We start from the raw sequence: 55,838 nt of genomic DNA, 5'->3' as shown, positions 1-55,838 counted from the left end.
CATGCCCTCGTCCTTCGCCTTCTGGATGAGCTCCCCGACCCGGGCCGCGCCGTCGAGCATCGAGTACTCGCTGTGCACATGCAGGTGGACGAAGGAATCGGCGGCCACTGGGCTCCTCATCGGGGTGATGCAGGTTCGGTTCGGGGTCTTCGAAGTCTACGGCGACCGACCGTCCGCGGCGCCGACCGGCAGCGCGCGTCAATCGCCTCGCAGCAGTTCGAGGGCGGCGGCGAGATCGGCGGGGTAGACCGACTCGAACGTCGTCCATTCCCCGGTCGCCGGATGCGTCAGCGAGAGCTCCTTGGCGTGCAGCCACTGTCGGGTGAGTCCCAGCCGTGCCGAGAGCGTGGGGTCGGCGCCGTACATGGCATCGCCCGCGCACGGATGCCTCTGCGCCGCCATGTGCACGCGGATCTGGTGCGTCCGGCCTGTCTCGAGATGCACCTCGAGGAGCGAGGCGTACGGGAAGGCTTCGATCGTCTCGTAGTGGGTGACCGCGTGCTTGCCCCCCGCGACGACCGCGAACTTCCACTCCGACCGCGGGTGGCGGCCGACCGGTGCGTCGATCGTGCCGGCCAGCGGATCGGGGTGGCCCTGCACGACCGTGTGGTAGATCTTCTCCACCTCGCGGTCGTGGAACTGACGCTTCAGTTCGGTGTACGCGCGCTCGGACTTCGCGACGACCATGAGGCCGCTCGTGCCCGCGTCGAGACGGTGCACGACCCCCTGCCGCTCGGGCGCCCCCGACGTCGAGATGCGCAAGCCCGCTGCGGCGAGGGCGCCGACCACCGTCGGCCCCTCCCAGCCGATCGACGGGTGCGCGGCCACGCCGGCCGGCTTGTCGACCACCACGAGGTCGTCGTCGTCGTGAACGATGCCGAGGTCGGGCACCGGGATCGCCTCCACCTCGAGCGAACGCGGCGGCTCCCAGCTCACCTCGAGCCAGGCCCCGCCGCGGAGCCGGTCGGACTTGTCGACGGATGCCCCGTCGAGCACGGCCCCGCCGGCCGACGCGATCTCCGCCGCCATGGTGCGCGAGAATCCCAGGAGCTTCGCGAGCCCCTGGTCGACTCGCACGCCGTCGAGCCCGTCGGGCACGGGGAACGAGCGATGCTCCATGCTCAGGACCCGGGCGCGGCGGCCCCGGCGCCACCCGCCGTGGCGCCCTCCGCGGCATCCACTCGCTTCGAATCGCGCGTGCCGTCGAGACCGACGCCGCGGATCGTGAGAATCATGAAGAGCACCATGCTCGAGACGATCGCCATGTCGGCAACGTTGTAGATCGCGGGAATGAGCCACGGTGTCGAGACGAAGTCGATGACGTGGCCGAGTCCGAAGCTCGGCTCGCGGAGCAGGCGGTCGGTGAGGTTGCCGAGCACGCCGCCGAGCAACAGGCCGAACACGAGTGCCCACGCGATCGACCGGATGCGGCGGGCGAACCACACGATGAAGGTGATCACGGCCGCCGCGAGGATGGTGAAGATCCACGTCATGCCGCTCGCGAGGGAGAAGGCCGCGCCGGGATTCCGCACGAACTGCCACTGCAGCACGTTGCCGAGCACCGGCACGACCTCCCCCTCGGCGAGGTTCGTGACGACGATGAACTTGCTCAGCTGGTCGAGGCCGTAGACCACGACGGCGCCGACGACCAGGATGAGCAGTGCGGTGGTGGTGCCGACCCGTGCGGCCCGCTCAGCCGCCAAAGCCCTGGAAGGTCGGTGCCGGGGCCTGGTCGGACGCACTCACGGGCGACGAGAATCCCTGGTTGCCCGAGACCTGGACAGGCGCGGAGGTGTCGAGTTCACGCAACTGGCCCTCGATGTAGCTCTTCAGCTTCTGGCGATACTCGCGCTCGAAGACGCGAAGCTCGTCGACGCGCTTCTCGAGCGCCAGGCGCTCCTGGTCGAGGATGCCCATCTGCGCGCGCTGCTTCGCCTCGGCCTCGGCGACGACCCGCGCCGCCGTGGCGTGGCCCTCGGCGATGAGCGCGTCGCGCTTCTCGATGCCCTCGCGCACATGTTCCTCGTGCAGTCGGCGGGCGAGCTGCAGGAGGTTCGTCGTCGACGTCTGCTCGTCGAGTTCGGACTGCGACTGCGCGGGCGCCTGCGCCGCAGCCGGCTGGGCGGGAACCGCCACGGTGGGCGGCGGGGCGGCCGGCTCGGCGTAGACCGCGGCAGGAGCCGGCGCTGCGGGAGCGCCCTTGCCTGCCTCTGCGGCGCGCGCCTCGGCCGCGGAGAGCCGCTGACGCAGTTCGTCGTTCTCCTGGTTCAGCCGGCGCAGCTCGACGACGACCTCGTCGAGGAAGTCATCGACCTCGTCCTGGTCGTAGCCCTCCCGGAACTTCGTCGCCTGGAAGCGCTTGTTGACCACATCTTCCGGAGTTAGCGCCATGGCTTCCCATCCCTCGAATCTGTCGAACTGTTCGATCACGTTCTGCTAACGGTAGCAAAGACCTCCACGCGTCCGCAGTGCCGAACGTCACGGCCCGCCACCCCGGCAGGAGATCGTCAGCCGGATGCCGCAGCTCCGGCCGCCAGCCAGGACACCACGGTCATGGCGACGATGACGAGCAGCATGGCCAGGCTCCACCCGAGGTCGAGTGCGACCTGGCCGATGCGGATCGGCGGTACGAGCCGCCGGAAGAAGCGCACGGGCGGATCCGTGACGCTGTAGATCACCTCGACGATGACGAGCCAGGCGCCCCGTGGGCGCCATGTGCGGTTGAACGTGCGCACGAGGTCGAGCACGAAACGCGCCCACATCACGAAGAAGTAGATGAGCAGCAGGGTGTAGAGGACGTTCCAGACGACCGCGAGTGCGCCCACGGGCGGTCAGGCGTGCGTGAAGAACGACGCGTCCACGTCGCCCTCGGCTTCGCCTGCCTCGCCGGAGACGACGACGTGCGCGGGCGAGAGCAGGAACACCTTGTTCGTGACACGCTCGATCTTGCCGTAGAGGCCCTGAGAGAGACCGCTCGCGAAGTCGATGAGCCGACGGGCATCGCCATCGGACATCTGCGAGAGGTTGATGATCACCGGCACGCCCTCGCGGAAGGACTCGGCGATCACCTGGGCGTCGCGGTACTGACGCGGGTGCACGGTGAGGATCTCGTTCATTTCCACCTGCGGGGTGCTCGGTTGGACATGCTGCTTTCGGAGCGGCGTCACGGCGGCGCCGGTCTTCGGGGCCGGAGCGGCGTGCACGATCGGTGCCGCGGGTGCCGGTGCCGTTTGCGGGGCCTCGTGCTCGAGTTCCTCATCGGCGAGGCCGAGGTAGACCATGGTCTTCTTGAGCGGGTTCGACATCGCTGCCTCCGTCTGTGTTCCGTCTCTTCGAGGCTAACCGGCGTCCGGCCGATTCCCGGTGATTGCGGTGCCGATCCGGAGGTGTGTCGCACCCTCCAGAATCGCCTCGCGAAAGTCGTATGACATCCCGATGGACAGATCGGTCGCCTCCGGTGCGAGCGCACGGATGCGCTCCGAGAGGAGGCGGACCCGTCCGAACGCAGGCCGTGCCGGCTCCCCGAGCGGCGCCACCGCCATGAGGCCGCGCAGGCGGAGTCCCGGCGCCTCGAGCACGTGTTCCACCAGGGCATCGAGGCCGTCGGGCGCGACGCCGCCGCGACCGGGGTCATCGGTGAGATTCACCTGGACGAAGCAGTCGACGGATGCCTCGTCCGATCGCAGCGCGTCGACGAGGGCCGGTCGATCGAGGGAGTGGATCGCGGTGGCGTATGCGCGCACCTGACGGGCCTTCTTGCTCTGGAGCTGTCCGACGAAATGCCACCTGAGTTCGAGCTCCGCCAGAGCGGCGGCTTTCGCCTGCGCCTCCTGATGCCGGTTCTCTCCCACGTCGCGCACGCCGAGCGATGCGAGCTCGGCGACGAGGGTCGCGGGCTGGAACTTCGTCACGACGATGGTCGTGATCTCGGAGGGACTGCGGCCGGCGTCGCGCGCGGCATCCGCGATGCTCCCCTGCACCGCCGCGAGTCGGTCGGCGAGGGCGCTCATCGGCGCCCTCTCTCGACCGGCACGCATGGTGTCACTTCAGGAAGTCGGGGATGTCGAGGTCGTCGCCGTCGTCTCCGAACGCGGGATCCGAGACGATCTGGTCGGCCGCCGGCGGGGCCTCACCCCAGTTCGCCGTCTCGACGAGTTCGTCGATGTCGATCTCGCCGATGACGTCGACCGTCTCGCTGCTCAGAGCGGATGCCCCGACGCTCGCTCCGACTGCCGCGGGCACGAAGTTCGTGCGTCTCACCTCGGCCGGTTGAGGCTTGGCATTGGGCTCCCCGCCGTCGAAGCCCGCGGCGATGACGGTGACCCGCACCTCGTCGCCCAGCGTGTCGTCGATGACGGCTCCGAAGATGATGTTCGCCTCGGGATGCACGGCCTCCTGCACGAGGCGGGCGGCGTCGTTGATCTCGAAGATGCCGAGGTTCGATCCGCCCTGGATCGAGAGGAGCACGCCGTGCGCGCCGTCGATGGACGCCTCGAGCAACGGACTCGCGACGGCGAGTTCGGCCGCCTTGATCGACCGGTCCGCGCCGCGGGAGGAGCCGATGCCCATGAGCGCGGAGCCGGCGCCCTGCATGACGGACTTGACGTCCGCGAAGTCGAGGTTGATCAGGCCGGGGGTCGTGATGAGGTCGGTGATGCCCTGCACACCGGCGAGGAGCACCTGGTCGGCGGTGGCGAACGCCTCGAGCATCGAGATGCCGCGGTCGCTGATCTCGAGGAGCCGATCGTTCGGCACCACGATGAGGGTGTCGACCTCTTCCTTCAGCCGCGCGACGCCCTGTTCGGCCTGGGTCTGCCGGCGCTTGCCCTCGAACCCGAAGGGCTTGGTCACCACACCGATGGTGAGCGCGCCGATCGACTTCGCGATGCGGGCCACGACGGGCGCGCCTCCCGTGCCCGTGCCGCCGCCCTCGCCCGCGGTGACGAAGACCATGTCGGCACCCGCGAGGGCCTCCTCGATCTCCTCGGCGTGGTCCTCGGCCGCTCGGCGGCCTACCTCGGGGTCGGCGCCCGCGCCGAGGCCGCGCGTGAGGTCGCGGCCGACGTCGAGCTTGACGTCGGCGTCGCTCATCAGCAGCGCCTGCGCGTCGGTGTTGATCGCGATGAACTCGACGCCGCGGAGGCCGAGCTCGATCATCCGATTGACGGCGTTGACACCGCCGCCGCCGATGCCGACGACCTTGATGACGGCGAGGTAGTTCTGGTTTGTCGACATGACCGGCCTTCCGTGCGGACTCTGAACCTTAAACTTCTGGTCGAAGGTTAATGTTTTGCCGAGTATGCAATTCCTGATTCGAAGGTAGGGGCGCCGCTGCCCGCTCCGCCGCACGCCACGCCGCGTGTCGCGAACGGCGGGCGGCGAGAGGTCGTGTTTCGGGTCGGATCGCCCCGATCACTTCCAGACGGGGCTCATCGGCGCCGAGACGTCGTAGGACGAGACGTCGTCGGGCGGCACTGCACTCATGAGAGCGGCCAGCACGTCGGCCTTGAGCGTCGAATCCTCGGCATTCCCCCACACGACGCTCGCACCGCCCGCGAGTTCCAGCCGCACGTCATCGGCCGTGGCAGCCGTCGCCCGGGTCAGCTGCGCCCGCACGTCGGCGGGGAGGCTGCGCACCACGGCGGCGACCGCGCGGAAGCCCTCCGCGGCGACGCCGCCGTCGACCTCGATGAGCGGCTGACCGTCGGGTCGCTCCGCGGGCCGGTCGATCACGACGCCCGCCGCATCCACGAGTTCGAGTCCCGACCCGGTGTCGACGACACCGACCGGGGTCCGCTCGACGATGCGGACCACGAGGGTCCCCGGAGGGATGGTCTCGGTCGCATACGTCTCGATCAGCGTGAACGCCTCGAGCGCCGTGCGCACCTCTGCCGGGTCGATGAGCGGCAGCGGCGTGCCGATGACCTCGGCGAACGCCGCCTGCACCTCCGCGGCCGGAACGCGCTCAGCGCCCTCGACGCGCACCTCGCGCAGGGCCATGAGCGGCGAATACGCGCCCACCGCGACCACCGAAACGAGTGCGACGATCGAACCCACGACGACGGCCCACGTGATGCGCCGTCGACGCGAGCGCGTCGTGAAACGTCGCACCTCCTGCCGCTCGTACCGGCGGCGATCCCGTGCCGCCGCCCGGAGCGCCCGCCTGGAAGCTCGCGGGTCGACGGATGCGGCCTCGTCGCCGTCGGCGTCGGCGTCGACGTCGATCACCGTGATCGGCTCGGTACCGACGCGGTCCGACAACGTCGTTCGAGCAGAGGAGACCGACGCGGGAAGTGCGTACGGCTCTCGCGGCGGGGGCGACGTAGGGGGCACCGAAGCCGCCGTCGACGGCGTCGCCCCGACCGCCTCTCGCCGCACGCGCGGCGTCGGCGACCGGTCGAAACCCTGCGGGCGCTTCACGCCGGATGCACCCTCATCCGCGCTCCCGCTCGAGCGATCCGAGCAGCTGCGGCACGATACGGTAGACGTCGCCGCAGCCGAGGGTGATCACGAAGTCGCCGTTCCGGGCGATGCGGGCGGTGTGGTCGGCCGCCTCCTGCCAGTCGGGCACGAACGCGACGTGCGACGTGTCGGAGAACCGCTCGCTGACCAGCGCGCCGGTCACACCGGGAATCGGGTCCTCGCGGGCACCGTACACGTCGAGGACGACGGTCTCATCGGCGTACTGCTCGAGCACGTCGGCGAACTCCTGCGCGAATGCCCGGGTGCGGCTGTAGGTGTGCGGTTGATGCACCGCGATGATGCGGCCCTCGCCGACGACCGTGCGCGCCGCCGCCAGTGCGGCAGCGACCTCGGTCGGGTGGTGCGCATAGTCGTCGTAGACGCTCACGCCGCCGACGGTGCCGTGCAGTTCGAAGCGGCGCCCCGTGCCGGCGAACCGGGCGATGCCGGCGAGGGATGCCGCGGGGTCGAAGCCGAGCCCGACGAGCACCGCGAACGCGCCGGCGGCGTTGATGGCGTTGTGCCGCCCGGGGATCCGCAACGTCGCCCGATGCTCGACGCCCTCGTAGACGACGGTGAAGGAGACGGGACCGTCGGTGTCGATGGAATGCACCCGCACCGCGGCATCCGGGGCCTCGCCGAACGTGACCACGCGCTCGTGCGACAGCCGCTCGGTCACGCGCATCGCCCCCGCGTCGTCCGACGAGATCACGACGAGTTCGCGGGCCCGGTCGGCGAAGTCGACGAACGCCTGCTCGAAGGCCTCGCGCGAGCCGTAGTGGTCGAGGTGGTCGGGGTCGACGTTCGTGACGAGGGCGACCGCCGTGTCGTAGAACAGGAACGAGCCGTCGGACTCGTCGGCCTCGACGACGAACAGCTCGCCCTCGCCCGCCGCCGCCGAGACCCCGAGCTCCTCGATCACGCCGCCGTTCACGAAGCTCGGGTCCTCGCCGAGCGCGAGCAGGCCCGTGATGATCATGCCCGTCGAGGTGGTCTTGCCATGCGCGCCCGCCACCGAGACGAGCCGTTGCCCGGCGATGACCGCCGCGAGCGCCTGCGAGCGATGCAGCACCGGCAGCCCGCGCTCGAGCGCGAGCCGGTACTCGGGGTTGTCCTGCCACAGCGCACCGGTCACGACGACCGTGTCGATGTCGTCGGCGAGGTTCGCCGCGTCGTGGCCGATCGCGACGTCGGCGCCGAGCGCCCGCAGCGCCGCGACGTTGCCGGAGTCGCGCACGTCGGAGCCCGTCACTCGGTGGCCCGCGCCGAGGAAGAGGCGCGCGATGCCGCTCATGCCCGACCCCCCGATGCCGACGAAGTGCACGGCGCCGAGCTCGACGGGGATCTGGACGGTGAGGTCGGGCTTGATGGTCACGTGCGGCGGTCTTCCTCGGTGGGGTGGGTGCGGGTCGGGTCGCGTGCGACGGATGCCGCGGCATCCGCTCACTCCACGTTACGCGCTGTGCGCGGTGTCGTCGGCAGCATCGCCGAGCGCGGCGTCGACGAGGGCGATCATGCGGTCGGTGCCGTCGCGACGGCCGACGGATGCCGCAGCGGCCGCCATGCGTTCGACGCGAGCCGGATCGCCGAGCAGCGGCACGAGCTCGCGCTCGACCCAGCCCGGCAGGAAGTCCGCGTCGTCGACGAGGATGCCGCCGCCGGCGCCGACCACGTCCGCCGCGTTGAAGCGCTGCTCGCCGTTGCCCACGGGGTACGGCACGTAGATCGCCGGGATGCCGAGCGCGGCGAGCTCGCTCACGGTCGCGGCACCGGCGCGTGAGATCGCGGCATCCGCGACTGAGAGCGCGAGGTCCATGCGATCGGCGTACTCGACCATGCGGTAGCCGTCGACGTCGGGGGCGGACACCTCGGCGTTGCCGCCCGCGATGTGCAGCACCTGCCACCCGGCGCCCGTGACGGCGGATGCGCTCTCGACCATCGTGCGGTTGATGCGGCGCGCGCCGAGCGACCCGCCGGTCGCGAGCAGCACCGGGCGATCCGCGTCGAGCCCGAAGAACCGGGCGGCCTCTGCACGCAGCGCCGCGCGGTCGAGCGTCTCGATCTCACGGCGAAGCGGCATGCCGACGAGCTCGGCGTTCCGGATCGGGGTCCCGCTGAAGGCGGCCCCGACCTTCGCGGCCCATTTCGACCCGAGCCGGTTGGCGAGTCCGGGCTTGGCGTTGGCCTCGTGGATCACGATGGGAACACCGGCCCGGCGCGCGGCGAGGTACGCGGGGGTCGAGACGTAGCCGCCGAAGCCGACGACCACGTCGACGGTGCGCTCGTCGATGATGCGACGCACGTCGTCGATCGAGCGGCGGAACCGCGACGGGAACGAGAGCGCCGCCCGGTTCGGTCGGCGAGGGAACGGCACCTTCGCGATCGTGAGGAGCTCGTACCCACGGGCGGGCACGAGGCGTGACTCGAGGCCCTCCGCGGTGCCGAGCACGAGCACCACGGCCTCGGGGTCGCGCTCGCGGAGCCGGTCGGCGACGGCGAGCAGCGGGTTCACGTGGCCGGCGGTGCCGCCGCCGGCCAGGAGGTAGGTCGTCATCGCGCCGTCCGCCCGGCGGCGCGGGCCTCTGCACGCGCCTGCGCGCGTGCGGCGGCACGAGTCGCCGCCTCGGGATCGCGCGCCACCGACAGCACGACACCGATCGCGAAGAGCGTGGTGAGCAGCGCAGTGCCGCCCGCGGACACGAGCGGCAGCGGCACGCCGAGGACGGGGAAGACTCCGAGCACGACACCGATATTGACACACGCCTGGCCGACGACCCACATCAGCACGGCCGCGGTGACCGCCTTCGCGAAGGGCGTGCGCGCCGCACGCAGCACGCGCGCGAACGCCACCGCGAGCACGACGAAGAGGCCGATCACGACGATCGCGCCGAGGAGTCCGAGCTCCTCGCCGATGATCGCGAAGATGAAGTCGTTGTCGGCCGCGGGCAGCCACGACCACTTCGCCGTCGAATTGCCGAGGCCGACGCCGAAGATGCCGCCGTTCGCCAGCGCGAACCGACCGTGCTGGATCTGCCAGCAGTCGTCGTTGTCGATGGTCGTGCAGTTCTCCTGCAGGAACGAGTTGATGCGACGCATCCGGCTGTCGCTCGAAACGGCGACGATCACGAAGACCGCCGCACCGAGGAGCACGGGCGGCAGGAGCAGGCGGAAGCGGACGCCGATGAGGAAGAGCGCCCCCATGAGCATCCCACCCATGATCATGACCGTGCCGAGGTCGCCACCGAGGAGGACCAGCCCGATCGCGAGGCCGCCGACGAGCAGGATCGGAATGATGCCGTGGACGAAGTCGCCGAGCAGCGACTGCTTCTTCGTGACGATGAGACCGAGCCAGATCACCAGCGCGACCTTGATGAGCTCCGACGGCTGGAACTGCACGGGACCGAGCGCGAGCCAATTCGTGTTGCCGCCCACGGTGACGCCGAGGTCCGTCGCCACGACGAGGAGCTGCAGCGCGCACGAGATGATGAGTAGCGGCCAGGCGCATGTCATCCACACCCGCTCGGGCATCCGACTCGCGATGAGCATGATCGGGACGCCGAACAGTGCGTAGAGGCCCTGGCGGGACGCCTGCACGAAGAACCCGCCGTCTTCGAGGTTCGATTCGACCGACGACGACGAGAGCACCATGACGAGGCCGAAGGCGACGAGGAAGAGCGTCGTGCCGAGCAGCAGGAAGGAGTCCTTCGACTCGACGCGGAAGACGCGACCGAGCCGGATGCGGGCCGCCGAGACGCCCGCGGCCTCAGACCTCGCCGGCCTGGTCGTGCGGGGCGGTGTCGCCATCCGCCTCACCTCCCAGCCTTGCTCTGACCGCCTCGTGGAACCGCCTGCCGCGATCGGCGTAGTCGGCGAACTGGTCCATCGACGCCGCCGCCGGCGCGAGGAGCACGGTGTCCCCCGCCTCGGCGACCGATGCGGCCAATGCCACCGCCTCGGGCATCACCGTCTCAGTGTCGTCCGCGACGACCTCGAAGAGGGGCAGCCCGGGCGCGTGTCGCCGGAACGCCGTCACCAGCGCGGTACGGTCGACCCCGATGACGACCGCTGCACGCAGCCGTGCAACGTGCGCCGCGACGAGGGCATCGGCGTCGACGCCCTTCAGCAGCCCGCCGACGATCCACACGACCGGGCCGAAGGCGCGAAGCGACGCTTCGGCCGCGTGCGGATTCGTGGCCTTGGAGTCGTCGATCCAGCGGATGCCGCCGGCCTCCGCGACGGTCTCGATGCGGTGCGCGTCGAGACGGAACTCGCCCAGCGCGTCGTGGATGACGCCGACCGGCACGTCGTACGAGCGTGCGAGCGCGGAAGCCGCGAGGATGTTCTGCACGATGTGCGGGGCCGCGAGGCCGCGGGGCTCGAGCTCGCCGACCGTGATGATCTCGAGCGCGGACGTGCGGCGCTCCTCGAGGAAGGCCCGGTCGCAGAGGATGCCGTCGACGACGCCGAGATCGCTCGGGCCCGGCGTGTCGAGGCCGAAGCCGATCGCGCGCGCGCCCTCTTCGACCTCGGCTTCCTCCACCATGTGCATGGTGACCTCGTCGGCGCGGTTGTAGACGCACGCGACCCTGGTGTTCTCGTACACGGTGGCCTTCGCCGCGCGATACGCCTCGGGCGAGCCGTGCCAGTCGAGGTGGTCGTCGGCGACATTGAGGCACACGCTCGCCCACGGATGCACCGCACCCGGACCCGTCTTCGGGAGGTGGTGCAACTGGTAGCTCGAGAGCTCGACGACGAGCACGTCGAAACCGCTCGGGTCGCGCACGGCGTCGAGCACGGGGACGCCGATGTTGCCGCATGGCGCGGCGCGCAGACCGTTCGCCGCGAGGAGGGTTGCGGTCAGCTGCACGGTCGTCGTCTTGCCGTTCGTGCCCGTGACGAGGATCCAGTCGGCTGAGCCCACCTTGTCGCGTACCCGCCAGGCGAGCTCGATGTCGCCCCAGACGGCGACGCCCGATCGACCCGCCCACTCCAGCACGGGGTGGTCGGGGTGGAAGCCGGGCGAGGCGACCACGAGCTCGGGCGCGAACCGGGCGAGCTCGTCTGGCACCGAGTCGAGCGGATGCCGCAGCAGCTGCGCCCCGATCACCTCGAGGATGCGCGCACGGTCGTCGTCGGCCGAGGGGGCGAGCACGAGCACGTCGGCTCCGAGCTCGGTGAGCGTGTCGGCGACGGCGAAGCCCGTGACGCCGAGGCCGAGCACCGCGACGCGCAGGTCCTTCCAGTCGGCGTTCCAGCTGATGAGCGTGTCGAGCCGGGCGTGGGCGGCTGCGGCATCCGTCTCGGTCAACTCTGCAGCCATTCGAAGTAGAACGCGCCGACACCCGCCGCCACGAGGAGGCCGCCGATGATCCAGAAGCGCACGACGATGGTGATCTCGGCCCAGCCCTTGAGCTCGAAGTGGTGGTGGATCGGACTCATCAGGAAGATTCGCTTGCCGCCGGTGAGCCTGAAGTACACGCGCTGCACGATGACCGAGCCCGTCTCGATCACGAAGAGGCCGCCGATGAGGAGCACGAGGAGCTCCGTGTGGCTCACGATCGCGAGGGCCGCGAGCGCACCGCCGAGGGCGAGCGACCCGGTGTCGCCCATGTAGATCTTCGCGGGGTTCGTGTTCCACCACAGGAAGCCGATGAGTCCGCCGACGATCGCCGTCGAGACGATGGCGAGGTCGAGCGGATCGCGCACCTCGTAGCACCGGTAGACGTCGTTCTCGTTGAGGTTCTCGCTGAAGCACGACTGGTTGAACTGCCAGAAGCCGATGATCACGAACGAGCCGATGGCGAGGATCGACGCGCCGCTCGCCAGTCCGTCGAGCCCGTCGGTGACGTTCACCGCGTTCGAGGCGCCGACGGTGATGAGGCAGATCCAGATGACGTAGAGCAGCACGCCGACGACGGTGCCGAACACCATGAAGTCGAGCGGCAGGTCGCGGATGAACGAGATGCTGGTGTCGGCCGGCGTCACATTCTCTGCGTTCGGGAACTGCAGGGCGAGCAACGCGAACGTGGCGGCCACGACGACCTGGCCGATCACCTTCGCCCACCCGCCGAGCCCGAGGCTCTGCTTCTTGCGGGTCTTCAGGAAGTCGTCGACGAAGCCGACCGCGCCGAGCCCCACCATCATGAGCAGCACGAGCAGGCCCGACGCCGTGGGCGGTTCGTTGCTCACGAGCAGCGTGGCCACGAAGTACCCGAAGAGACTGCCGAGGATGAAGATGATGCCGCCCATCGTGGGCGTGCCGCGCTTGACGTGATGGGTCTTCGGACCGTCGTCGCGGATGAACTGGCCCCAGCCGAGCCGCGTGAACAGGCGGATGAAGAGCGGTGTCAGGAACAGCGTGAAGGCGAGCGACAACGCCCCGGCGGTCAGCAGTGCTCTCACGCGAACCATTCTCCCAGTCGGTCGCCGAGGTGACGAAGACCCGCCGAGTTCGACGACTTCACGAGCACCGTGTCGCCCGGGCGCGCCATGGAGACCACGAGGTCGCAGGCCTCGTCGGCCGTCTCGACGAACGCGGACTCGCCGTCCCATGAGCCCTCGTTGACCGCCGAGATGTGCAGTCGCCTGGCGCCCCGGCCGACGACGACGAGCTGCGAGACGCCGAGTCGCACGGCGAGCAGGCCGATGCGATCGTGCTCCTCCCCCGAGAACTCGCCGAGCTCGCTCATCTCGCCGAGCACCGCGATGGTGCGGGTGCCCGGCTGCTGCACCTGCGCGAGCGTCTTGAGCGCGGCCGCCATGGAGTCGGGGCTCGCGTTGTAGGCGTCGTTGATGACGGTGATGCCGTCGCGCCCGCCCATGACCTGCATGCGCCAGCGCTCGGCCAGGGTCACCGATTCGAGCGCCTCCACGATCGCGGGCAGGGGCACGCCGAGTTCGAGCGCCGCGGCGGTGGCGGCGAGGGCGTTCATGATGTGGTGCTCGCCGAGCACCCCGAAGCGCACGCGAGCGACGGCGCTGGTCCCGGCTGGCCCGTCGGGCGCCGTGACCGTGAACTCGGTGCCGCCCGCGTGCACGACGATGTCGGTCGCGCGCACGCCGGCGCCCTCGCCGAGGCCGAACCACACGACTCGCGCAGCGGTTCGCTCGGCCATCGGCACGACCCGCGGGTCGTCGGCGTTCAGGACCGCCACCTCGCCGGCCGTGAGCTCGGTCACCATCTCGGACTTGGCGCGCACGGTCTGCTCGATGCCGCCGAACTCGCCGGCGTGCGCGAGGCCGACCTTCAGCACGATGCCGACGTCGGGGTGCGCCATCCGCACGAGGCGCGCGATCTCGCCGACGGCCGACGCACCCATCTCCGCGACGAGGAACTCGGTGTCGTCGGTGAGCTCGAGCGCGGTGATCGGTCCGCCGACCTCGTTGTTGAAGGACATCCGCGACGCGACCGTGGACCCGTGGGCCTGCAGGATCTCCCGCAGCAGGTTCTTCGTCGTCGTCTTGCCGTTCGAGCCGGTGACGCCGACGACCCTGAGCCGCCCGCGCGATCGGACGCGACGCACGACCTCGGTCGCGAGGGCGCCGAGCGCGTCGACCGTGTCGGCCACCACGATCTGCGGCACCTCAAGGTCGAGCGGGTGTTCGACCACGAGCAGCGCCGCCCCCTGTTCGGCCGCGGCGGGTGCGAAACGGTGTCCGTCGTCGAACTCGCCGCGTTTGGCGAAGAACACGTCGCCGGCGCCGATCTCGCGGGAGTCGGTCGTGACGGCGCCGTCGACGACGGTCGCGGGCGTGGCATCCGTGCCGCCGGGGCGGAGCGTGCCGCCGACCGCCGAGGCGATCTCGGCGAGCGTCATGGCGATCATGCTGGCCAGCCCGCCTCGCGCAGTGCCTGCTTCGCGTCGTCTCGTGCTGAATACGGGATCTTCACGCCTTTCACCTCGTGGTAGTCCTCGTGGCCCGGGCCGGCGTAGAGGATGGCATCGCCTTCGCCCGCGAGGGCGAGTGCCGCACGGAACGCCGCTCGTGGGTCGGCGACCTCGTGGATCTCGCGGTCGGGAACCGCCGCTCGTGCGCCCGCGATGAGCGCCGATCGGATGGCCGCCGGGTCCTCGAAGCGCGGGTGGAAGTCGGTGATCACCACGATGTCGGCGCCGCGTGCGGCGATCGCACCCATCTCGGCGCGTTTCGTGGTGTCGCGGTCGCCGTCTGCACCGAACAGCATGATGAGCTTGCCGGTCGTGAAGCGGCGGATGGCGTCGAGGGTCTGCTGGAACGCGTCGGGCGTGTGGCCGTAGTCGATGTAGACGACGGGGCCCCGATCGCCCGAGACCCGCTCTGCTCGACCGGGGATGTACGCGCGGATGCCGCCGTCGCGGCGCAGCGCCTGGGCGATCAGCTCGAGGTCGTAGCCCGACTCGACCAGCATCAGGATGGCGAGTGCGGCGTTCGCCGCCATGTAGTGGCCGAAGAGCGGCACCTGCGTCTCGAGTCGCCGCCCCTCGGCACCGACGAGCACGATCGACGTCGACGTGGCGGTCTCGTCGAGCACCGTGAGGCGCCAGTCTGCGTCGACCTCGGGATCGGTGCTCAGAGTGGTCACCGGGATCCGCGACTCGGCGACGAGCCGGCGCCCCCACTCGGAGTCGACGGTCACGACCCCCCGCCGCGAGCGATCGGGCTGGAAGAGGTCGCGTTTGGCCTCGAAGTACTCGTCCATCGACGCGTAGTCGTCGAGGTGGTCGTGGCTGAGGTTGGTGAACCCGACGACGTCGAACATGAGCCCGTCGACCCGGTGCCGCGACAGTGCCTGCGCGGAGACCTCGATGCCGACCGCGCGCACCTCGGCCTCGCGCATCCGCGCCAGGAGCGCGTGCAGCTCGCTCGCCTCGGGCGTGGTCAGGGAGCTCGTGACGGCCTCGTCGCCGATGCGCCGCTCGGCCGTCGACGTGAGGCCGGCGACGACGCCGAGTTGCCGCAGAATCCCGTAGAGCAGGTAGACGACGCTCGTCTTGCCGTTCGTGCCGGTGACCGCGAAGAACGTGGCGGGGTTTTCGGCCGTGCGGTGGATCCACGCGGCCACGTCGCCGAGCGCGGCACGCGCGTCGGGCGTGACGAGGACGGGAAGGCCCGCGTCGGCCGCGAGCTCGGCGCCGGCGGCATCCGTCAGCAGGGCCACCGCACCCGCCTCGCGCGCCGCAGCGGTGAACTGGGCCCCGTGCGCATTGCGGCCGGGCACGCCGACGTAGAGGTCGCCGGGCCGCACCGCCGACGACGAGAGCTCGACTCCGGTCACGTCGAGGTCGTCGATGTCGCCGTGCACCTCGAACTCGAACGTCTCGGCGAGGCCGTGCAGCGATCGGGGGTTCGGATGCTGCGGCCGGAGGGCCGTGGGAGGCGATCCGGTCACGAACCCAACTTTCTCACCAGGTGGCTGGCAACTCGGGCGCCGGGGCGCCGGATGGAACAGTCCGGTACTTCTTCAGCACCTGGCTCATCACCTCTTGGAAGACGGGAGCCGATGCGGCGGACGAATTCATCTTAACGGGATTCATGATGCTGACCGAAACGACGAACTCGGGGTCGTCCGCCGGCGCGAAGCCCGACACCGAGACGAGGTGCCCGCTCAGGTAGCCTCCGTTGCCGTCGGCCACCTGGGCGGTGCCGGTCTTCGCGGCCACCCGATAACCGGGGATCTCCCACTCGTCGGCGAGCCAGCCCTCGAGGTAGACCCGCTCGAGCATCTGACTGGTCTGGTTCGCGGCGTCCTCCGAGATCACGCGCGTGCCCGAGGCCTCGTCGGCGACGAGCTCGCCGTCATCGCCGATGCATCCGTCGACGAGCCGCACCGGCATCCGCACGCCGTCGTTCGCGATCGTCTGGTAGGCGCTCGCGATCTGCACCGCGGTGGTGGTGAGGCCCTGCCCGAACATGGTCGCGTACTTCGTCTGGTTGTCCCATTCGCCGGGTCCGCCGTGGAGGCTGCCCGGCTCCTCGGCGGGGAACCCGACCTCGGTCTGCTCGCCGAGCCCGAAGCGCTGCATGTACTCGAACCGTTCCTCATCGGAGAGGCGCTCGCCGAACATCGACATCCCGGTGTTCGACGAGTCGATCATCACGCCGGTGAGGGTGTACGGCGTGTCCTCGTGGAAGAAGCTGTCGGTGATGTCCGCCCCGTTCGGCGGGAGGTACTGGTAGCCCGCGACGATCCGGCTCAGCGCGTCGGCCTTCCCTGCGTCGATGACGGATGCCGCGGTGAGCGCCTTGAACGTCGAGCCCGGCTCGAACGGCGCCGTGAACGACCGCGAACCGCGGTCGCCCTCCGCGGTCTCGGCCGGGTTGTTCGGATCGACCGTCGGCACGTCCACGACGGCGAGGAGCCGCCCGGTCTTCGCCTCCATCACGGTCACGGTCGCCCAGTCGGCCTCGACGGCCTGCACCTGGGTTCCGGCGATGCGCTGCACCATCCATTGCAGGTCGGAATCGATCGTCAGCTGCAGCGTGCCGCCGTCGCGGGCCGTCGTGTGCACGACCCTCGTGCCCGGGATGGGCACCCAGTCCTCGAGGCTGTGCTGGTAGGAGTACTCGCCGTCCTCACCGGCCACGCACTCGTCCTCCGAGAGTTCGAGACCGGCGAGCGGTTCGCCGTCGTCGGCCTGGACGAATCCGAGCAGGTTGCCCGCCACGGCACCGTTCGGATAGACCCGACTCGGATGCTCGTACGGCACGACCCAGGGGATGTCGAGCTCCTTGACCCTCTCGTACGTCGCGGTGTCGACGAGCTTGGCGACGTACTCGAAGTCGTCGTCGGGGTTCGCCGCCAGTGCGGTCGTGATGATCGCCTGCACCTCGTCGGCCGTGAGCCCGACGACGGCGCCCAGCTCGGCAGCGATCTCGGTGAGCGGCACCTCGACGGGAACAGTCTTCGAGGGATCGGCGGGATCGGGTTGTTCGCGGTCGATCGGGCCGGCGTTCTTCGGCGACAGCGCGATGTCGTAGCGCATCACGCTGTCGGCGAGCACGATTCCGTTCGCGTCGACGATGTCGCCCCGAACGCCGTACTCGGTGACCGTCGTCGAGCGCCGGCCCTCGGCCTCCGTGCTGAGCGCTGCTGCCCGCACCACCTGGATGTCGACGAGGCGCACGACGAACACGCCGACGAGGGCGACGAGCACGACGGCCGCGAAGATGATCCGCCGCATCGGGTGTCGGCTGAGGCGGTTCATGGAATCCTTCCAGTTCGGCTGGTCGTCGCGGTGTCAGTGCGTGGCGGGCGTCGGCAGGCCGTCGCTCGGCGGCGGCGCGACGGGCACGGCGTCTGGCGATGCGGTTGACGCATCGTCTGCCGCTCCCCCGATCGGAGTCTGCTCCGCCCTGTGCTCGGTGACGAGCGGCACGCCGGTGATCAGGGCATTCGGCACGAGGGGGGCGGATGCCGCGGCACCACCGGTCGCGGCCGTGGGCTCGCCGAGCACGGCACCGTCGGACAGCCGCAGGTAGACCGGCTCGGCATTCGGGACCATCCCGAGCGCTTCGGCATTCATGGCAAGGAACTGGGGAGACTCCACCCGGTCGAGGTCCTCGGCGAGCTTCTGCTCCTGACGCGCGAGCTCGGCCTGCCGCAGCTGGTAGGTGTCGATCTCGTATGCGCCCTGTGCGACTGCGATGGAGAGCAGCAGCTGCGCGACGACGATCACCGAAACGGCGCCGACGGCGATGACCGCGTAGGCGATACGCGGCTTCGGGCGCCGAGCGCGGAGTTCAGGGGCCGGTTGCAGGGGGCGTTGCGCCGTGGGCACCTGGCCACGCCGCCGGGGCGCGGGAACGGACTGGGCCGGCAATGCGGTCATGACGGCCTCCTCACTCGTTCGGCGGCACGAAGGCGCACCGGCTTGGCGCGCGGGTTCTCGGTCTGCTCGGCCTCGCTCGCGAGCTCGGCACCCCGGACGAGGAGCTTGAACCGCGGGCGGTGCTCGGGCAGCTCCATCGGCAGCCCGGCCGGCGCCGTGGAGCTCGCAGCGGCCTGCAGAGCACGCTTCACGATGCGGTCCTCGAGGGACTGGTATGCCAGCACCACGATGCGGCCGCCGATGTCGAGCGTCTCGAGTGCCGCGGGGATCGCCCGCTCGAGCACCGTGAGCTCTTCGTTCACCTCGATCCGAAGTGCCTGGAAGACCCGCTTGGCAGGATGTCCCTGACGCTGGACCGCCACTGGCGTCGCCTTGGTGATGATCGCAACAAGCTCGCCCGAGCGGGTGATCGGTGTCTCGGACCTCGCCTGCACGATGGCCTTCGCGTAGCGCGGTGCGAGCTTCTCCTCGCCGTACTCGTAGAAGAGCCGGCGAAGCTCCTCCTCGGTCGACTCGGCGATGACGTCGGCGGCGGTACGGCCGCGCGTGGAGTCCATGCGCATGTCGAGTGGGGCATCCTTCGAATAGGCGAAGCCCCGCTCCGCGCGGTCGAGCTGCAGCGACGAGACGCCGAGGTCGAACAGCACGCCCTGCACGTGCTCGAAGCCCTCGGCGCGCACGGCCTCGCCGATGCCGTCGTAGACGGTGTGCACGAGGCGCGCGCGAGCGCCGAACGGGGCGAGCCGTTCCCTCGCGATCGCGAGGGCATCGGTGTCGCGGTCGAGTCCGATGACGGTGAGCGTCGGGAATCGTTCGAGCAGGGCGCGGCTGTGGCCGCCCATGCCGAGCGTCGCGTCGACGACGACGGCACCACGTACCTCGAGTGCCGGGGCCAGCAGTTCGAGCGTGCGCTCGAGCATGACGGGGGTGTGAATGCGTTCGATGTCCATGATTCCTTCGGGACTCGGTCCCGGATCCCGATCCCCATCCGTTCGTCCTGGTGCGGGGAAGTGCATCAGGCGCACGGCTGGGAGTCGCGATCCGGGCTAGAAGAGCCCGGGGATCACCTCCTCCGCCGTGTCCGCGAAGGCCGCCTCCTGCTCGGCGAGGTAGGTGTGCCACGCCGTCGCGTCCCAGATCTCCACCCGGCTGCCGGTGCCGATGACCGTGAGGTCTCGATCGAGCCCCGCATAGCTGCGGAGCGTGGCGGGGATGGTGACGCGATTCTGCTTGTCGGGGGTCTCCGCGGACGCCCCCGAGAGGAAGACGCGCATGTAGTCGCGCGCCTGCTTGCTCGTCACCGGGGCTTGGCGGATCTTCTCGCTCATGCTCTCGAACTCCCGCGCGCTGAACACGTAGATGCAGCGCTCCTGCCCGCGCGTGAGCACGAGGCCGTTCGACAGCTCCTCCCGGAACTTCGCCGGAAGAATGACGCGGCCCTTCTCGTCGAGCTTGGGCTCGTAGGTTCCGAGGAACACCGCACCACCCCCTTTCCTCCGGCCGGGATCCAGGTGACCCCACTTTACTCCACTCTCATCCACGATTCAACGAAATGCACTCATCTTCGTCGCCCACATTCGGTGAGATCCCCGAGAAATCACTGCTGAACGGCGGTGGAGTGGAGTGGAGGGATCTGCGCTGCCGGAGTGTTCGAGGCGGGTCCCGTCTCAACGCGATCAGCGGATGCCACGACGATCGGCCGTGGGAAAGGGTCGCGCAGGCCGCGATGAACCATTCCCCACGACGAGAACGGGCCGATCCGAAGATCGACCCGTCGAGGTGGTGGAAAGTGGAGGGAGCTAGCCGTGGCCGTCTTGCCGGCGGTCCCACCGGTCGTTCAAGCGATCCATGAATCCGCCGCCCGAGCGGCGGGACTTCGAGACCGTCGGCTCGGACGGAGCCGGGGCCGCAGCACCCCGCTTCGACGGTGTGATGGCGAGGAGGACGCCGGCGAACATGAGGGCGAAGCCGACGATGCCGACGATGAGCAACTGCAGGGCGACACCGGCGATCAGTGCGCCGACGCCGGCGACCGCGAGGAGGATGCCGAGCACGATGGCTCGGTAGTCGGGCCGGCGACCGCGGACGCCTCCCACCGCGTGCACGAAGTCGGCGTCATTGCGGTAGAGGTTGCGCTCCATCTCCTCGAGAAGACGTTGCTCCTGCTCTGAAAGCGGCATCTCATTCCCCTCAGGCTCGGGCCCGACGCATCCGAGGCCATTCTATCCCCGCCCCGCCTCGCTAGGCTAGGCGAGTGGCTCACGGTTCCCGGCTGGTCGATCTGGTGCAGGCGCGCATCGAGGAATTCCTCGCCGATCGCACTTCCATTCTCCGCTCTATGAGCCCCGACCTGGAGCCGCTGGCCGCGTTCTCAAAGCGGTTTCTCAGCGGCGGCAAGCGATTCCGGGCGCTGTTCTGCTATTGGGGCTGGGAAGCGGTCGGCGGCCGGGGCTTCGATGCGTTCGGGTCGGCCGGCGAACGAGACCGGTTCGCCGTGCTTTCCGCGGCGTCCGCCCTCGAGCTCTTCCACGCCGCGGCACTCGTGCACGACGACATCATCGACAACTCCGACACGCGTCGCGGTGCCCCGTCCGCCCACCGGCTCTTCGGCGCATTGCATGCGGACGCCGGCTGGACCGGGGGCAGCGATGACTTCGGGCGAGCGTCGGCGATCCTCCTCGGCGATCTGCTTCTGGGCTGGAGCGACGAACTCCTCGACGAGGGCCTCGCCGCGCTCGGCGATCTGCGGGCGTCGCGGGCTGCCCGGGCCGAATTCGTGCGCATGCGCAGCGAGGTGACGGCGGGCCAGTACCTGGACATCCTCGAGGAGCGGGCGTGGCGCACCCAGCCCGACGCCGAGCTCCGCGCCCGAGCCGAGCGTGTCATCGTGTACAAGTCCGCGAAGTACTCGGTCGAGGCACCCCTCACCATCGGCGGCGCGATCGCGGGTGCGACCGAGACGCAGCTCTCGGCGCTCCGCGACTTCGGCCTGCCGCTCGGCATCGCCTATCAGCTCCGCGACGACCTCCTCGGCGTGTACGGCGACCCGGAGGTCACGGGCAAGCCGAGCGGCGACGACCTGCGCGAGGGCAAGCGCACGATCCTGATCGCGGTCGCGCGGGAGCGCCTCGCTCCGGGTCAGCGGCGACTGGTCGACGAGCTCCTCGGCGACCCCGGGCTCGACGCGGAGCAGGTGCGCATGCTCCAGCGCACCATCGGCGACTGCGGAGCCGTCGACGAGATCGAGCGACTGATCGGCGACAACATGTCACGTGCCATGGCCGTGCTCGCCGACGCGCCGTTCAGCCGGGAGGCGAGCGCCGAACTGGGTGCGCTCGCCAGTGCGGTGACGCTTCGCTCGAGCTGAGGCCGAACGCCGATAGCCGACCGCGCGGCCCCGCTAGGCGAGCGCCTGGGCGACGCGACGCACCTCGGACTTCCGCCCGGCGCGCAGCGCCGCGATCGGCGTGGTGCCCAGGCTGTCCTCCTCGCCGAGCAGCCATTCGAGGGCTTCGGCGTCGCTGAAGCCGGCGTCCGCGAGCACGATGGCGGTGCCGTGGAGCTCGGGCAACGGGGCATTGTCGCGCAGGAACAGCGCCGGCACCTTCAGCACGCCGTCGACGCGGGTCGCGAGCAGATGGCGATCGTCGATGAGGCGGCGGATGCGGCTCGGGGTCTGCCCGAGCAGGTCGACGAGGTCGGGAACGGTCAGCCAGTCGGGCTGGTCGGCATCGGTCACGTCTCCCAGACTGCCAGACGCACGGCACGGTCGGAAGCGTTGCCGCTCCGCCACCTCGACGCGTCAGGAACGGGTTCGGTGGACTCGCGGCGAGGTCGTTGACTCGCCGCGGCTCCTGTGCGACGGTTTCCGCGGGCGCCGGTGAACCGGGCCGGCGCGAGGGGGATCGATGGCGATGGAGCCCGGAGAGGTCGCGGCCACGAATGGACGGCGAGCGGATGTCGCGTCCGATCCGCATCCGCGCCGGCGGGGCACGCGCGGGGTGCTCAGTGTGCCGCTCGCCGTCGTGAGCACGCTCGCCGTCACCCTCGGCATCGCGCAGCCCGCGGAGGCCGCCCCGCAACCGGTGAAGCGCCACGCCAAGTCGAAGGCGCAGGAGCGCAACGCGGTGCCCGCCGCGGGCGACGTCGTCGCGAGCGCCCCGCCGAGCGAGTACGTCGTCGTCGACGGCGACACGGTGAGCGGTGTGGCCGAGCGATTCGGACTCGCGACCGCCGAGGTGCTCGCGTTCAACGGCCTCGGCTGGTCGAGCCTCATCTTCCCCGGCCAGCGCCTCGCGCTGCCGGGCGGTGCGGCCACGGAGTCCGCAGCGCCCGCTCCCCCGCCGGTGCCGGAGATCACGAAGCATGTCGTGGTCGAGGGCGACACGGTGAGCGGCATCGCCGCGGCCTACGGCCTCGACGTCGCGAGCGTCCTGAGCGCGAACGGGCTCGGGCCGTCGAGCCTCATCTTCCCGGGCGAGTCGATCGTGCTCCCGCTGCCGGGAACGCCGGCCGTGGCACCCCCGCCGGCAGCGCCGGCACCTGCACCGGCACCGCCTGCCGTGACCGTCGCCTCGGTCGACATGCCGCTCACCGACGAGATGCGGGGCAACGCGCGGATCATCGTCGACGTGGGCCGAGCGCTCGGCGTGCCCGATCAGGGCATCGTCGTCGCCCTTGCCGCCGCGGCGCAGGAGTCGGGGCTCCGCAATCTGCGCCACGGCGACCTCGACTCGCTCGGCCTGTTCCAGCAGCGCCCGAGCCAGGGCTGGGGCACGATCGACGAGGTGCTCGACCCGGTTCGCGCTGCAACCGCGTTCTACGGGGGCGCGGCGAACCCGAACCCGGGACGCACGATCGGGCTCCTCGACATCGCCGGGTGGGAGGCCATGTCGCTCGACCGGGCGGCGCAGGCGGTGCAGCGGTCCGCGTACCCCGGCCACTACGCCAAGTGGGACGTCGCCGCGCGCGCCTGGCTCAGCGAACTGGGCTGAGCCGCACGGCGGGCAACGCACGCGATCGCGGCATCCGCCGATCACGAAGGCGTTGCGATCTCGCCGGTCCTCGGCGTTTAGTCGGGTTCGGGCATGTACCACTTCGTACACTCGTACGGTGACCACCGCGCCCGCCGACCCCATGATCGGCCGTCTCGTCGACGGCCGCTATCAGGTGCGCGCGCGGATCGCGCGCGGCGGCATGGCCACCGTCTACCTCGCGACCGACCTGCGCCTCGAGCGCCGCGTGGCGATCAAGGTGATGCACGGGCACCTCGCCGACGACAACACGTTCAAGACCCGGTTCGTGCAGGAGGCCCGCTCGGCCGCACGGCTCGCGCACCCCAACGTGGTCAACGTGTTCGACCAGGGCCAGGACAGCGACATGGCCTACCTCGTCATGGAGTACCTCCCCGGCATCACGCTGCGCGAACTGCTGAAGGACTACACGAAGCTCACCCCCGAACAGACCGCCGACATCATGGATGCCGTGCTCGCCGGCCTCGCCGCCGCGCACAAGGCCGGCATCGTGCACCGCGACCTGAAGCCCGAGAACGTGCTGCTCGCCGACGACGGCCGCATCAAGCTCGGAGACTTCGGACTCGCGCGCGCCGCGACCGCGAACACCGCGACGGGCCAGGCCCTCCTCGGCACCATCGCGTACCTCTCCCCCGAGCTCGTCACCCGCGGCGTCGCCGACGCCCGCAGCGACATCTACGCCGTGGGCATCATGATGTACGAGATGCTCACCGGCGAGCAGCCCTACGTGGGCGAGGCCCCGATGGCGATCGCCTACCAGCACGCGAACGACACCGTGCCCACGCCGAGCACCAAGAACCCCGCGGTGCCGGCCGAACTCGACGAGCTCGTGCTGTGGGCCACCGCACGCGACCCCGAGGAGCGCCCGAACGACGCCCGAGACATGCTCGATCGACTCCGCGAGGTCGAGCCGTCGATCAGGACACCGCAGCCGTTCGAGCGCGCGACGCAGGCCACGATGGTCATTCCGGATGTCGCGGTGCCGACCGGTGCGCCCACCGCGGCGACCACCGTGCTCGGGGCCGGCGCCGCCGTCGCCGCGCCCGCCGCGGGGCGAGCCGAGGCATCCGACCACGGCATCGACACCGCCGCCCTCAAGACGAGCGCCGCGCGACGCAGGCGCCGCGGCTACTGGCTCTTCGCGCTCGTGCTGCTGCTCACCGGCCTCGCCGCCGGCACCGGCTGGTACTTCGGTGCCGGCCCTGGCGCGCTCGCGACCGTGCCCCAGACGGCGACCCTGTCCCCCGACGAGGCGCGCCGAGTGCTCACCGAGGCGGGGTTCGACGTCGCCGACGCGGAACGCAACGACCCGGAGGTCCCTCAGGGCCAGGTGTCGGGCACCGATCCGGAGGCCGGCGATCCCGTCCCACGCGGATCGACCGTCACCATGTTCGTCTCGCTCGGACCGGCGATGCTGCCCGTGCCCGACGTGATCGGCCAGCCGGAGGACACCGCCCGCGATGCCCTCGGCGACTTCACCGTCGCCGAGCAGAGCGCCGGGCAGTTCTCGGCGGATGTCGCGACCGGTTCGGTGATCGCCGCGCTCAACGCCGACGGTACGGCGCTCGGTGCGACCCACCCCGAACTCGGCGCGATCACGCTCGTCGTCTCGGTCGGACCGGTTCCTCCGGTCGAAGGGCTGCCGGCCGGGGAGGCCGAGGCGAGGCTCACCGATGCCAAGCTCGAAGTCGAGTACGCCGACCCCGTCTTCCACAACGAGGTGGCGAAAGACCATGTCGTGACCGCCGACTGGCTGAACGAACCCATGCGCCCGGGCGACACGGTGAGGCTCACGATCTCGAAGGGCCAAGACCTGGTCGCGGTACCGAACGTCGTCGGATTGAACTGGCAGGACGCGGGCAAGCAGTTGCGCGATGCTGGATTCGAACTCGAGTACAACCTCCTGGCCGACGTTGCGCCGGGGGCCTTCGTGGTCTCGAAGACGTCTCCCGCCGCCGACCAGACCGCACCCCGAGGCTCCACCGTCACCGTCAATTTCGCCGGGTTCTGATCGCCCGACGGAGTCGACGACGATGACGCCGCGCGTTCAGGCGCCCATTCGACGGGGCGGGGCTTCTCATCGGATGCCCCGCCTCGACTGATCTCAGCGCGCAGCGAGCTCCTCGGCGACGAGGAACGCGAGCTCGAGCGACTGCATGTGGTTCAGTCGCGGGTCGCAGAGCGACTCGTAGCGCGTCGCCAGCGTCTCCTCGTCGATGTGCTCGGAGCCGCCGAGGCACTCCGTCACGTCGTCGCCCGTGAGCTCCACATGGATGCCGCCCGGATGCGTGCCTACGGCGCGGTGCGCCTCGAAGAAGCCCTTCACCTCGTCGACGACGTCGTCGAAGCGTCGCGTCTTGTATCCGGTGGGCGTCGTGATGCCGTTGCCGTGCATGGGATCGGTGACCCAGAGCGGGTTGGCGTCGCTCGCGCTGATCGCCTCGAGCAGGGGCGGCAGCGCATCGCGGATCCGGCCGGCGCCCATACGCGTGATGAATGTGAGTCGACCGGGCTCGCGGTGCGGATCGAGCTTCTCGACGAGTTCGAGCATGGTCTCGGGCGTCGTGGTCGGGCCGAGCTTCACGCCGATGGGGTTGCGCACCCGCGACAGGAAGTCGACATGCGCGCCGTCGAGATCGCGCGTACGCTCGCCGATCCAGATGAAGTGCGACGACGTGTCGTACGGCGTGCCGGTGCGCGAGTCGATGCGGGTCATCGGGCGCTCGTAGTCCATCAGCAGGCCCTCGTGGGCCGTGTAGAACTCCGTGTGCTTCAGCGCCTCGAAATCGGCGCCGCACGCGTCCATGAACTTGATGGCACGGTCGATCTCGCGCGCGAGCGATTCGTACCTCGCGTTGGCGGGGTTGGACGCGAAACCCTGGTTCCACGAGTGCACCTGGCGCAGGTCGGCGAACCCGCCCTGCGTGAACGCCCGGATGAGGTTCAGCGTCGCGGCGGCCATGTGGTAGCCGCGGATGAGCCGTGCCGGGTCCGCGGCGCGGGACGCCGGGGTGAAGTCGTAGCCGTTCACGATGTCGCCGCGGTATGCGGGAAGGGTCACGTCGCCGCGGGTCTCGGTGTCGCTCGAGCGGGGCTTCGCGAACTGCCCGGCCATGCGCCCCATCTTCACCACGGGCATCGAGGCGCCGTAGGTGAGCACGACGGCCATCTGCAGCACGGTCTTCACGCGGTTACGGATCTGATCGGCGGTCGCGCCGGCGAACGTCTCGGCGCAGTCGCCGCCTTGCAGGAGGAACGCCTCGCCGCGGGAGGCGCTCGCGAGCCGTGTGCGCAGCATGTCGACCTCGCCCGCGAAGACCAGCGGCGGGAGAGTCGCAAGCTCAGCGGATGCCGCGTGCGCCGCCTCGGGGTCGGGCCAGACGGGTTGCTGCTTGATCGGCAGGGTGCGCCAATAGTCGAGGCCGTCGATCACTGAGGGATCTGCGTTGACAACGGGCTCGAGGAGCTGTACCACGGGAGTGTCCTGAATGTTCGGGCGCGAGCGCCGGGAATGGGAACGCGGCGCCGTACGTCGCGGCCGCCGCCCTCACGAGCCTACCGCGATTGCACGGCGCGTTGCTCTCGCACCGAGCTCGCGTAGACATCGACGTACTGCTGCCCGCTCAGTGCGCGAAGCTCGTAGACGAGCTCGTCGGTGACCGAACGCAAGACGAATCGGTCGCCCTCGAGTCCCTGGAAGCGCGTGAAGTCGAGCGGCTCGCCGATGATGATGCCGATGCGGCGCACCTTCGGCAGGCGCCTGCCGATGGGCATGACCTTCTCGGTGCCGATCATGGCGACGGGGATCACGGGCACGCCCGCCTCCAGCACCATGCGGGCGACGCCCGTGCGACCCCGGTACAGGTTCGCATCGGGGCTTCGCGTGCCCTCCGGGTAGATGCCGAGGACGCCGCCCTCGCCGAGCACGCGGAGACCGGTGAGGAGTGAGGCCTCCGACGCCTTCCCGCCGGAGCGGTCGATCGGCAGCTGGCCGGACGCCTGGAAGAAGACCCTCGTCGCCCAGCCCTTCAGCCCCTTTCCGGTGAAGTACTCGCTCTTGGCGAGGAACACCACGCGCCGGTCGACGACGAGCGGCAGGAAGATCGAGTCGATGAACGAGAGGTGATTCGAGGCGAGCACGACGGCACCCGACCTGGGCACGTTCTCGAGGCCCACGACCCACGGCCGGAAGATCGCCAGGAGGATGGGGCCCACCACGACGTGCTTCATGATCCAGTAGAACATCGCGTGCCTCCCCTCCGTCGCGGACGATCCAGCCTAACGCCGTGCGGGTCAGGCGTGCTCGGCGACCCAGACGCGCGCGAGGTCGGCGGCGCCCACCACGCCCGCATCGTTGACGAGTTCCGCGATGACGAAATCGGGCTCGGGGTGATAGCCGCGCGCCGGCAGGTGATCGAAGTAGGCCTCTCGGATCGGGCCGAGGAGCAGCTCCCCCGCGACCGCGACCCCGCCGCCGAACACGAAACGCTGCGGGTCGAGCACTGCCGAGAGCGACGCGGCCGCCTGACCGAGCCAGTTGCCGAGCCGGCGGAGCGCTTCGATCGCACCGGGATCATCCGCCTCGATGAGCGCGCCGACGAGGCGGCCGTCGAGCATGCCGTGCTCGTCGCGCGCTCGCGCGAGCTCCTGGCCGATGCCGCCGGCGTCGGCGATCTCGTTCGCCATGCGGAGCAGGGCCCGACCAGAACCGTACTGTTCGAGGCATCCGCGCCGGCCGCAACCGCACGCGATGCCGTTCGGAACCACCCGCACATGGCCGAGCTCGGCGCCCGCACCGAAGCCGCCGCGGAACAGGCGGTCGCCGGCGACGATCGCCCCGCCGACGCCAGTGCCGATCGTGAGCATGACCATGTCGCTCACGAGCCGTCCCGCACCGAACCGGAACTCGGCCCACCCCGCGGCGTTCGCGTCGTTGTCGACGACGACGGTCGTGCCGATCCTCGCCTCGAGCTTCTCGCGGAACGGCTCGTTGCGCCAGTCGATGTTGGGCGCGTAGTACACCATCGATTGCGCCGCGTCGATGAAGCCGGCGGCGGCCACCCCGACGGCGGCGGTCGGCTCGCCCGCGGACAGCGACCGGATCATCTCGACGACCGTGTCCTCGAGGAGTCGGGAGTCGCCCGCGGGGGTCGGCGTGCGCTCACTGCGTACGATCGCGCCGAGCTCGTCGACGACCGCTCCGGCGATCTTCGTTCCACCGATGTCGATACCGATTGCGTGCACCACGAAGCTGCCTTTCGAGGGTGAGGCGGGATGGTCCCGGGGCCTCACGGCCGCACGAGCAACGACTAGAGTGTAATCGACCAGAATGCCGAGATCGGCGCGCGCTCCTGCCGCCCTTCTCCTCCGGTGCCGAAGGAGCTACCGTGATCGAATTCGAGACATCCGCCGTCGTCGCAGCCGACCCCGACGCGAACACGACCGACCTGCTCGTCCAGCGCCTCGCAGAGTCGCCCGATTCGGTGCTGTTCTCGCTCCCGATGTCCGACGGCGGCTGGTCGCCGGTCACGACGCGGGAGTTCCACGACCAGGTCATCGCCCTCGCCAAGGGACTCGTCGCGTCCGGCATCCAGCCGGGCGACAAGATCGGCCTCATGTGCAAGACGCGGTACGAATGGACGCTCATCGACTTCGCCACGTGGTTCGCGGGTGCCGTGCTGGTGCCCGTCTACGAGACGAGCTCGCCGGCGCAGGTCAAGTGGAATCTCGGCGACTCGGGGGCGATCGCGGTCTTCGTCGAGACGCCTGACCACTTCGCGCGCTTCGACGAGGTGCACCCCGAGCTGCCCGCGATCCGCAACGTCTGGCAGATCGACCTCGGCGACCTCGACAAGCTCGCGGCGGCCGGCGCAGGAGTCGCCGACGAAGAGATCGAGCGGCGTCGCAACCTCGCGGTCGGCTCCGACATCGCGACGCTCATCTACACGTCCGGGTCCACTGGCAAGCCGAAGGGCTGCGTGCTCACCCATTCGAACTTCGTCGAGACGTCCCGCAACGCCGCAGTCGCGCTCCAGGAGGTCGTGCTCGACCCGAACGGAGCCTCCACGCTGCTGTTCATCACCACCGCGCACGTGTTCGCCCGTTTCATCACGGTGCTCTGCGTCCACGCCGGCGTGCGCGTCGGACACCAGCCCGACACGAAGCAGCTGCTCCCATCGCTCGGCAGCTTCAAGCCGACGTTCCTCCTCGCGGTGCCGCGCGTGTTCGAGAAGGTCTACAACGTCTCCGAGCAGAAGGCCGAGACCGGCGGCAAGGGCAAGATCTTCCGCGCTGCCGCCGACACCGCGGTCGCGTACTCGACGGCGAAGGAGTCCGGCAAGATCCCCTTCGGCCTCAAGGCGAAGTTCGCGCTGTTCGACCGGCTCGTCTACGGCAAGCTGCGCGCGGCGATGGGCGGCAACGTGAAGTACGCCGTGTCGGGCTCGGCCCCGCTCGGCCCGCGTCTCGGCCACTTCTACCACTCCCTGGGCATCACCATCCTCGAGGGCTACGGACTCACCGAGACCACGGCGCCCGCCACGGTGAACCTCGCGACGAAGTCCAAGATCGGCACGGTCGGCCCAGCGCTTCCGGGCGTCTCGGTCCGCGTCGCCGACGATGGCGAGATCGAGGTCAAGGGCGTCAACGTCTTCAAGGAGTACTGGAAGAACCCAGAGGCCACGGCCGAGTCGTTCGACGGCGACTGGTTCAAGACGGGCGACATCGGCACCTTCGACAGCGACGGCTTCCTCACGATCACAGGCCGGAAGAAGGAGATCATCGTCACCGCGGGCGGCAAGAACGTCGCCCCCGCGGCGCTCGAAGACCCCATCCGCGCGAACCCGCTCATCGGCCAGGTCGTCGTCGTCGGCGACAAGAAGCCCTTCATCTCGGCCCTCGTGACGCTCGACCCCGAGATGCTCCCCGTGTGGCTGAACAACAACGACGAGGACGCGGGCATGAGCGTCGAAGAGGCGTCGACCAACGCCGCGGTGCTCGCGGAGGTGCAGCGCGCCATCGACGCCGCGAACGAGAACGTCTCGCGCGCCGAGTCCATCCGCAAGTTCACGATTCTCGCCACGGAGTTCACCGAGGCGAGCGGCCACCTCACGCCGAAGCTCAGCATCAAACGCAACATCATCCTCGAGGACTTCTCGGGGCAGATCGAGGCGATGTACTCGGGCGCGCCTGCGACCGAGGGTCACTCGATCGTGCACTGAGTCGACCTCACGACACACGAGGGTCCCGCGGCGATTCGCGGGACCCTTCGTGTCGGTGCCGGCGGGTCAGAACCAGTCGGACTCGCGCACCGCTCGCATGGCGGCACGACGTTCGTCCTTCTCGAGCCGATCGAGGTAGACGAGGCCCTCGAGGTGATCCACTTCGTGCTGCAGCATCTGCGCCATGAGCCCGGAGCCCGAGAGTTCGATCTCGTTGTTGTCGAGATCGATGCCGCGAACCCGGGCGAACGGATGCCGCGGGGTCTTCTGCCAGAGGCCGGGCACCGAGAGACATCCCTCGTCGATGAGCTCCGGCTCCCCCGACACCTCGACGATGACGGGATTCAGGATGTACCCGACGTCCCCGTCGACGTTGTAGCTGAACGCCCTCACATTGACGCCGATCTGCGGTGCGGCAACCCCGGCGCGGCCGGGGAGCTTCACGCTGTCGACGAGATCGGCGATGAGCGCACGCACGCCGTCATCGACCTGTTGAACGGGGGCGGAGACGGATTTCAGGACGGGGTCGCCGAACAGGCGAATGGGACGTTCGGGCAATGAATCTCCGATCAGTGCCCGCGGTCTGCGGGCAGGCCTTCCACCACGAGGGCTGCGAGTTCCCGCGCCGCGTGTTGCGTGACGGGGCGCAGGTCGTGCCAGTTCACCACGGAACCGGCCGCGAGCTGCGGGTCGTACGGGATGCGAACGATCTCACGCACCCTCGACTGGAAGTGGGCCTCGATCTCGTCGACCTTGACGAGATGCGTCCCCTGCGTGGCGAGATTGATCGCGACGACCGCGTTGCGGACGAGCTCGCCGTATCCGTTCGCCTCGAGCCAGGTCAGGGTCTCGGAGGCGAGCCGTGCCTCGTCGACGCTGCCGCCCGAGATGATGACGACCGAGTCTGCGCGCCGCAGGGTGGCCTGCATGACCGAGTGCACGATGCCAGTGCCGCAGTCGGTGAGCACGAGCGAGTAGTATCGGGCCGCCAGATCGGCGACCACGTTGTAGTCGTCGTCGTCGAACGCCTCGGAGAGCGTGGGGTCGGTGTCTGACGCGAGGATGTCGAGTCGCGTCTCATCACGCGAGACGAACTGCGAGAAGTCGGTGTACCCGCCGACGGATGACGCCTTCGTGACGACGTCGCGCACCGTCTCGCGCGTCTGCCGGTCGACGCGTTCGGCCAGCGTGCCGCGATCGGGGTTCGCGTCGATCGCGATGATGCGGTCGTCACGCGCATCGGCGAGTGCCATGCCCAGGAGCGTGGTGATGGTCGTCTTGCCGACGCCGCCCTTGCGGGTGAGCACCGGGACGAATCGCGCGCCGCCCTCGAACCGTTTCTGGATGCGCGCGCTGAGCGCCTTGTGCGCCCGCACCTTGGCGGAGTCGCCGAGGTTGACGACGTGGAACGACGCCTCGTAGAGGAACCTGTTGAGTCCGCCGTGCGGGGCGGGACGTGTCGTGCGGTTGAGGTCGATCAACCGGTCGGCGGTGAGCGACTCCGACGGTTCGGGCAGGTCGGCGGGGGCCTGCGCTTCGGCGGGCACGTCGACCACGGCCACATGACTGCCCGAGTCGGTGCTCACCCGCTCGCGGCGGAGCCTCGACGCGTCGGCGGCCAGGATGGCCCCATACGGCGATGCATCCCGTCGCGCGGCACTGCGAGAGCGGCCGCTCGTGAGGCCGGGGGTGACGACCTCGACCGAGGTCGTGCTCTGGCCGCCGCCGGCGACGGTTCCGGGGTTCACGGCGACATCGTCGATCGCCACCGCGACCTCGTCTTCGGGCATCTCGGGCCGCGGGGAAGGTGGGAGGTCGACTCTGATGTTCGGGCTCTGCGGGGGCGCATCGGCGGCGTGCGCACCGCTCGAGGGTTCGAACTCGCCGCGACCTGACGACGACGCGCGACCACTCGGTGCACGGCGCCTCGTGACCTCTTCATCGCCCACGTCGCCAGCCACCGATATCCTCCTCATCAGTGCGCACTCATGGACAGCCTAGCGCGGTCGCACCACGACCAGCAGATCGCCCGCCTCCACCTGCTGGGTCTTGGGAATCGCGACGCGCTCGATGACGCCCCCGATCGGCGAGGTGATGGCGGCCTCCATCTTCATCGCCTCGATCGATGCGACGCTCTGTCCGGGGGCGACTTCGGCGCCCGGCTCCACCTGCAGGGTCACCACGCCGGAGAACGGTGCGGCGATCTGGCCCGGCTGGGAGGCATCCGCCTTTTCGGCCGTGCGCGAGTCGACGACGATGCTCCGGTCGCGCACGAACACCGGACGCAGCTGACCGTTCAGGATCGTCATGACGGTGCGCATGCCCTTGTCGTCGGCCTCGCCGATCGCCTCGAGGCCGGCGTAGAGCCGCACGCCCTTGTCGATCTCGACCACGTGCTCGGACCCCTGGCGAAGGCCATACAGGTAATCGGCGGTGTCGAGCGCGGAAAGATCGCCGAAGAGTTCGCGGATCTGCTCGAACTGGCGCGTGGGCGCAGGGAACAGCAGCGCGTTCAGGGTGGCGCGCCTGGTCGCGCTGTCGGCCTCGAGGGCCTCTCGCTGGTCGGCCGTGAGTTCGGTGACGCCCACGCGGACGTCCTTGCCGGCGAGCACCTTCGAGCGGAACGGCTCGGGCCAGCCGCCCGGGAGGTCGCCCAGTTCGCCCGCCATGAAGCCGACGACCGAGTCGGGCACGTCGTACTTGTCGGGGTTCTCCGCGAAGTCGGCGGGATCGGCCTTCACCGCCGCGAGGTGGAGGGCGAGGTCGCCGACGACCTTCGACGACGGGGTGACCTTCGGCACCCGGCCGAGGATCGCGTTCGCCGCGGCGTACATGTCCTCGATGAGCTCGAAGTCGTCGGCGAGGCCCAGGGCGATCGCCTGCTGCCGGAGGTTCGAGAGCTGGCCGCCGGGGATCTCATGGTGGTACACGCGCCCGGTCGGGCCGGGCAGGCCCGACTCGAACGGCTTGTAGATGCGACGCACCGCCTCCCAGTACGGCTCGAGGTCGGCGACCGCCTGCAGCGAGATGCCGGTGTCGCGCTCGGTGTGCGCGAGCGCGGCGACGAGCGACGAGGCCGACGGCTGGCTCGTGGTGCCGGCCATCGGCGCGCTCGCGACATCCACGGCGTCGACCCCCGCGCGACTCGCGGCGAGGAGCGTCGCGAGCTGGCCACCGGCGGTGTCGTGCGTGTGCAGGTGCACCGGCAGGTCGAACCGCTCACGCAGCGCCGTGACCAGTCGCTCGGCGGCCGCGGGCCGCAGGAGACCTGCCATGTCCTTGATGGCGATGATGTGCGCGCCCGCTCCGACGATCTCGTCTGCGAGGCGCAGGTAGTAGTCGAGTGTGTAGAGATCCTCGGAGGGATCGAGCAGGTCGCCCGTGTAACAGAGCGCCACCTCGGCCACGGAGTGGCCCGTGGCGAGCACGGAATCGATCGCCGGACGCATCTGCGAGACGTCGTTCAGCGCGTCGAAGATGCGGAAGATGTCGACCCCGGTCGCAGCGGCCTCGCGGACGAACGCATCGGTCACCTCGGTGGGATACGGCGTGTACCCGACCGTGTTGCGGCCGCGGAGGAGCATCTGGATGTTCACGTTCGGCAGTGCCTCGCGGAGCGCGGCGAGCCGCTCCCACGGGTCTTCGCCGAGGAAGCGGAGCGCGACGTCGTACGTCGCGCCGCCCCACGCCTCGATGGAGAGGAGCTGGGGCGTGGTGCGCGCGACGTACGGCGCGACCGCGACGAGATCCTTCGTGCGCACGCGTGTGGCCAGCAGCGACTGGTGCGCGTCGCGGAACGTCGTCTCGGTGACCGCGAGCGGGGTCTGCGCCCGAAGCGCGGCGGCGAACCCGGCGGGACCGAGCTCGAGGAGGCGCTGACGGAATCCGGCGGGTGCTGGCGCCGACAGGTCGACCGCCGGCAGCTTCTCGGCCGGGCTGACGGACGTGGGTGCCGGTCCGTTCGGCTGGTTCACCGTGACATCCGCGAGCCAGTTGAGGATCTTGGTGCCGCGGTCCTTCGAGACCCGACCGCGCACGAGCGACGGGCGCTCGTCGATGAACGACGTGCTGAGGTCGCCTGCGATGAACGCCGGGTCCTCGAGCACCGCCTGCAGGAACGGGATGTTCGTGGAGACGCCGCGGATGCGGAACTCGGCGAGGGCGCGCTTCGCGCGGGCCACCGCGGCCGGGTAGTCGCGGCCACGGCAGGTGAGCTTGGCGAGCATGGAGTCGAAATGTGGGCTGATCTGCGCACCCGGGTTGATGGTGCCGCCGTCGAGGCGGATGCCCGCACCGCCGGGCGAGCGATAGGTCGTGATCTTGCCGGTGTCGGGCCGGAACCCGGCGGTCGGATCCTCGGTGGTGATGCGGCATTGGAGGGCAGCACCGCGGAGACGGATGTCCCCCTGCAGGAGCCCGAGCTCGGCGAGGGTCTCTCCCGCCGCGATGCGCATCTGCGACACCACGAGGTCGACATCGGTGACCTCCTCGGTGACCGTGTGCTCGACCTGGATGCGCGGGTTCATCTCGATGAACACGTGCTCGCCGGCACGCTCGCCGGCCGTGTCGAGCAGGAACTCGACGGTGCCCGCGTTGACGTACCCGATCGAGCGCGCGAAGGCGATCGCGTCACGGTACAGCCGCTGGCGGATCTCATCGGAGAGATTCGGCGCCGGGGCGATCTCGATGACCTTCTGGTGCCGGCGCTGCACCGAGCAGTCGCGCTCGAACAGGTGCACCGTCTCGCCGGACGCGTCCGCAAGCACCTGCACCTCGATGTGCCGGGGGCGGAGCACCGCCTGCTCGAGGAACATCGTCGGGTCGCCGAAGGCGCTGTCGGCCTCGCGCATCGCCTCCTCGAGGGCACCCCGGAGCTCGTCCTTCGAGTTCACTCGGCGCATGCCCCGTCCGCCTCCGCCGGCGACGGCCTTGGCGAAGATCGGGAAGCCGATCTCGTCGGCCTGCTCGATGAGCGCTTCGATGTCACGCGACGGGGGCGTCGACTTCAGCACCGGGACGCCGGCCGCGATCGCGTGCTCCTTGGCGGTCACCTTGTTGCCCGCCATCTCGAGCACGCTCGTGGTCGGGCCGATGAAGGTGATGCCCGCCTCGGTCGCCGCCTGCGCGAGCTCGGGATTCTCGGAGAGGAACCCGTAGCCCGGATAGATCGCGTCGGCGCCCGATTCCTTGGCGACGCGTACGATCTCGGACACATCGAGGTAGGCCCGCACCGGATGCCCCGGCTCACCGATCTGGTACGCCTCATCGGCCTTCAGGCGATGCAGCGAGTTACGGTCCTCGAACGGATACACCGCCACAGTCTTCGCACCGAGTTCGACGGCGGCACGGAACGCACGAATGGCGATCTCTCCGCGATTGGCAACCAGGATCTTCGAGAACATGCAGGCCTTTCCGACGGACAGCGCAGAGTGAACACGGCGCACAGCGAACATTTAGGTATCGCCCGAGGACTAAAGGTAACGTATCTGTTCGTGCACGTACTCAGCGTCAGTTCCCTGAAGGGCGGCGTCGGCAAGACCACCGTTACCCTCGGAATGGCGTCGGCGGCATTCGCCCGCGGCATCCGCACGTTGATCGTCGATCTCGATCCGCAGTCCGACGTATCGACCGGCATGGACATCCAGGTGTCCGGGCATCTGAACGTCGCCGATGTGCTCGCGTCGCCGAAGGAGAAGATCGTCCGATCGGCGATCGCTCCGAGCGGGTGGGCCAGGTCCAACCCCAGCTCGACGATCGACGTGATGATCGGCAGCCCCTCGGCGATCAACTACGACGGCCCGCACCCGTCGATCCGCGACATCTGGAAGCTTGAAGAAGCGCTCGCGAACGTCGAGGCCGATTACGAACTCGTGCTCATCGACTGCGCACCGTCGCTGAACGCCCTCACGCGCACGGCGTGGGCCGCGAGCGACCGCGTCGCCGTCGTGACGGAGCCGGGGCTGTTCTCGGTAGCCGCGGCCGACCGTGCGCTTCGCGCCATCGAGGAGATCCGTCGTGGGCTCTCCCCGCGCCTGCAGCCGCTCGGCATCATCGTGAACCGCGCCCGAGTGCAGTCGCTCGAGCACCAGTTCCGCATCAAGGAGCTGCGCGACATGTTCGGGCCGCTCGTGCTCTCGCCACAGCTGCCCGAGCGCACCTCGCTGCAGCAGGCCCAGGGCGCGGCGAAGCCCCTTCACATGTGGCCGGGCGAGAGCGCCGAGGAGATGTCGCGCCACTTCGACCAGCTGCTCGACCGAATACTCCGCACTGCCCGCATCGCCGACGGCGCGGGCGTACCGCTCGAACTGGATTCCCCGGTCATCTGACGCGCCGGTCATCCGATCGGCCGGCCGCTCATCGTGCGACGGATGCCGCGGTCGTACCGCGGGTCGGCGTCAGGAGATCTTGCGCGACCGCGCGCTGCGTCGCGCGGCGAGCTCGTCCATGGGATCGGCCGGTTGCGTGTCGAGCTCGACGAGCGTCGACTCGACCTCGCGGAGCACTTTGCCGACCGCGATGCCGAACACGCCCTGGCCCCGGTTCACCAGGTCGATCACCTCGTCGTCCGATGTGCACAGGTAGACGCTCGCGCCGTCGCTCATCAGCGTCGTCTGTGCAAGGTCCTCGATGCCCGCAGCGCGGAGCTGCGTGACCGCCGTGCGGATCTGGCGGAGGGAGATCCCCGTGTCGAGAAGGCGCTTCACGAGCTTCAGCACGAGGATGTCGCGGAACCCGTAGAGCCGCTGCGAACCGGAGCCCGCAGCGCTGCGCACGGTGGGCTCGACCAGTTGCGTGCGCGCCCAGTAGTCGAGCTGGCGATAGCTGATCCCTGCGGCTCGTGCGGCGACGGCGCCGCGGTATCCGACCGCGTCGTCATGCTCGGGCATGCCGTCGGTGAAGAGCAGGCCGAGGTCGTAGCGAGCGCTTTCGCTCCGGTCGAGCTCACTCATCCGATCGCCCCTCACTCCCACGCCCGCACCCCGACGGCGCGACTTCCACGCTACCCACGGCGCGGGACTCCGCCAAACACATCGGGCCGAACGTCACGGCGTGTCGCGGATCATCGCACGAGCCGCGCGAGGGCGTCGCGCACCAGGCTCGCGTGCACCGTCTCGAGGTATTCGGCGAGTTCGACCGCGCGCTCGGCGGCACGCGCCTTGTCTGCGGCATCCGACCGTCTCGACGGTGCGATCGCGTGCTCGACGAGGGCGGCCTCGCGCTCTGCTGCGGCTCGGAGCCCACGGAGGTGGCGCGCCTCGATGCCGAAGCTGCGGAGCATCACGAGCGATCGGAGCACGCCGACCGCGTCGTCGCCATAGCGCTCGGCGGCGGGCAGCAGCGATGCCGACACCGCCTCGTCGAGGACGGCGCGGGTGGCACCGGCGGCCTCGATGAGCTCGTCGCGGCGATAGCGCCTGGCGCCGGCCAGGAACGACGCGGCATCCGTCGCACCGGGCAGCGCCGGCGTCTCGCCGGCGTCGATCGCCTCGAGGTGCGCCCTGATGACCTTGAGCGGCAGGTACTGGTCGCGCTGCATGGACAGCACGACCGTGATGCGCTCCACGTCGGCCGCCGAGAACTTGCGATATCCCGCCGCGGTGCGCGCAGGAGACACGAGACGCTGCTCCTCGAGGAAGCGCAGCTTCGATGGTGTCAGCTCGGGGAACTCGGGCTGAAGGAGAGCGAGCACCTGACCGATGCCGAGCAGCTGGGCCCGGCTGCTCGCGTGCGTGGATGGGGCGGTGCCCGGCACTAGCCGCTCGCCAGCGGCGCCAGATCGCGTCGGGAGGCGTAGAAGGTGAGCCGGAACTTGCCGATCTGCACCTCGGCGCCGTCGCTGAGGAGCGCCGTGTCGATGCGCACCCCGTCGAAGTACGTGCCGTTGAGCGAGGAGAGGTCTTTCACCTCGAATGCCGTGCGGTGGCGGAGGAACTCCGCGTGCCGCCGGGAGACCGTGACGTCGTCGAGGAAGATGTCGGCGTCGGGGTGGCGCCCGACGGTGGTGACGTCGGTGTCGAGGAGGAACCGTGCCCCGCTGTTCGGTCCGCGGCGCACGATGAGCAGCGCCGAGCCCGACGGCAGTGCCGCGATGGCCTCCTGCTCCTCGGCGGAGATGTCGCCGTCGACCGCCGAGAGCTGCGCCGCGGCCTCGCGGCTGAACCCGATCGTCGTATCTGCCGTCGCGTCGCTGACGGCACCCGTCGACGTCGTCTCGGTCGACTCGTCGCCGGCTTCGCTCGCGCCGCCGGCCTGAGTGTTGTCATCCGCCACGACTAACCTCCCTGCTCCAGCGTATCCGATCGAGGCTCGTCCGCCACACGGGGAATCCGGATGACGCGGGCGGTCTCGATCGCGTAGATGACGCCCGCCCACCAGTACAGGAAGGCACCCCAGAGCGTGATCGCCCAGCCGATCGGTTCGCTGATCGGCTGTACCACCGGGAAGGCCAGACCGAGCATGATCACGGGCACTCCGAAGAAGAGGGCGAACGTGGCGACCTTTCCGAGCTGGTGCACGGGCAGCGGCCCGAAACCGTGGTTGGCGAGCACCACGCCGAGCACGAGAAGGAGCACGTCGCGAGCGACGATGACCACGACGATCCACCACGGCACGAGGTCGTTGGCCGCGAGGCCGACGAGTGCGGCGAAGATGTAGAGGCGATCGGCCGCGGGATCGAGGAGCTGGCCGAGCCGGGTGACCTGCCCCAGACGACGCGCGAGGTACCCGTCGAGAAGGTCGGTGAGGCTGGCGATCACGAGCACGACCAGCGCGCCGACGTAATCGCCGACGACGATGAGCACGAGGAACAGGGGCACCAGTGCGAGCCGCAGCATGCTGAGGACGTTCGGGATCGTCCAGACCCGCGATTCCCCGGCACGCTCCCCAGCCACGATGCGATCCTACCGAGCCGCGGAATTCCGCCACGGTCCCCGGTCGTGTGTCTCGTGATCTCCGCGCGGTCGCCGCGAGTGCTCGCGCGTCGTCAGAGACGATCGCGGAGCGCGGGCCACGACTCCGAGAATCGCGGATGCAACGGCAACCCACCCACCGCCTCGACCGGAACCCAGCGCAACTCGATGCTCTCGGGGTCACTCACGACCGGTGCGAATCGCTCGCTCGCATCGGCCACGACGGTGGTGTACGACCAATACCCGAGATCGAGCACCGAAGTGAAGCGCACCGCGAGGACCGCGGCCGGCACCCCGGCCTCCTCGGCCGCCTCACGGACGGCCGCATCGACGGCGCCCTCGTGCTCGTGGCGGGCGCCGCCCGGCATGCCCCAGGTGCCGCCGAAGTGACTCCAGGTGGCACGGTGCTGCAGCAGCACCTCGAAGGCGGGGCTCACGACGAGGAGCCCGGCGGCGCCGAACCTGCCCCAGTATCGCGCGCCGTCGGGTCCCTCGACCCAGGCATCCCCGCTCGCTCTGCTCATCAGTCCAGCATGACGCACGTCGAGATCGGACCGGACCGGCGTCCGGTGGGCGGGAGTGCGGTCGTAGGCTGAGGCCATGTCCTCCGATTCGCCGGTGCGCATCGACGCATGGCTGTGGGCCGTGCGGCAGTTCAAGACCCGCTCGGCGGCCACGGCGGCGTGCCGCGCCGGGCATGTGCGGGTGAACGGCGAACGCGCGAAGGCGGCGCAGTCGGTGCGCCCCGGCGACGAGGTGCGGGTACGCATCGACGGCTTCGACCGCATGCTGGTGGTGCGCCGGACCCTCGTGAAGCGCGTGTCGGCGACGATCGCCGCGACGGCACTCGAGGACCGTACGCCGCCGCCTCCGCCGCGCGAGGCGACAACCATCGTGCCGGTGCGCGACCGTGGTGCCGGGCGGCCCACGAAACGCGAGCGGCGCGATCTCGAACGACTCCGCGGCAGGTGACGACTCGCCGCGATGGCCGCCCGGCTCCGCCCGTGCACGGCCGGGCGTAGCCTGAAGCAGTGCAGAAGGAACTCACCCACGAACCGGATGCCCGCCGCTACGTGCTGCGCGTGGACGGCGACATCGCGAGCGTCCTCGACTATCGGGTGCTCGGCGACGCGGTCGCCTTCACCCGCACGTTCACGAACCCGCAGTACCGGGGAAGCGGGCTCGCGGGCGAGCTCGTCGCCTTCGCCGCCGACGACGTCGAGGCGACATCCGACCGTCGCATCGTGCCGAGCTGCTGGTACGTCGGCGAGTGGTTCGACCGCCACCCCGACCGGGCCGGCCTGCTCGACCCCCGGACGGCCTGAGGCCATGGCCGCAGGCTACTCCGCAGCCCAGGTGCGCGCCGCCGAGGCGCCGCACCTCGCCGCCGGGGAGCCGCTCATGCGCCGCGCGGCTGCGGCGCTCGCTGCGACCGTCCGTCGATCGATCGGCGAAGGTGATGCGCCCACCGGGCCGGTGGTGCTCCTCATCGGTTCGGGCGACAACGGCGGCGATGCGCTGTTCGCCGGGGCGGAGCTCGCGGCGGAGGGGGTGCGGGTCGTCGCCGTCCCCGCATCCGAGCGCCATCACGTCGGCGGCGGCGAGGCGGCTCAGCTGGCGGGCGTGCACCTCCTCGACGCCGATCCGGATGCCGCGGCCGACGCGCTGGAGACGGCGGCGCTCGTCGTCGACGGCATCCTCGGCACGGGCACGAGCCGTTCTCCGGCGCTCCGGGGCCCCGCACGAGCGCTCGTCGCCGCAGCGATCCCCGTCGTGGCGCGCCGCGGGATCCCGGTGGTGGCCGTCGACCTGCCGAGCGGCATCCAGCCCGATGACGGCAGCGTGCCCGATCCGACCGTACTGCCGGCGACGATCACGGTGACGTTCGGTGCGGTGAAGGCCGGGCTCCTGCTCGAGCCGGCGGCCGCCTACGCCGGCAGGGTCGAGCTCGTCGACCTCGGCCTGGGGCCGCAGCTCGCCGGAATGACGCCGCTGATCGTGACAGCGGACTGACGACGGGCAGGAACGGAGTCCACGACTCCGGCCCCGTCGACCAGACGGATCAGTACCAGTTCATCGACTGGGAGTGCGACCACGCGCTGCACGGGGTGCCGTACGCGCTCTTGATGTAGCCGAGGCCCCAGGTGATCTGGGTCCGCGCGTTGGTCTCCCAGTCGTCGCCCGCGGTGGCCATCTTGCTGCCGGGCAGCGACTGCGGGATGCCGGTGGCGCCGCTCGAGGCGTTGTACGCGGTGTACGACCAGCCGGACTCCTTCTGCCAGAGCTTGTCGAGGCACTGGTACTGGTCGGAGCCCCAGCCGTACTGCGACGCGGCGAGGTCGGCGGCGAAGGCTCGTGCGCCGTCGGGGGTGTTCGCCGCGGCGAGGTCGGCGGCTGCGGCTGCCGCCGCCGCCTCGGCGGCCTCGGCCTGGGCCTGGTCGAACGCGGCCGCCGCTGCGGTCGTCTTCGCGGCCTCGGCACGGGTCGCCTCGGTGAGGTCTGCGACCTCGTCGATCGGGATCCGGCGGTAGTCGCTGAGCGACGCGACGGACGCGGCGAGGCCCGAGGCGTCGATCTTGCCCTCGGCGGCGGCGAGGGCCGCGTTCGCGACGGAGATGGTGTCCTCCGCGTTGTCGAGGACCCTCGCCTCGGCGATCGTGCGGTAGGCGTCGACCTGCTCGCCGTGGAGGCTGCTCGCGAAGTTGAGCGCCGCAGTGGCGTCGACACGCTCCTGGGTGGCGACGGCGTTCTGCACGGTGAATCCGGTGCCGACGACAAGGCCGGCGGCGACGATGGCGCCGGCGACGATCAGTCGTCTGCGGCCGGTGCGGCGGCGGCGGCGGTCGCGGCGCGGGTGTTCTGCGGTTGAGTCGGAGGCGTTCTGGGCGTACGTGATGGAAGTGTCGTTTCGCATGGATTCTGGGGCGCTCGGTCGGGTTCGTCGGGGGCGTGCCACCGAGCGTGGGCACGGTCAGCCACTCTGCCGTGCGAATCTGGACAGGTCCTCGGTTTCTCCTGTGCAGACCATGACCGTGCGGTCTTGAGGCCGAGTCATACAGACGTAGAATCTCGAACCGTCGCAATCGGTCGGTTCGGCCGGCAGCAACCCGCCATTCGCGACGGTTCGGTGAGTTGCTGCGCGGGTTCGACGAGGTGCGCGGTCCGGGGCTTCGCGATACTGGGACGATGCGCACCCCGTCCGACGGCTTCCCTCAGCTTCGTTCGTCCGATCGCTGTCCGTGCCTCAGTGGCGACACGTTCGGCGAATGCTGCGGCCGGCTCCTCGAGGGAGTGACGCAAGCCCCGACCGCGGTGCAACTCATGCGATCCAGGTATTCGGCGTTCGTGGTCGGCGACGCGGAGTACCTCCTCGCCACGTGGCATCCGTCGACCAGGCCACACACGCTCGAACTCGATCCGGCAATGCGGTGGTACCGGCTCGACATCGTGCGCCGGGAAGGCGGCGGACCGCTCGACCGGGACGGCATCGTGGAGTTCCGGGCGTACTACCGGGACGGCGAGCGTGGCGAGCGTGGCGAACAGCAGGAGACCAGCACCTTCGTGCGCGACGGCGGGCGCTGGCGGTACGTCTCAGCCGTCGCCTGAGTCGGCCCCGGCTGCCGCTCAGTCGCGCTCGTCGTCGGTGGCGAAACCGTCGAGCACCGCGCGTTCCCCCGACTCGAGGAGTTCTTGGAAGAGGGTGATCTGGAGGCCGGCCGGGGCGTCGAGCCGGGAGTTGAGCGACTGCCAGGGTGTCACGACGGGTTCGGCCACGACGCGTGCGCCCGCACCCTCCAGCCGGCGCGTGACACCCTCGGCGTCGACCACCTCGAACGCGAGCCGGATGTGCGGGCTCTCCGCACCTGCTGCCTCGACCCGGTCGACGGCGCGCTTGTGCACGGGGTTGCCGATCTCGAGGGTCGCGCGGCCGACGTCGAGGATGACGACCCGGTCGTCGCCGCCCTCGGCGAAGGCGAGGTACTCGGGGAGGCCGAGCGCGTCGCGGTAGAACGCGACGGCGGCCTCGTAGTCGGCGGCCTCGACGACGACGCGGAGTTGCAGGACCGGTGGCGTGGCGGCATCCGTCATGCCCGAATCCTGCCAGGAGCCGGTGACATCCGCGAGGGTCTCACCCGTTCGGCGGAGCGGGGTACGGATGCTGCCTCAGCAGCCCCGCGAGATGCACGGCGTTCCGCACGAGTGTCGCGTTGGCCTGCAGGACGGCGTCGGGTGTCACGTCGAGGTCCTTGTAGTCGGTCTTCTCCATCGCGGCGCCGTTCCAGTAGGTGCCGCCCTGGGCGGGCACCGTGAACCCGACGTCGTTCAGTGCCTGGTGCAGGTCGGCGGTGATCTTGTGGGCGCCGTCCTCGTTGCCGAGGACGGCGGTGGCCGCGACGCGGCCGAAGAGGATGGGGCGGCCCGCGTCATCCGTCGTCGAGAGCTCGGCGTCGAGACGCTCGAGCACGCGCTGCGCGATGCTGGACATGTGGCCGAGCCAGGTGGGCGTGCAGATCACGAGGATGTCGGCGTCGAGGATCCGGGTGCGCAGCGACGGCCACTCGTCGCCGTCGCCCATGTCGGCGTCGACGCCCGGGGCGACGTCGAGGTCGACGACCCGTACGATGTCGCCGTCGGCGCCGTGCGCGGCGAAACCGCCGAGGAGCTGTTCGGCCAACAGCTGGCAACTCGATTCCGCAGGCGAGTGCTTCAGCGTGCAGTTCAGCAGGAGCACGGTCTGGTCAGTGGCGTGCATTCTCGGTCCGCCCTCTCCCGCGCGATGACACGCGCCTCCTCTTGTTTCTAGGCGAGCGGGCCGGTCGGACTGAAGGGGTTGACATGGTCCGGCCTCAGGCGTCATCGACCCCGCCCTCGTCGAGCGTGCGTCCGTCGAGGGCCGCGTACGCCCGTTCGACCGCCCAGACCAGCCCCTGCACGGGCACGGGCCATCGATCGTGGGCGGCGAGCGCCTCGGCAGCGCCGAGCCCCGCGTCGTGGGCCGCCGCGAACCGGTCGGCGATGGTGGCGAGATCGGCGGCTTGATGCGCGACGAACCCGCGATCGACGATACGTCCGTGCCCGGGCACGATGACGTCGCCCGGCTGCAACTCCCGCACCATGGCCTCGAGGACACGGGGCCAGTCGAGCGGGTAGCTCCCGGAGCCGTACATCGGCGGCCCCGACTCCTCGACCAGATCGCCCACGATCCACACCCGCTCGGCCGGGACGAATACCACGAGGTCGGTGTCGGTATGCCCGCGTGGCTGCGGCCTCAACTCGACCATGCACCCGCCGAGGTCCAAGCGCGTCGGCACCGCGACCGGATGCGTCGGCGGGACGAGTCGGACGTCGGCCCACCGCATCCCGGGCTCCCGCGCCGGATCGGCCCGCCATGCGGCCAGGCGCGGTCCCTCGTAGCGCTCGAAGTGACGGGCTGTGGCGGAGTGGCCGTGGATCGCGGCATCCGTCGCCGAGCCGGGGCCGAACATCTGGTTGCCGAACGTGTGATCGAAGTGCGCGTGGGTGTTCACCAGTCGGCGCACCGGCCGGTCGAAACGCGATCGGAGGTCGGCGAGGATCTCCTCGCCCTCGTGCGGGTCGCCGCCCGAGTCGACGACGAGCAGCTCCCGCTCCCCCTCGACGACCACGACGGAGAGGTCGAAGGGGCCGCCGCGGCGCTGGTGGATGCCCGGGGCGACCGTCGTCCAGGTGGTCACCCTCCGAGCCTAGTGAGGCTTCGCCGTGCCCTTGTCGGACTCGTCCGCAGTCAGCAGAATCGTCGACCGGTCGGAGGCAATCCAAAGGGTGGAGCCGTAGCGTGGCATCCGTGACCCCGCTCGATGGATCCCAGAACACGAGGCGCGCCGAGGCGCCCACCATGCTCACCGATCGTGCGCAACGCACGCTCGAGTCGATCGACGGGCGCACGCTCGACGAGATGCGTGCGCTCCGCGACGAGACCGAGCGATTCATGCTCCGTTACCGGTTCGGCATGGACGAGGTCATCACGAAGCTCTCGATCCTGCGCGACGAGTTCAGCCAGAACCACGACTACAACCCGATCGAGCACATCTCGAGCCGTCTGAAGAGCCTCGACAGCGTCATCGCCAAGATGCAGCGCAAGGGTATCGAGCCGTCGTTCGACTCCATCCGCGAGACGATCACCGACATCGCCGGGGTGCGGGTGACGTGCAGCTTCGTGTCCGACGCGTACCGGCTCGCCGAGCTGCTCACTGCGCAGCGCGACATCCGGGTCCTGAAGGTGAAGGACTACATCGCCGAGCCGAAGAGCAACGGATACCAGAGCCTGCACCTCATCGTCGAAGTGCCGGTGTTCCTGTCGACCGGCGCGCACCCTGTGGCCGTCGAGGTGCAGATCCGAACGATCGCGATGGACTTCTGGGCGAGCCTCGAGCACAAGATCTACTACAAGTACGACCGGCAGGTGCCCCCGGAGCTCCTCGACGGGCTCACGGATGCCGCGCGCACCGCTGCGGAGCTCGACGCACGCATGGAGCGACTGCACCGCGAGGTGCACGGTGCACCGGCGCACGCGCGCGGGCACATCGCGATCTGACGGCGAGCGCGGTCGGTGCGCCCATCGGCGGAGCGCGATCGGCCGGACCCGACGTGCGGGGCGCCCCCGGCTCGGGTGGACGCGGCATCCGCTCACTGGGGGTTGCGTGCCCGGCTGGGCTGCACCCGCATCGGCTCGCCCGGCATCTTCGGGAAATCGGGCGGGAAGGGCAGCTCGCCGAGGCCGTCGTCGAGATCGCGCTGCCACCAGTCGAGCAGCATGCCGATGCGACCCGGGTTCGACTGCATGCCCGCCCACGGGTCGCCGACGTCGCGCAGCCGGTCGGGCACCGTGCGGATCGTGAACCGCGTCGGGTCGGCGTGCTCGAGCTCGTCCCATTCGAGCGGGCACGACACCGACGCGTGCGGCAGCGGGCGCGGACTGTAGGCGCCCGCCATGGTGCGGTCGCGGTTGGCCTGGTTGTAGTCCACGAAGATGCGATCGCCGCGCTCCTCCTTCCACCACGCCGTCGTGATCTCTGCCGGCATCCGTCGCTCGAGCTCACGGCCGAGTGCGATCACCGCATGCCGCACATCGAGGAACTCGTGCTCGGGCTCGATCGGCGCGAACACGTGGATGCCGCGACTGCCCGAGGTCTTCACGAACCCCGTGAGGCCCACCTCGCCGAGGAGCTCGCGCAGGGCGAGCGCGGCGGGAACCGCCTCGGCGAAGCCGGTGCCGGGCTGCGGATCGAGGTCGATGCGCAGTTGGTCGGGGTTGTCGGTGTCGGCGGTGCTCGACGGCCACGGATGGAACACGATCGTGTTCATCTGCGCCGCCCAGACGGCGCCGGCCGGCTCGTCGAGCACGAGCTGCGGATGCCTCCGTCCGCTCGGGTAGGTCACGGAGACCGATCGCACCCACTCGGGTGCCCCCTTCGGCGGGTTCTTCGAGAAGAACTGCTCGCCGTCGATGCCGCCCGGGAACCGTTGGAGCGATACCGGCCGGTCGCCGTTCGCCTCGATGAACGGTCCGCCCACCGCGACGAGGTACTCGGCCAGCTCGAGCTTGGTGACGCCGACCTCGGGCCAGATGACCCGGGTCGGACTCGAGATGCGCACCTCCCGGTCGCCGTGCGGACCAGGAACATCGAGTGTGACAGCATCGCCGGCCATGGGTGCGACGCTACTCGACTCCCCCGACGGTCGCACCACGGAAGCCGGGCTCGCGTGCGGTTCGTGCTACGCCACGGAGGCGTACCGCCGCGCCGCGCGTTCCCTCGCCTTCGCGGCCTCGACCTCGCGGTCCTTCGGCGGCGCGGTCGTCACGAGGTCGTCCAGCAGGTGCCGCGTGATGTGCGCGATCTCGGCGACCGCCCGGTCGAACGCCTCAGCGTTCGCCTTGGACGGTTTCGTCGATCCGCTCACCTTTCGCACATACTGCAGGGCGGCGGCGTGCACCTCGTCGTTCGTCGCCGCAGGTTCGAAGTTGTGGAGGGTGTGGATGTTCCTGCACATATCCCGAGCCTAACCCCGCGAAGGTGAGGTCGTCTCGGCTCCATTCGAGATCCGATAGGACGGGAGGCCACGCCGCCGGATCAGCCACTCGGCGACGACGAGATTCGGCAGCCAGGCGAGGAACGGCACGGCGAAGTAGGCGTTGTCGAACGCGTCGCCGAAGTCGACCGAGCCGCCGCCCGCCAGCATCTGCGCGGTGACGAGCACGCCGAGCCAGAGGCGCAGCGTCACGGCGGAGTAGGTGAGCGCGAAGTTGCGCATCATCCAGGCACGGTGGCTTGCGACATCCCGCCGCCGGATCGCCCGGTAGGCCCTCCAGCCCGTGACCAGCCACAGCAGGGCGAGCCCGCCGAAGCCGAAGAGGCCGACCAGGCCCGCCTCGTTGAACGGCGCCATCACGAGTCCGGCGACGCCCGCGATCGCGACGGCGGCGAGGTATGCACGACCCATCCAGCGGTGCACGGAGCGGTATCGATCGCGAAGGCCGCGCCAGAACTGGAACGGGCCGATGACGAGCGCGAGCCCGCCGGCGACGATGTGGGCGTAGAAGGCGGCCTGCACGACGACGGGACGACCCTCGTAGTTGCTCGCGAGGCCGGCGCCCGAGTCGGACAGGTCGGCGAGCGAGGCAGTGAGGTACGGGACGACGGCATACGCGGCGATCGCGAGCGACGAGAGGACGAGCCAGGTCCAGGCGACCCGGGTCGCCGCCGTGCGCGTCTTCGGGCGGCGACGACCGGGCGCGGCGTCGGCGGGGCGCGGCGGGAGTTCGGTTCCAGTGGTCATGGCGGTCAGGCTACGAATGCACTGCCGCCCGCCGGTATGGGGCCAACCCCCGAATCCACGGATTCCGTCACACGCGCGTCTGGCGCTCGTCTGTCACCGGTCGCAGCCGGAACAGCCGGACGACCCGGCCCGAGCCGCGCTCGTAGTCCCGGTACCCGGGCCACTGCGCCTCGATTCGCGACCAGGCCGCGTCCCGATCGTCGTCGCCGATGAGGCTCGCACGCACGGACATCCGCCGACCGCGAACGGTGATCGCGGCATCCGGGTGCGCGAGCAGATTGTAGGTCCAGGCCGGATGCCGCTCCTGCGCGAACGTCGTGCCCGCCACGATGGCGCAGCCTCGACCGTCGGGCGTGTACATGAGCGGGGTCTCACGCGGCTCACCCGACCTCGCCCCTGTCGAGTGGAGGAGGAGGGAGGGCACGAGGAGCGCGCTGAGCTGCACGCGGCCGCCGCTGAGCCACGCCGCCAAGCGCTCGACGGGCGGAAGGACGACGGGGGCGAGCGCCCGGAACGGGCGTGTGCGGGTGAGGGGAGCGATCACCTGGCGGACGACCTGTTGCACTGTGGCCATCCGCCCATTCTGCTGGACGCCGCTACTGCCCCGGATGCGGCCCGTCAATCCCCTGCGTGCGCCCGCCCACGCGCCGTAGCGTGGGCAGAGGCCCCGCGACCGCGGAACGGGCCCGAACGATCGGAGGAGCCATGTCCGACGCACTGCGACCGGGAGAACCCGCCGAGGGCGAGTACACCGACTCCGAACTGCCGCTCGACGCGGAACTGCCCAAGGAGGAGTACGACGAGGCCGACGCGGGCGACGCGCGGACCGGGGACACCGAGCCGGTCGAGGTCGACGTCATCGAGATCGTCGACGACGACCGCGCCTGATCACCCGCGATCCGACGGACTCGGAGCCTTCGAGTCCCGCTCGCCCTCCACGGCGGCGCGTGCCGCGGCGAGTTCGGCAGCGGCATCCGTCGCGCGACGCTCGGCCCGCTGCATGCGCCTGATGGCGAGCGACGGTGCACCGTGCCGCGCGTGCACGCGATCGTGCTCCTCGTCGACGCCGGTGACGATGTACGAGGCGGCGATGAGGATGACCTGGGCCGAGAGGTTGAACCAGAGCAGCAGGGCGATGAGCGATCCGAACGAGGCGAACAGCGGGTTCCTCGACGCGCCGCCGACGAACAGGCTCGACAGCACCTGCAGCGCGGTCAGTCCCACGCCGCCCAGCAGCGCACCCGTCCAGAGCGATCGGGCGCTCGGCCGGAGCCCCGAGAGGAGCCGGAACATCGCCGCGATCACGATCGTGTCGATTGCGAAGATCACGAGGATCGACACGACCCGGGTGGCACCGTCGTAGACCGGGGCGCGCTCGGAGACGCCGAACCAGCCGAAGAGCGTCTCGAGCGCCGCCGTTCCGAAGAACGTCACCGCGGCCGCGAGCGCGAGCGCTGCCCCGAACGCTACCGCGAGCGCGAGGTCGCGCAGGATCAACCAGAGGAAGAAGGTCTGGTCGTCGGACTGGTCGCCCAAGTCGCGGAACGCCACGCGCAGCGAACCGATCGCGCCGATGGCGGCCACCACGACGCCGATGAGGCCGATGATGCCGGCGATCGAGAGCGTGACCGGCTGGATGAGGTCGTCGGGACTGATCAGCCCGTCATCGCCGACGAGGCCCGGGATGGCGGCGCCGATCGTCGCGACGAGCGCGTCCATCGCGTCGGGCCGGCCCGACAGCCAGATGCCCCCGACCGCGAATCCGAGGAAGACGCCCGCGAACACGGAGAACAGCGCACGATACGTCACGCTGTCGGCGAGCATCGGCCCGTGGTGCTCCTGGTAGAGGAGCACGGCACGCACCGGTTTCGTCGCGAGCGCCCATGCGGTGGCCCGTCTGCCCCACGCGACGATCCCCGCGAACGGCCCGGCCTGCTTCGCCTGCGTCTGCTGCGCGCCCATTCCGTCAGGCTATCGAGCGCCGGATGCCGCGTGCACACGCTTGACACGGGGGCCGCCGCAGCAGCCCCCGTGTCAGACGATGCCGATCAGTACCAGCCCTGGGAGTTGAACGTGTCCCACGCACCGCACGGCGTGCCGTAACGGCCGGCGATGTAGCCGAGGCCCCACGAGATCTGGGTCGCCGGGTTGGTCTCCCAGTCGGCGCCGGCCGAGGCCATCTTGCTGCCGGGAAGGGCCTGCGGGATGCCGTAGGCACCGCTCGACGGGTTCGAGGCGTAGACGTTCCAGCCGGACTCGTGGTTCCAGAGCTCGACGAGGCAGCCGAACTGGTCGTCGCCCCAGCCGCGCTGGGCCAGCATGTCTCGGGCGATGGCCTGCGCCCCGGTCGGGTTCGCAGGCGCGCCGGGCCGCGACGACCCCGACGAGGACGACTCGTTCTCGGCGGCGGCCGCGGCGTCGGCAGCAGCCTTCGCGGCGGCCGCGGCGGCCGCGGCGTCGGCGGCGGCCTTCGCTGCGGCTTCGGCGGCGACGCGGTCGGCCTCCGCCACGGCGGCGCGCACGGTCTCGGTGTGCACCGTCGTCGTTCCGACGAGATCGAACACGCGCTCGGGGGCGAGCAGCTTGTAGTCGGCCAGAGCCGCGACGGACGCCGTGAGCTGCGCGGCATCCGTCTTGCCCTGTGCCGCGACAATGGTGTCGTTCGCGCCGCTGAGCGTGTCCTCGGCGGCCTTCACAGCACGAGCCTCGAGAATGCCCCCGTGCGCGTCGAGCTGGTCGACGTTGAGGTTCGTCGCCTCCGTCAGGACACGGGTCTCGGCGATGCGATCGTTCTGCGCCGCCACGGCGCCCTGCACGACGAATCCGGTGCCGACCATCGCGCCGATGGCGGCGACGGCGCCGGCCACGAGGAGCGGGCCCTTGCGCATGCCCTTGGACGTGCGCCGGCGACGGGTGGCATCGGGCTGGACTTCGGAGATGGAGGTGTTCTTTGAGGAGGAAGACTGGTTCTGCATGACCTTCACGGGGCGAACCGTGAGCCGGGGGGTGCTCGACGATCCTGGACTCGACGTTCCGCGGACGCGGGGGCGCCCGGGCGAAGTGGCCAGTCTGCCGAGAACTTCTGGATAAACCCTCACGTGTTCCTGTGAATGTCATCAAGACTGTTGACGATGGCTCACGATTTCGGCGTGTGTGCGGGCGCCGCCGCCACCCGGCGATCGCGCGCGTCAGGCCTCGTCGCGGTGGTCGCCACGCAGTTCGATGCTGATCTGCTCGGCGTCGAGGGTCTCGAGGGCGCCGGTGAGCACGGAACCGCTGAACGTGCCGTCCTCGCGCGCGGCGAGGAGCGCCTCGCGTTGCGCCTCGATGATCTCGAGCCGCAGCACGCGGTGCAGTTCCTGGTCGGTCGCCGGTTCGGGCTCGACCTTCGGCCCGCCCGCGACGACGGCCGCCTCGCGGTGCCGCCGCTCGACGTCGTCGGCGGCGCCGCGCAACAACCGGCGCAATCGGGCGCGTTCCGCCGTCGCCGCGTGGTGGTCCACTCCGGCAGGCTTCACCAGCCGGACGACCCAGGGAAGGGTGCCGCCCTGGATGATGAGCGATCCCGCGGCGACGAGGAACGCGATGAACACGATGAGCGACCGGTCGGGGGTGTCGTGCGGGAGCGTCTGCGCGGCAGCGAGCGTGACGGCGCCGCGCATCCCGGCCCAGACGATGACGGCTCCCTCGCGCCAGCCGAGCGGCACCGCCATGAAGTAGTCGATGTCGGCGACCTTGCGGCGGATCCGCGACCTGAACCGTTCGAGCGACCCCGACGACGGCGCTCGCCGTCGTCCGCGGCGGCTCTCGGGCGCCGTGTCACCGGCGCCCGATGCTGGAGCAGGATCGAGGCCGTCCAGCCGCTCCTGCACGGCGGCGAGCTTCGGCTTCATGCTCGCCCCGCGCCGGAAGCTCCTGCGCTGGAGACTCAGCGTCGGCCACACGTAGAAGGCTCGCACGAGAAGCACCGCGACGAACGAGATCGCCGCGATCGCCGAACCCACGGCCACGCCGCGCGTCTCGTCGCCGAGGTCGCCGAGGATCGCCGACAGCTCGAGCCCCATCACGAGGAACACGGCCCCCTCGAGGACCAGCTCGATCGTGCGCCAGTTCTGGGCGTCGGACAGGCGATGCTGCGGCGACAGGCTCCGGATCGCGCCACGACCGGTCACGAGTCCGGCGACGACCGCAGCGACGAGGCCGGATGCCCCGAGCAGCTCGCTGGGCACGGAGGCCAGGAACGGCACGGTGAACGAGATCACCGTGTTCACCGTGGCATCCGTCACCTTCGACCGCACCCACAGGTTCGCCTTGCCGACGAGATAGCCGATCACGACCGCCACGACCACGGCGAACACGAAGTCGCCCACGATGCCCCAGAAGGTGACGGATGCCGCGGTCGCCGCGATCGCCGTTCGCAGCAGCACGAGCGCCGTGGCGTCGTTCAGGAGGCTCTCGCCCTCGAGCACCGTGACGATGCGCGGCGTCACGCCCACGCGCTTCACGATCGACGTCGCCACCGCGTCGGTCGGGCTCACGATCGCACCGAGCGCGATGCCGGCGGCGAGGCTCACGCCCGGCACGAGCCAGGTGAAGAGAAACCCGAGCGCCACCGAGCTCAGCACCACGAGCGCCACCGAGAGCCCGCTGATCGCTCCGAATTCTCGGCGGAACTCCATCGACGGCATCGACACGGATGCGGAGTAGAGCAGCGGCGGCAACACCCCGGCGAGGATCCACTCGGGGTCGACCACGACGTCGGGCACGATCGGCAGGAAGCTCACCGCGATGCCGACGATGACCAGCAGGAGCGGCGCGGAGACACCGAGCTTCGGACCGATCGCGGTCGCGCCCGCGATGCCGAGGAGCCCGAGCACGACGACGACCAAGAGCTCCACGCGCCGCTCCTTCCCCCGCCTGCCGCCAAGTCTGGCGCATCACGCCGCTCCGGCGCGACGGGGCATCCGTCACCGAGCTCGGAAACCGCCCTCCCAGCGAAGTCACAGCGGAAGGGCGTGGGATGCGGAACATGGCGCCCGCACCGCCGGTTGACCATCGTGAGGAGGAACGAATGTCGCAGGACTATCGCAGGACTCCGGAGGCGCTCGCCGGCCTCTCCCCCGACCAGTACCGGGTCACCCAGGAGGACGGCACCGAGCCGGCGTTCCGCAACGAGTACTGGAACCACCACGAGCCCGGCATCTACGTCGACGTGGTCTCGGGGCAGCCGCTGTTCGCGTCGACCGACAAGTACGACAGCCGTTCGGGGTGGCCGAGCTTCACCAGGCCGATCGAGCAGAGCGCGGTGACCGAGAAGCTCGACCGCTCGCTCTTCATGAAGCGCGTGGAGGTGCGCTCGTCGGGCGCCGACAGCCACCTCGGCCACGTCTTCGACGACGGTCCCGCCGAGGCCGGCGGCCTGCGGTACTGCATGAACTCGGCCGCGCTGCGGTTCGTGCCGGTCGCCGAACTCGAGGTGCAGGGATACGGCCGGTACCGCAGACTGTTCGAGACGACGGATGCCGCGGCCGCGGCATCCGAGGAGGAGGACGCATCATGACGAACCCCGGCGAGATCACCAGGATCCCCGGCACCGAGACCGCCGTGCTCGCGGGCGGCTGCTTCTGGGGCATGGAGGACCTGATCCGCAAGCGCCCCGGCGTGCTCCGCACCCGGGTCGGCTACACCGGCGGCGACGTGCCGAACGCGACGTACCGCAACCACGGTTCCCACGCCGAAGCGCTCGAGATCGTGTTCGACCCGTCGAAGGAGTCGTTCCGCGACCTGCTGGAGTTCTTCTTCCAGATCCACGACCCGTCGACCAGGAACCGCCAGGGCAACGACATCGGCACGAGCTACCGCTCGGCGATCTTCCCGACCACGCCCGAGCAGGAGGTCACCGCGCACGAGACCATCGCCGACGTCGACGCGACCGGCCTGTGGCCCGGCCCCGCGACGACCGAGGTCGTGGCCGCCGGCCCGTTCTGGGAGGCCGAGCCCGAACACCAGGACTATCTGGAGCGCTATCCGAACGGCTACACGTGCCACTACGTGCGGCCCGGCTGGAAGCTGCCGAAGCGCGACGCCGAGACCGTGGCGTAGGCGGTCAGCGGGCGACGATCCCTCGCACCGCCCACGCCCGTGCGACGAGGGCGATCGAGCCGTCGTCGCGGAGCGGCATCCGCTCACGCAGTCGCTCCCTCAGGCGATCGCGTTCCGGTGCCTCGAGCGACATCGCGTATGCCGGCGCCGGCCCCTGGCCGCCGAGGAACGGCGCCCAGTAGTCGTCGAAGTCGCGGAACACCGTCGGCACCTCGATGCCTGTGGTCTCGATGTCGAGCAGCCCGGCGGTCGCGAAGCGCCACGTGAGCGCCTCAGGGGTGCACTCGGCGAACCGCACCCCCTCGTCGAGCGCCGCCGCGGCGGGGTCGAGCTCGGTGGCGACTTCCCAGAACCGACGCATGAGCTGCATGCGACCGGAATAGTCCCAGACATAGCCGCCGATGACGCCGTCGTGCGCTGCCACGCGCGTCATCTCGGCGAGCGCGGCGTCGAGGTCGGGCAGGAAGTTCAGCACGAGCCCCGAGACGACAGCGTCGAAGGACGCGTCGTCGAGCGGCAGCGCCGCGGCATCCGCTCGATGGAACGTCACCCGGGCGCTGAGCTGGTCGACCGCCGTCTCGAGGAATCCCTCCGACTGCTCCACGCCGTCGACCGACGCGGGCACGCCGTGCTCGAGGATGGCCGCGCAGAGCGCGCCGGTGCCGCAGCCGACGTCGAGCCACCGTTGATCGGGCCGCACGCGCAGCCACTCGAGGAACCGCGGGGCGACCTCGCGGCTCCATCGGCCGACGTACCGTTCGTACGCGCGGCCCTGCTCCCATGTGTCGGGCACAGGATCCTGAGCCATGCTCAACGGTACCGCGCCCCGACCAGCGGCGCTCGGCTCGGGCGGGCAGCCGAGTCCGCCGAGCGCCTCCCGTGGTCAGGACACCGGGCGAAGCCCCGCGAGCACCTCGTTGAGCGCCTCCGTGCTCGACGGGTGCGTCCAGATGCCGTCGCGCAGTTCGCCGGCGGTGACCCCGGCGCGCATCGCGAGCGCGATCAGGTTGATCACCTCCTGGGCGTCGACCGAGAACACCGTCGCGCCCAGCACGAGGTCGGTGCCGGGATCGACGATCACCTTCATCAACCCGTGGGTCTCGCCCAGGATCTTCGGCCGCGGCATCGCGGCGATGTCCGCGACGTGCTTCGCTGCGACGAGCAGTGCCTTTCCGCTCGCACGTGCCTCGGTCTCGTTCATCCCGACGCGGGCCAGCGGCGGCGTGAGGAAGATCGTGTTCGGCACCGCGACGCGATCGGCGGTCGTGCGCTCGTCGGAGCCGTTCAGCTGCGACATGGTGATGCGATGGTCGTCGAGCGAGATGTACGTGAACTGGGGTCCGCCGTTCACGTCGCCGACGGCGAACACGCGGGGCACCGATGTGCGGAGCCGTGCGTCGTAGTCCACCACACCACCCGACCCGAAGAGCACGCCCGCCCCCACCACCCCGACGACATCGCGACCCCGGCGGCGGGCCCGGGCGC

58 protein-coding genes and 1 pseudogene (1 of these 59 only partly in view) are annotated in these 55,838 nt (G+C 70.2%); 13 read left to right on the top strand and 46 right to left on the bottom strand.

The annotated features are described in order from the left end of the window. From dnaE to ACFWN7_RS08365, 21 genes are all read right to left on the bottom strand, one after another. Window positions 1–120: the start of a DNA polymerase III subunit alpha gene (gene dnaE / locus ACFWN7_RS08465; RefSeq protein WP_376938360.1), read on the bottom strand. It extends 3,411 nt beyond the left edge of the window; 120 of the gene's 3,531 nt are visible here — the first part of the coding sequence; the start codon lies at window positions 118–120; its stop codon lies beyond the left edge, outside the window. 78 nt (window positions 121–198) lie between these two features. Next, window positions 199–1,119, bottom strand: coding sequence for an RluA family pseudouridine synthase (locus ACFWN7_RS08460; RefSeq protein ID WP_376938359.1), 921 nt, complete (start codon window positions 1,117–1,119; stop codon window positions 199–201). A 2-nt stretch (window positions 1,120–1,121) separates the two neighbouring features. After that, the gene (gene lspA / locus ACFWN7_RS08455) at window positions 1,122–1,703 is read right to left on the bottom strand and encodes a signal peptidase II (protein ID WP_376938358.1); all 582 of its coding nucleotides are present in this window, start codon (window positions 1,701–1,703) and stop codon (window positions 1,122–1,124) included. Further along, a complete protein-coding gene (locus ACFWN7_RS08450) occupies window positions 1,693–2,391 on the bottom strand; it encodes a DivIVA domain-containing protein (protein WP_376938357.1) in 699 nt (232 codons plus the stop codon). Before ACFWN7_RS08450 ends, lspA begins: the two co-directional genes overlap by 11 nt. A gap of 116 nt (window positions 2,392–2,507) precedes the next feature. After that, window positions 2,508–2,825, bottom strand: coding sequence for a YggT family protein (locus ACFWN7_RS08445; RefSeq protein ID WP_376938356.1), 318 nt, complete (start codon window positions 2,823–2,825; stop codon window positions 2,508–2,510). Window positions 2,826–2,831: 6 nt separating this feature from the next. After that, entirely contained in the window at window positions 2,832–3,305 is a 474-nt protein-coding gene (locus ACFWN7_RS08440; protein WP_376938355.1) for a cell division protein SepF, read from the bottom strand. Between the two features lie 33 nt (window positions 3,306–3,338). Further along, the gene (locus ACFWN7_RS08435; protein ID WP_376938353.1) at window positions 3,339–4,010 is read right to left on the bottom strand and encodes a YggS family pyridoxal phosphate-dependent enzyme; all 672 of its coding nucleotides are present in this window, start codon (window positions 4,008–4,010) and stop codon (window positions 3,339–3,341) included. Between the two features lie 31 nt (window positions 4,011–4,041). Continuing rightward, the gene (ftsZ, locus tag ACFWN7_RS08430) at window positions 4,042–5,235 is read right to left on the bottom strand and encodes a cell division protein FtsZ (RefSeq protein ID WP_376938352.1); all 1,194 of its coding nucleotides are present in this window, start codon (window positions 5,233–5,235) and stop codon (window positions 4,042–4,044) included. Window positions 5,236–5,412: 177 nt separating this feature from the next. Beyond that, the gene (locus ACFWN7_RS08425) at window positions 5,413–6,228 is read right to left on the bottom strand and encodes an FtsQ-type POTRA domain-containing protein (protein ID WP_376938350.1); all 816 of its coding nucleotides are present in this window, start codon (window positions 6,226–6,228) and stop codon (window positions 5,413–5,415) included. Between the two features lie 205 nt (window positions 6,229–6,433). After that, window positions 6,434–7,837, bottom strand: coding sequence for a UDP-N-acetylmuramate--L-alanine ligase (murC, locus tag ACFWN7_RS08420; protein ID WP_376938349.1), 1,404 nt, complete (start codon window positions 7,835–7,837; stop codon window positions 6,434–6,436). Between the two features lie 78 nt (window positions 7,838–7,915). Next, complete coding sequence (gene murG / locus ACFWN7_RS08415) at window positions 7,916–9,016, bottom strand: undecaprenyldiphospho-muramoylpentapeptide beta-N-acetylglucosaminyltransferase (protein ID WP_376938347.1); 1,101 nt, start codon at window positions 9,014–9,016, stop codon at window positions 7,916–7,918. After that, entirely contained in the window at window positions 9,013–10,266 is a 1,254-nt protein-coding gene (gene ftsW, locus ACFWN7_RS08410; RefSeq protein ID WP_376938346.1) for a putative lipid II flippase FtsW, read from the bottom strand. Before ftsW ends, murG begins: the two co-directional genes overlap by 4 nt. Further along, on the bottom strand, window positions 10,226–11,782 hold the full coding sequence (gene murD / locus ACFWN7_RS08405; RefSeq protein ID WP_376938344.1) for a UDP-N-acetylmuramoyl-L-alanine--D-glutamate ligase: 1,557 nt from the start codon (window positions 11,780–11,782) through the stop codon (window positions 10,226–10,228). Before murD ends, ftsW begins: the two co-directional genes overlap by 41 nt. Continuing rightward, window positions 11,767–12,864 (bottom strand): phospho-N-acetylmuramoyl-pentapeptide-transferase, encoded by a 1,098-nt coding sequence (gene mraY, locus ACFWN7_RS08400; RefSeq protein WP_376938343.1) that lies wholly within the window; start codon window positions 12,862–12,864, stop codon window positions 11,767–11,769. The genes murD and mraY overlap by 16 nt, the downstream gene beginning before the upstream one ends. Further along, complete coding sequence (gene murF / locus ACFWN7_RS08395; protein ID WP_376938341.1) at window positions 12,861–14,288, bottom strand: UDP-N-acetylmuramoyl-tripeptide--D-alanyl-D-alanine ligase; 1,428 nt, start codon at window positions 14,286–14,288, stop codon at window positions 12,861–12,863. The genes mraY and murF overlap by 4 nt, the downstream gene beginning before the upstream one ends. Continuing rightward, entirely contained in the window at window positions 14,285–15,832 is a 1,548-nt protein-coding gene (locus tag ACFWN7_RS08390) for a Mur ligase family protein (RefSeq protein WP_376938340.1), read from the bottom strand. Before ACFWN7_RS08390 ends, murF begins: the two co-directional genes overlap by 4 nt. A 13-nt stretch (window positions 15,833–15,845) precedes the next feature. Then, a complete protein-coding gene (locus tag ACFWN7_RS08385) occupies window positions 15,846–17,648 on the bottom strand; it encodes a peptidoglycan D,D-transpeptidase FtsI family protein (RefSeq protein ID WP_376938339.1) in 1,803 nt (600 codons plus the stop codon). Between the two features lie 33 nt (window positions 17,649–17,681). Further along, entirely contained in the window at window positions 17,682–18,272 is a 591-nt protein-coding gene (locus ACFWN7_RS08380; RefSeq protein ID WP_376938337.1) for a hypothetical protein, read from the bottom strand. Then, window positions 18,269–19,222, bottom strand: a complete 954-nt coding sequence (gene rsmH, locus ACFWN7_RS08375; protein ID WP_376938336.1) for a 16S rRNA (cytosine(1402)-N(4))-methyltransferase RsmH — start codon at window positions 19,220–19,222, stop codon at window positions 18,269–18,271. The genes ACFWN7_RS08380 and rsmH overlap by 4 nt, the downstream gene beginning before the upstream one ends. 96 nt (window positions 19,223–19,318) lie before the next feature. Next, window positions 19,319–19,750 carry a division/cell wall cluster transcriptional repressor MraZ gene (mraZ, locus tag ACFWN7_RS08370; RefSeq protein WP_376938335.1) on the bottom strand — a complete coding sequence of 144 codons (432 nt, stop codon included), beginning with the start codon at window positions 19,748–19,750 and terminating at the stop codon, window positions 19,319–19,321. 321 nt (window positions 19,751–20,071) lie between these two features. After that, complete coding sequence (locus ACFWN7_RS08365; protein ID WP_376938334.1) at window positions 20,072–20,452, bottom strand: DUF3040 domain-containing protein; 381 nt, start codon at window positions 20,450–20,452, stop codon at window positions 20,072–20,074. Window positions 20,453–20,526: 74 nt separating this feature from the next. On the opposite strand from ACFWN7_RS08365, the gene ACFWN7_RS08360 reads away from it, so the two are divergent. Next, window positions 20,527–21,639 carry a polyprenyl synthetase family protein gene (locus ACFWN7_RS08360; protein ID WP_376938333.1) on the top strand — a complete coding sequence of 371 codons (1,113 nt, stop codon included), beginning with the start codon at window positions 20,527–20,529 and terminating at the stop codon, window positions 21,637–21,639. A gap of 33 nt (window positions 21,640–21,672) precedes the next feature. Here the strand turns inward: ACFWN7_RS08360 and ACFWN7_RS08355 are convergent, their stop codons facing one another. Further along, window positions 21,673–22,011, bottom strand: coding sequence for an Rv2175c family DNA-binding protein (locus ACFWN7_RS08355; protein WP_376938331.1), 339 nt, complete (start codon window positions 22,009–22,011; stop codon window positions 21,673–21,675). A gap of 169 nt (window positions 22,012–22,180) precedes the next feature. On the opposite strand from ACFWN7_RS08355, the gene ACFWN7_RS08350 reads away from it, so the two are divergent. Together ACFWN7_RS08350 and pknB are read left to right on the top strand one after the other, a co-directional pair. Further along, a complete protein-coding gene (locus tag ACFWN7_RS08350) occupies window positions 22,181–23,266 on the top strand; it encodes a LysM peptidoglycan-binding domain-containing protein (protein ID WP_376938330.1) in 1,086 nt (361 codons plus the stop codon). A 118-nt stretch (window positions 23,267–23,384) separates the two neighbouring features. Further along, the gene (gene pknB, locus ACFWN7_RS08345) at window positions 23,385–25,316 is read left to right on the top strand and encodes a Stk1 family PASTA domain-containing Ser/Thr kinase (protein WP_376938328.1); all 1,932 of its coding nucleotides are present in this window, start codon (window positions 23,385–23,387) and stop codon (window positions 25,314–25,316) included. 93 nt (window positions 25,317–25,409) lie between these two features. On the opposite strand, the gene ACFWN7_RS08340 is transcribed toward pknB, so the two are convergent. From ACFWN7_RS08340 to ACFWN7_RS08330, 3 genes are all read right to left on the bottom strand, one after another. Next, entirely contained in the window at window positions 25,410–26,780 is a 1,371-nt protein-coding gene (locus tag ACFWN7_RS08340; protein ID WP_376938327.1) for a class II 3-deoxy-7-phosphoheptulonate synthase, read from the bottom strand. 80 nt (window positions 26,781–26,860) lie between these two features. Continuing rightward, complete coding sequence (locus ACFWN7_RS08335; protein WP_376938325.1) at window positions 26,861–27,550, bottom strand: lysophospholipid acyltransferase family protein; 690 nt, start codon at window positions 27,548–27,550, stop codon at window positions 26,861–26,863. 48 nt (window positions 27,551–27,598) lie between these two features. Further along, complete coding sequence (locus ACFWN7_RS08330; protein ID WP_376938449.1) at window positions 27,599–28,549, bottom strand: ROK family glucokinase; 951 nt, start codon at window positions 28,547–28,549, stop codon at window positions 27,599–27,601. Window positions 28,550–28,692: 143 nt separating this feature from the next. On the opposite strand from ACFWN7_RS08330, the gene ACFWN7_RS08325 reads away from it, so the two are divergent. After that, window positions 28,693–30,525 carry an AMP-dependent synthetase/ligase gene (locus ACFWN7_RS08325; RefSeq protein WP_376938324.1) on the top strand — a complete coding sequence of 611 codons (1,833 nt, stop codon included), beginning with the start codon at window positions 28,693–28,695 and terminating at the stop codon, window positions 30,523–30,525. Between the two features lie 66 nt (window positions 30,526–30,591). On the opposite strand, the gene def is transcribed toward ACFWN7_RS08325, so the two are convergent. Genes def through ACFWN7_RS08310 form a run of 3 tightly spaced genes read right to left on the bottom strand, consistent with a single transcriptional unit; the run spans window position 30,592 to window position 35,927 of the window. Continuing rightward, complete coding sequence (def, locus tag ACFWN7_RS08320; RefSeq protein ID WP_376938323.1) at window positions 30,592–31,083, bottom strand: peptide deformylase; 492 nt, start codon at window positions 31,081–31,083, stop codon at window positions 30,592–30,594. A gap of 11 nt (window positions 31,084–31,094) precedes the next feature. Beyond that, complete coding sequence (locus tag ACFWN7_RS08315; protein WP_376938321.1) at window positions 31,095–32,486, bottom strand: AAA family ATPase; 1,392 nt, start codon at window positions 32,484–32,486, stop codon at window positions 31,095–31,097. Between the two features lie 36 nt (window positions 32,487–32,522). Next, window positions 32,523–35,927, bottom strand: a complete 3,405-nt coding sequence (locus ACFWN7_RS08310; RefSeq protein WP_376938319.1) for a pyruvate carboxylase — start codon at window positions 35,925–35,927, stop codon at window positions 32,523–32,525. Between the two features lie 90 nt (window positions 35,928–36,017). On the opposite strand from ACFWN7_RS08310, the gene ACFWN7_RS08305 reads away from it, so the two are divergent. Then, window positions 36,018–36,851, top strand: a complete 834-nt coding sequence (locus ACFWN7_RS08305; RefSeq protein ID WP_376938317.1) for a ParA family protein — start codon at window positions 36,018–36,020, stop codon at window positions 36,849–36,851. Window positions 36,852–36,920: 69 nt separating this feature from the next. Here the strand turns inward: ACFWN7_RS08305 and ACFWN7_RS08300 are convergent, their stop codons facing one another. The 5 genes from ACFWN7_RS08300 to ACFWN7_RS08280 all read right to left on the bottom strand — a co-directional run bounded on the left by ACFWN7_RS08300 (window position 36,921) and on the right by ACFWN7_RS08280 (window position 39,958). After that, a complete protein-coding gene (locus ACFWN7_RS08300) occupies window positions 36,921–37,475 on the bottom strand; it encodes a MerR family transcriptional regulator (RefSeq protein WP_376938315.1) in 555 nt (184 codons plus the stop codon). A 110-nt stretch (window positions 37,476–37,585) separates the two neighbouring features. Further along, on the bottom strand, window positions 37,586–38,278 hold the full coding sequence (locus ACFWN7_RS08295; protein ID WP_376938313.1) for a MerR family transcriptional regulator: 693 nt from the start codon (window positions 38,276–38,278) through the stop codon (window positions 37,586–37,588). Further along, window positions 38,278–38,691 carry an FHA domain-containing protein gene (locus tag ACFWN7_RS08290; RefSeq protein ID WP_376938448.1) on the bottom strand — a complete coding sequence of 138 codons (414 nt, stop codon included), beginning with the start codon at window positions 38,689–38,691 and terminating at the stop codon, window positions 38,278–38,280. Before ACFWN7_RS08290 ends, ACFWN7_RS08295 begins: the two co-directional genes overlap by 1 nt. 107 nt (window positions 38,692–38,798) lie before the next feature. Next, window positions 38,799–39,416 (bottom strand): CDP-alcohol phosphatidyltransferase family protein, encoded by a 618-nt coding sequence (locus ACFWN7_RS08285; protein WP_376938311.1) that lies wholly within the window; start codon window positions 39,414–39,416, stop codon window positions 38,799–38,801. 92 nt (window positions 39,417–39,508) lie between these two features. After that, entirely contained in the window at window positions 39,509–39,958 is a 450-nt protein-coding gene (locus ACFWN7_RS08280; RefSeq protein ID WP_376938309.1) for an NUDIX domain-containing protein, read from the bottom strand. 76 nt (window positions 39,959–40,034) lie between these two features. Here ACFWN7_RS08280 and ACFWN7_RS08275 point away from each other — a divergent pair, with 76 nt between their 5' ends. Genes ACFWN7_RS08275 through ACFWN7_RS08265 form a run of 3 tightly spaced genes read left to right on the top strand, consistent with a single transcriptional unit; the run spans window position 40,035 to window position 41,447 of the window. Further along, window positions 40,035–40,406 (top strand): RNA-binding S4 domain-containing protein, encoded by a 372-nt coding sequence (locus ACFWN7_RS08275; RefSeq protein WP_376938307.1) that lies wholly within the window; start codon window positions 40,035–40,037, stop codon window positions 40,404–40,406. Between the two features lie 59 nt (window positions 40,407–40,465). Then, window positions 40,466–40,759 (top strand): GNAT family N-acetyltransferase, encoded by a 294-nt coding sequence (locus tag ACFWN7_RS08270; protein ID WP_376938305.1) that lies wholly within the window; start codon window positions 40,466–40,468, stop codon window positions 40,757–40,759. 4 nt (window positions 40,760–40,763) lie between these two features. Beyond that, window positions 40,764–41,447 (top strand): NAD(P)H-hydrate epimerase, encoded by a 684-nt coding sequence (locus tag ACFWN7_RS08265; RefSeq protein ID WP_376938303.1) that lies wholly within the window; start codon window positions 40,764–40,766, stop codon window positions 41,445–41,447. Window positions 41,448–41,496: 49 nt separating this feature from the next. Here the strand turns inward: ACFWN7_RS08265 and ACFWN7_RS08260 are convergent, their stop codons facing one another. Then, window positions 41,497–42,348: a hypothetical protein gene (locus tag ACFWN7_RS08260; protein ID WP_376938301.1), complete on the bottom strand. Its 852-nt coding sequence runs from the start codon at window positions 42,346–42,348 to the stop codon at window positions 41,497–41,499. A gap of 272 nt (window positions 42,349–42,620) precedes the next feature. Between ACFWN7_RS08260 and ACFWN7_RS08255 the strand changes: the two genes are divergently transcribed. Then, window positions 42,621–43,040: a YchJ family protein gene (locus ACFWN7_RS08255; protein WP_376938300.1), complete on the top strand. Its 420-nt coding sequence runs from the start codon at window positions 42,621–42,623 to the stop codon at window positions 43,038–43,040. Window positions 43,041–43,058: 18 nt separating this feature from the next. On the opposite strand, the gene ACFWN7_RS08250 is transcribed toward ACFWN7_RS08255, so the two are convergent. The 3 genes from ACFWN7_RS08250 to ACFWN7_RS08240 all read right to left on the bottom strand — a co-directional run bounded on the left by ACFWN7_RS08250 (window position 43,059) and on the right by ACFWN7_RS08240 (window position 45,148). Then, a complete protein-coding gene (locus ACFWN7_RS08250; protein WP_376938299.1) occupies window positions 43,059–43,523 on the bottom strand; it encodes a VOC family protein in 465 nt (154 codons plus the stop codon). A 40-nt stretch (window positions 43,524–43,563) separates the two neighbouring features. Continuing rightward, window positions 43,564–44,187 carry a flavodoxin family protein gene (locus ACFWN7_RS08245; protein ID WP_376938298.1) on the bottom strand — a complete coding sequence of 208 codons (624 nt, stop codon included), beginning with the start codon at window positions 44,185–44,187 and terminating at the stop codon, window positions 43,564–43,566. Between the two features lie 94 nt (window positions 44,188–44,281). Then, window positions 44,282–45,148: an MBL fold metallo-hydrolase gene (locus ACFWN7_RS08240; protein WP_376938297.1), complete on the bottom strand. Its 867-nt coding sequence runs from the start codon at window positions 45,146–45,148 to the stop codon at window positions 44,282–44,284. Between the two features lie 221 nt (window positions 45,149–45,369). Between ACFWN7_RS08240 and ACFWN7_RS08235 the strand changes: the two genes are divergently transcribed. Further along, on the top strand, window positions 45,370–46,008 hold the full coding sequence (locus tag ACFWN7_RS08235; protein ID WP_376938447.1) for a GTP pyrophosphokinase family protein: 639 nt from the start codon (window positions 45,370–45,372) through the stop codon (window positions 46,006–46,008). 92 nt (window positions 46,009–46,100) lie between these two features. Here ACFWN7_RS08235 and ligD read toward each other — a convergent pair whose 3' ends face one another. The 4 genes from ligD to ACFWN7_RS08215 form a co-directional block, all read right to left on the bottom strand. Further along, window positions 46,101–47,123: a non-homologous end-joining DNA ligase gene (gene ligD, locus ACFWN7_RS08230; RefSeq protein WP_376938296.1), complete on the bottom strand. Its 1,023-nt coding sequence runs from the start codon at window positions 47,121–47,123 to the stop codon at window positions 46,101–46,103. A 66-nt stretch (window positions 47,124–47,189) separates the two neighbouring features. Then, window positions 47,190–47,465, bottom strand: coding sequence for a DUF2277 domain-containing protein (locus ACFWN7_RS08225; protein WP_376938295.1), 276 nt, complete (start codon window positions 47,463–47,465; stop codon window positions 47,190–47,192). A gap of 9 nt (window positions 47,466–47,474) precedes the next feature. After that, the gene (locus ACFWN7_RS08220) at window positions 47,475–48,251 is read right to left on the bottom strand and encodes a DUF2306 domain-containing protein (RefSeq protein ID WP_376938294.1); all 777 of its coding nucleotides are present in this window, start codon (window positions 48,249–48,251) and stop codon (window positions 47,475–47,477) included. Between the two features lie 67 nt (window positions 48,252–48,318). After that, on the bottom strand, window positions 48,319–48,825 hold the full coding sequence (locus ACFWN7_RS08215) for a nitroreductase family deazaflavin-dependent oxidoreductase (protein WP_376938293.1): 507 nt from the start codon (window positions 48,823–48,825) through the stop codon (window positions 48,319–48,321). A 131-nt stretch (window positions 48,826–48,956) separates the two neighbouring features. On the opposite strand from ACFWN7_RS08215, the gene ACFWN7_RS08210 reads away from it, so the two are divergent. Then, window positions 48,957–49,139 (top strand): hypothetical protein, encoded by a 183-nt coding sequence (locus ACFWN7_RS08210; RefSeq protein WP_376938292.1) that lies wholly within the window; start codon window positions 48,957–48,959, stop codon window positions 49,137–49,139. Here the strand turns inward: ACFWN7_RS08210 and ACFWN7_RS08205 are convergent, their stop codons facing one another. The 3 genes from ACFWN7_RS08205 to ACFWN7_RS08195 form a co-directional block, all read right to left on the bottom strand. Next, window positions 49,140–50,213 carry a YihY/virulence factor BrkB family protein gene (locus ACFWN7_RS08205; RefSeq protein ID WP_376938291.1) on the bottom strand — a complete coding sequence of 358 codons (1,074 nt, stop codon included), beginning with the start codon at window positions 50,211–50,213 and terminating at the stop codon, window positions 49,140–49,142. 86 nt (window positions 50,214–50,299) lie between these two features. Then, entirely contained in the window at window positions 50,300–51,226 is a 927-nt protein-coding gene (locus ACFWN7_RS08200; protein WP_376938446.1) for a lytic transglycosylase domain-containing protein, read from the bottom strand. A gap of 213 nt (window positions 51,227–51,439) precedes the next feature. Further along, complete coding sequence (locus ACFWN7_RS08195; RefSeq protein ID WP_376938290.1) at window positions 51,440–53,149, bottom strand: cation:proton antiporter; 1,710 nt, start codon at window positions 53,147–53,149, stop codon at window positions 51,440–51,442. A 173-nt stretch (window positions 53,150–53,322) separates the two neighbouring features. On the opposite strand from ACFWN7_RS08195, the gene msrB reads away from it, so the two are divergent. Together msrB and msrA are read left to right on the top strand one after the other, a co-directional pair. Further along, window positions 53,323–53,811, top strand: coding sequence for a peptide-methionine (R)-S-oxide reductase MsrB (gene msrB / locus ACFWN7_RS08190; RefSeq protein WP_376938289.1), 489 nt, complete (start codon window positions 53,323–53,325; stop codon window positions 53,809–53,811). Further along, entirely contained in the window at window positions 53,808–54,353 is a 546-nt protein-coding gene (gene msrA / locus ACFWN7_RS08185) for a peptide-methionine (S)-S-oxide reductase MsrA (RefSeq protein WP_376938288.1), read from the top strand. The genes msrB and msrA overlap by 4 nt, the downstream gene beginning before the upstream one ends. Window positions 54,354–54,357: 4 nt before the next feature. Here msrA and ACFWN7_RS08180 read toward each other — a convergent pair whose 3' ends face one another. After that, entirely contained in the window at window positions 54,358–55,161 is an 804-nt protein-coding gene (locus ACFWN7_RS08180) for a class I SAM-dependent methyltransferase (protein ID WP_376938286.1), read from the bottom strand. 75 nt (window positions 55,162–55,236) lie between these two features. Continuing rightward, window positions 55,237–55,838: pseudogene (locus ACFWN7_RS08175) on the bottom strand (pyridine nucleotide-disulfide oxidoreductase); the annotation flags it as partial.

Source organism: Agromyces sp. NPDC058484 (genome assembly GCF_042720415.1).
Taxonomy (GTDB): Bacteria; Actinomycetota; Actinomycetes; order Actinomycetales; family Microbacteriaceae; genus Agromyces.
This window is presented reverse-complemented; position numbering and strand designations above follow the sequence as displayed.

Coding starts and splice junctions, on each gene's coding strand:
- ACFWN7_RS08460 (WP_376938359.1), bottom strand. CDS start 1,119: ATGGAGCATCGCTCGTTCCCCGTGCCCGACGGGCTCGACGGCGTGCGA.
- ACFWN7_RS08450 (WP_376938357.1), bottom strand. CDS start 2,391: ATGGCGCTAACTCCGGAAGATGTGGTCAACAAGCGCTTCCAGGCGACG.
- ACFWN7_RS08440 (WP_376938355.1), bottom strand. CDS start 3,305: ATGTCGAACCCGCTCAAGAAGACCATGGTCTACCTCGGCCTCGCCGAT.
- ACFWN7_RS08435 (WP_376938353.1), bottom strand. CDS start 4,010: ATGAGCGCCCTCGCCGACCGACTCGCGGCGGTGCAGGGGAGCATCGCG.
- ftsZ (WP_376938352.1), bottom strand. CDS start 5,235: ATGTCGACAAACCAGAACTACCTCGCCGTCATCAAGGTCGTCGGCATC.
- murG (WP_376938347.1), bottom strand. CDS start 9,016: ATGACGACCTACCTCCTGGCCGGCGGCGGCACCGCCGGCCACGTGAAC.
- ftsW (WP_376938346.1), bottom strand. CDS start 10,266: ATGGCGACACCGCCCCGCACGACCAGGCCGGCGAGGTCTGAGGCCGCG.
- murD (WP_376938344.1), bottom strand. CDS start 11,782: ATGGCTGCAGAGTTGACCGAGACGGATGCCGCAGCCGCCCACGCCCGG.
- murF (WP_376938341.1), bottom strand. CDS start 14,288: ATGATCGCCATGACGCTCGCCGAGATCGCCTCGGCGGTCGGCGGCACG.
- ACFWN7_RS08385 (WP_376938339.1), bottom strand. CDS start 17,648: ATGAACCGCCTCAGCCGACACCCGATGCGGCGGATCATCTTCGCGGCC.
- ACFWN7_RS08380 (WP_376938337.1), bottom strand. CDS start 18,272: ATGACCGCATTGCCGGCCCAGTCCGTTCCCGCGCCCCGGCGGCGTGGC.
- rsmH (WP_376938336.1), bottom strand. CDS start 19,222: ATGGACATCGAACGCATTCACACCCCCGTCATGCTCGAGCGCACGCTC.
- ACFWN7_RS08365 (WP_376938334.1), bottom strand. CDS start 20,452: ATGCCGCTTTCAGAGCAGGAGCAACGTCTTCTCGAGGAGATGGAGCGC.
- ACFWN7_RS08350 (WP_376938330.1), top strand. CDS start 22,181: ATGGCGATGGAGCCCGGAGAGGTCGCGGCCACGAATGGACGGCGAGCG.
- ACFWN7_RS08335 (WP_376938325.1), bottom strand. CDS start 27,550: ATGTTCTACTGGATCATGAAGCACGTCGTGGTGGGCCCCATCCTCCTG.
- ACFWN7_RS08310 (WP_376938319.1), bottom strand. CDS start 35,927: ATGTTCTCGAAGATCCTGGTTGCCAATCGCGGAGAGATCGCCATTCGT.
- ACFWN7_RS08300 (WP_376938315.1), bottom strand. CDS start 37,475: ATGAGTGAGCTCGACCGGAGCGAAAGCGCTCGCTACGACCTCGGCCTG.
- ACFWN7_RS08280 (WP_376938309.1), bottom strand. CDS start 39,958: ATGAGCAGAGCGAGCGGGGATGCCTGGGTCGAGGGACCCGACGGCGCG.
- ACFWN7_RS08275 (WP_376938307.1), top strand. CDS start 40,035: ATGTCCTCCGATTCGCCGGTGCGCATCGACGCATGGCTGTGGGCCGTG.
- ACFWN7_RS08265 (WP_376938303.1), top strand. CDS start 40,764: ATGGCCGCAGGCTACTCCGCAGCCCAGGTGCGCGCCGCCGAGGCGCCG.
- ACFWN7_RS08260 (WP_376938301.1), bottom strand. CDS start 42,348: ATGCGAAACGACACTTCCATCACGTACGCCCAGAACGCCTCCGACTCA.
- ACFWN7_RS08255 (WP_376938300.1), top strand. CDS start 42,621: ATGCGCACCCCGTCCGACGGCTTCCCTCAGCTTCGTTCGTCCGATCGC.
- ACFWN7_RS08250 (WP_376938299.1), bottom strand. CDS start 43,523: ATGACGGATGCCGCCACGCCACCGGTCCTGCAACTCCGCGTCGTCGTC.
- ACFWN7_RS08245 (WP_376938298.1), bottom strand. CDS start 44,187: ATGCACGCCACTGACCAGACCGTGCTCCTGCTGAACTGCACGCTGAAG.
- ACFWN7_RS08235 (WP_376938447.1), top strand. CDS start 45,370: ATGCGTGCGCTCCGCGACGAGACCGAGCGATTCATGCTCCGTTACCGG.
- ligD (WP_376938296.1), bottom strand. CDS start 47,123: ATGGCCGGCGATGCTGTCACACTCGATGTTCCTGGTCCGCACGGCGAC.
- ACFWN7_RS08225 (WP_376938295.1), bottom strand. CDS start 47,465: ATGTGCAGGAACATCCACACCCTCCACAACTTCGAACCTGCGGCGACG.
- ACFWN7_RS08220 (WP_376938294.1), bottom strand. CDS start 48,251: ATGACCACTGGAACCGAACTCCCGCCGCGCCCCGCCGACGCCGCGCCC.
- ACFWN7_RS08215 (WP_376938293.1), bottom strand. CDS start 48,825: ATGGCCACAGTGCAACAGGTCGTCCGCCAGGTGATCGCTCCCCTCACC.
- ACFWN7_RS08210 (WP_376938292.1), top strand. CDS start 48,957: ATGTCCGACGCACTGCGACCGGGAGAACCCGCCGAGGGCGAGTACACC.
- ACFWN7_RS08205 (WP_376938291.1), bottom strand. CDS start 50,213: ATGGGCGCGCAGCAGACGCAGGCGAAGCAGGCCGGGCCGTTCGCGGGG.
- ACFWN7_RS08200 (WP_376938446.1), bottom strand. CDS start 51,226: ATGCAGAACCAGTCTTCCTCCTCAAAGAACACCTCCATCTCCGAAGTC.
- msrB (WP_376938289.1), top strand. CDS start 53,323: ATGTCGCAGGACTATCGCAGGACTCCGGAGGCGCTCGCCGGCCTCTCC.
- msrA (WP_376938288.1), top strand. CDS start 53,808: ATGACGAACCCCGGCGAGATCACCAGGATCCCCGGCACCGAGACCGCC.
- ACFWN7_RS08180 (WP_376938286.1), bottom strand. CDS start 55,161: ATGGCTCAGGATCCTGTGCCCGACACATGGGAGCAGGGCCGCGCGTAC.